Below are 57,224 nucleotides of genomic sequence, written 5' to 3' on the forward strand. Positions count from 1 at the left end.
TCTGATCGATTGGGCCATGGAAACCGCGGCGCTCATCATAATCGATGAGACCATCCTGTAGCGCCTTGCGCGCTTCCATCTGGATTTCCGGATCGAACGACGTGCGCACCGAAAGACCGCCCTTGAGCAGCTTGTCTGCACCGAACTGATCGACGATCTGGCGGCGCACTTCTTCGGCGAAATAATCCGAACCGGCAAGCTGCGGGCCACCACGACGAACGTTCACACCCAGCGGCTGCTGCTTGGCCTCTTCAGCATCCGCCTTGGTGATATAGCCGTTCTCGGCCATGCGATCGATCACCCAGTTGCGGCGTTCGACAGCGGCCTTCTCGCGACGGAACGGATGGTAGTTCGCCGGACCCTTCGGCAGCGCTGCGAGATAGGCCGTCTCGGCAATAGTCAGTTCGGTAACGGACTTGTTGAAATAGGTCAGCGAGGCGCTGGCAATACCGTAGGAATTCAGCCCGAAGAAGATTTCGTTGAGGTAAAGCTCTAGAATCTTGTCCTTGCTGTATGCCTGCTCGATGCGGAATGAAAGAATGGCTTCCTTCGCCTTGCGCTCCATCGTCTGCTCGTTCGTCAGCAGGAAGTTCTTCGCCACCTGCTGGGTGATGGTCGAGCCGCCCTGCGTCGGGCCGCCCGTCACATAGGCAAGGGCCGCACGCGCAAAGCCGGTCACGTCGATGCCGGGATGCTGATAGAAATTCTTGTCTTCCGCCGAAAGGAATGCGGCCTTGACGCGATCCGGGATAGCCTGGATCGGCAGGAACAGGCGTCGCTGTTCGGCATATTCCGTCATCAGCGCGCCATTGCCCGCGTGAACGCGGGTCGTCACTGGCGGCTCGTAGCTGTTCAGAACCGCATAGTCAGGCAGATCCTTCGTGATCGTTACCAGGTAAAGGGCAACGCCAGCCGCGACCACGAGAAAAAGCGTGCTCGCCAAGCCGAAGAAATATCCAATCAGTCTGATCATATGAGGCTACCGATACTTCGAATCGCACTTTGCGCCTGCCCGTAGGCGCGCAATTTTACATGTAGCGTGCCGTTTTGCACACCGCTTAACCGATGACAAGTCGGGGATTAAGCATTCCCGCTCATGTTATCGAGAGATAGTGTCCGCGCAATCGCAAGCGAGTCCCGCTCTGCTGCCGAATCCTGATGCCGAGTAACGCGTTGAATGTGAGTAAAATAGGGCTTTGCCCATCAAATGCGAATGCGGAGCGATCAAGTTGCTCCGCTTTTTGACGACCGTCGCAAAAGCATCACTGCACTTATAGCTCAGCCGCCATTGGCTAGAGCCTGGGCGCGATACTTGGTCACCGCCTCGGCCAGACGTTCAGCCACCTTGTCGCGCCAACTTTCATCGAGAAGCAGCTTTTCATCCTCCGGATTAGAGAGAAAACCGAGTTCCAAGAGCACCGACGGCACATCATGGGCGCGCAGCACCTGGAAACCGGCATAACGATGCGGATTGTTGATCAGCCCCACCTGCCCCTCGAAGGAGGAAACGATGTTTTCCGCAAGCGTCACGGAGAAGGCCTGCGTCTCCCGTCGCGTCAAATCGAGCAGGATATCGGCCACTTCCGGCTGCGCATTGGAGACCGTCACACCTGCGATCTGGTCGGAGAGGTTTTCACGCTCCGCAAGATTCTGCGCCATGCGGTCCGATGCGCGGTCTGAGATCGTATAAACCGTCGCGCCCCGGATGCCTTTCTGGCTCAGCGTGTCCGCATGAACGGAAATGAAAAGATTGGCGCTGTGCTGGCGCGCAATCGTTACGCGTTCGGAAAGCGCCAGGAACGTGTCGTCATCGCGCGTCAGAAAGGCCTTGATTCCAGGCAGACGGTTGAGACGATCTGTCAGTTGCTTGGCGAAAGAAAGCGTGATGACCTTTTCATCCGTGCCGCTGACGCCGCCCTTCGCGCCCGCATCGATACCGCCATGGCCGGCATCCACGGCAATGACGAAATCGGACTGGCGCGGCGAGGTCTGGATGATATCGGGTGTAACCGATGCGGTGGTCGCCGGTGCGAGCGCCTGCCAATCCTGGTTCTTCAAAAGATCGGCGAATTTCTGTTTGGACGCGATTTCGGTGTCGAGAACGAAGCGGAAGATTTTGCCGCCTTCTTCGGGCTGAACCTTGGCGATGGCCACCTGAACAGGTTTCTTTGCGGTCAACACCAGACGCGCGCTCCCCTCGCCCATGCTACCGAAGCGGATGTCGCTGAAAAGCCCGGTCGCCTTCAGATCGTTTGTGGGAAAGGCAAAGCTGACAGCGGGCAAGTCCACCACGATCCGCGCTGGCGAATCGAGATAGTGCACCTCGAATTCAGGCTCAGCGTTGAAATCGAGCACGACGCGTGTACGCGCCTCGTCGCCGATGATGCGAGCGGCGTTCGCAACGAGCTGAGGCGCCGCATGAGCCTGTTCGCCTGCGACAAAAGCAAGGAACAGGACGGGGAAAGCTGCTCGCGCATAACGAGTGATTCGCGAAAACAAAGCTCGCCTAGTTGATGTCCCTGCCGCCCGCGCCTGAGTTTTCATGGTCGCCAATATCTTTTAAGTTTTATGTCGTTTATGCGAAAATCATCGGCTTCTCAGCCGAAATTGCCGTCTTCCCCTGATGAAGATGGCCTTATTCGCGCTTGGCTGCAACATTCGCAAGCCTTGATGAAGCATTTCTTAACCGCGAAATTCCATCAATGATATGACATATTTAGCCTGCCTATTGCTATTATGACGGAGAAACCATACAACACGATTGAGGGTTAAAAATGTTGACGGGATAGATTCCCGCCGGCTGCCAATCGAGAATGACTCTGGCGCTGAATTTCGGGCAATCATCTGCCGTCGCTTCATTTTTATCCTGAAACTGGATCAATCCGGCTGTGGCCGGAGACATACCCGGTGGCATGCCACCGCTCGCTCTGAGGAGAGCATTTTCATCGGACTCTCAGGAGTCTATTTATTATAGTCGTTCTCGCTTGGCCAATGATGTCGTTGCAGCAGCTTTCATACGAACCGGATACAGGGAGCAGGCAAGTTGCCTTGCACGTTGTCCGGATGCTGCCAGTTTACATGCGTCGGGCGGAACACTTCATTTCCGGCACACCCTTGGAAAAAGATGAAAGGCCTGTCCCTGCGGCGGGCCTATTCTCGTATATGACAAGGCTGCGCCGAGGAGCACAGCTTACATGGCAGACAAAATGCTTATCGACGCCTCCCACGAAGAGGAGACGCGCGTAGTCGTTGTTCGTGGAAATCGCATTGAAGAATTCGATTTCGAGTCCGAACATAAAAAACAGATACGCGGCAATATCTATCTGGCGAAGGTGACACGCGTCGAACCGTCGCTTCAGGCAGCCTTCGTGGATTACGGCGGCAACCGCCATGGATTTTTGGCCTTTGCCGAAATTCACCCCGACTATTACCAGATTCCGCTGGCCGATCGGCAGGCGCTTCTAAAGGCGGAAGCCGAAGAGCATCGCCGTGGCGATGACTTCGAACCGGCTGACGCCCCTAACGAACCCGCAGTCGATCTTTCCAAGGCCGACCAGCCGGATATCGGCATTGTGCCGACATCTGAGGAGAAGGCTGAAGACACAGCTGCTTCCGAACAGGTCGTAGCCTCCGAGGAAACCGTCGCTATTACGGAAGAAGCGGTTGCCGAAGAGCAGCCTGCGGAAGAAGAAAAGCCGAAGAAGCGCACGCGCCGTCCCCGCGCAAAGAAGAAAACCGAGGCTGAAGAGGCTACGGCCGAAGCGTCTGCCGATGAAGCCGCCGACGAGGATGGCTCCAAGGGCGGCGAAATGGCAGCCATGGTCGACACCGACTCGATTTCCGAAGACGTTGAGCGTGTCGGCGATGACGATGATGATGACGACGACGATCATCACGAGAAGGAAGTCATCGAGTCGGTCGGCGCCGAAGACGCGATGGAAGAAGTTCCAGACCGCGCCATGCGCAAGCCGCGCAAGCAGTACCGCATTCAGGAAGTCATCAAGCGTCGCCAGATCCTGCTCGTTCAGGTTGCCAAGGAAGAGCGTGGTAACAAGGGCGCAGCACTGACGACCTATCTGTCACTCGCCGGACGTTACTCCGTTCTGATGCCGAACACGGCACGTGGCGGCGGTATTTCCCGCAAGATCACCCAGCCAGCCGACCGCAAGCGCCTGAAGGAGATTGCCCGCGATCTCGAAGTGCCGAACGGCATGGGCGTTATTCTGCGCACCGCCGGTGCCAACCGCACCCGCGTCGAAATCAAGCGCGACTTCGAATATCTGATGCGTCTGTGGGAGAACGTTCGCACGCTGACGCTGAACTCCACAGCACCTTGCCTCGTGTACGAGGAAGGCTCGCTGATCAAGCGTTCGATCCGCGATCTCTACAACAAGGACATCAGCGAGATCATCGTGTCCGGTGAAGAAGGTTATCGTGAAGCGAAAGACTTCATGAAGATGCTGATGCCGAGCCACGCCAAGGTGGTTCAGCCCTACCGCGACATTCATCCGATCTTCTCGCGCTCCGGCATCGAAGCGCAGCTCGACCGCATGCTTCAGCCGCAGGTTACGCTGAAATCCGGTGGCTATCTGATCATCAATCAGACCGAAGCCCTGGTTTCGATCGACGTGAACTCCGGTCGCTCGACCCGCGAACATTCGATCGAAGAGACGGCACTCGCAACCAATCTCGAGGCTGCGGAAGAAGTCGCCCGTCAGCTTCGCCTGCGTGACCTTGCTGGTCTGGTCGTCATCGACTTCATCGACATGGAAGAAAAGCGGAACAACCGCTCTGTCGAAAAGAAGCTGAAGGATTGCCTCAAGAACGACCGCGCTCGCATTCAGGTTGGCCGTATTTCGCATTTCGGCCTTCTGGAAATGTCGCGCCAGCGCATCCGCGCTTCGGTTCTCGAATCCACCACTCAGATCTGCTCGCATTGCGGTGGCACGGGCCATGTGCGCTCGGAATCCTCCATCGCGCTGCACGTGCTGCGTGGTGTCGAAGAATACCTGCTGCGCAACACGACGCACAACATCACGGTGCGCACGACGCCTGAAACGGCGCTCTACCTGCTCAACCACAAGCGTGGCACCATTGTTGATTATGAAGAACGCTTCGGCGTTTCGATCATCATCGCGGCGGACGCCAGCGTCGGTGCTCAGCACTTCGCCATCGACCGTGGTGAAGCCGTCGAAAATCCGGTGAAAATCGAAAACCTTCTGCAGGCTCTCCCGACCTTCGAGGAAGACGAAGACGATATCGTCATCGAAGCCGAGGAGGACGAAGAAGACGAAGAAGAAGTCGTAGCGAAGGCGCAGACTAGCGAGCCACGCCAGCCCCAGGCTGAAAATGGTGAAGACGGCAAGCGCAAGCGCAAGCGTCGTCGTCGCCGTCGTGGCAAGGGCAACGGCCAGAACGGCGACGTTCAGGCAGATGCCAATGACGACGCATCCGGCGAAGGCGATGAGGAAGATGGCGACGACGCCACCGAAGATCAGGCTGACGCCACAGAGCCACGCGCTGAAGGCGACAATGCCGGTCAGGACGAAGGCAAGCGCAAGCGCCGTCGTCGTGGCAAGCGTGGCGGCCGTCGCAACCGTGACGAAAATGGCAACCTGCTGGACGCCGAAAATGGCGACGGTGATCAGGGCGATGCCGATGACGGCGTTGACGATGGCGACGTAGCGGATGCAGCCGAAGGCGTAGAGCCGGCGGCCGCTGTCGAGGCTGAAACGCCGCAGGTTGAAGAGGCCGAAAAGCCGAAGAAGCCCCGTCGCACCCGCAAGGCCAAGGAGAAGGCTGAAACGGTTGTCGAGGCAACGGTTGAAGCGGAAGCACCGGTCGTTGCGGCACCAGTGGCGGACGCCGCCCCTGCTCCGCAGGAAGAAGCGCCCGCTGACGTAGCGCCTGCTGCGCCAACCCCTGCTCCGCAGGCTGCTGAAGCTGCCGTTGAGGCGACGCAAGAGGAAGGGGACGATGCTGCAAAGCCGACCCGCGCCAACCGCGGCGATAACGTTTCATCGTCCGAACCGGTCGTTACCTCCTCCGGCAAGAACGACAGCCCCGATGGCGAAGAGCCAAAGCCCCGCAAGGGCGGCTGGTGGCAGCGCAAGGGTTTCTTCTAAGCCCTGAACTACAGCTATGAGAATCAAGACCCCGAGATTGGATTTCCAGTCTCGGGGTTTTCGTTTTCTGTTTGAAGAGATGGTGGGCGCGTGTCGCGATCATCCAGATTGGCTCCCACGCTTTGACACCGTATTCGTCGCGAGACATCATCGCCGCATTGGCGACAGCTTGAGCAGGATTGGTCACAGAATGAGCGCTGCAAATTCGTTTCTTGGGCTCCCTTCAGAGCTCGCTGACGGCAATCCCGCACGCATGGTGATCTTCGGCGTGGAACATGGCAGTGCCTATCCGGATCAAGACAGCGGTGGCCATGAAACAGCGGCCGATCAGATCAGAGCGGCAAGCCAGGAAGATGCGCCGTTGATCGCCCACTGGGATTTCGATCTCGGTGGCCCACTCTTCAAAGGCGGTCCGATAAACTGCATCGATGTTGGCAACATTAAAACTGTGATGCGTGACAATGAAGGCAATCGACAGCGCATAGAAGCGAAGACGCGAGAAGTCCTAGCCTCCAGTGCTGTTCCCATCCTCATCGGCGGCGACTGCTCCGTCACCTTTCCGTTTCTTGCTGCGTTCGAGACATCCGGACCTGTCTGGATCTTGCAGATCGACGCGCATATCGACTGGCGTGACGAGGTTCAGGGAGAACGCTACGGATATTCAAGCTCCATGCACCGAGCGAGCGAGATGGCGCATGTGGTCGGCATGGTGCAGGTCGGACTTCGAAGTGTCGGTAGCGCGAGGAAAGCCGATGTCGAAGCGGCACAAGGCTACGGAAGCCACTTTGTGACGGCGAGAGAAATTCACGCAGGCGGAGTGGCTGCGGCTCTTCGTGCTATTCCAAAGGATGCTCAAGTCGTCATCACGCTTGACTGCGACAGCCTCGATCCGAGTATCATGCCGGGCGTCGCCGCAAGAACGCCGGGCGGTCTCACCTACACCCAGATTATCGATCTGATTTCTGGTGTTGCCGGCAAAGCGAAAATCGCCGGGTTTAACCTCGTCGAGTTTTATCCGCCCGCCGACATTGACGGCCTATCGGCCCTCACAGCGTCCCGCGTTCTCGTCAACGCGATCGGAGCGGTGATCCGCCAGATCTGAGGCACTATCATCGTAGCGGTAAAATCCCGGGCCTTTGGAATTCTACCGAACGCTTGAAAACTCAGTCCTCTGTTTTTCAAAAAGACTCAAGGCCGGCACACCTTGATCCTTCAGCCGACAAGAGGTGGATCAAGCCGCGCAAAGCCTGCCTGCTGCCGATAGGGAAAATGGGGATAGGGAGCGGACACGGCACTGGCTTGATCGAGAGCTGCAATCTGCTCACGTGTCAGGCTCCAATCGAGAGCGCTGAGATTGTCCTTGAGTTGAGCTTCGTTTCTAGCACCAATGATCACAGACGATACGGTGGGGCGACTGAGCAGCCAATTGAGCGCGACTTGCGGCACGGTCTTCGCCGTCTCGTTCGAGATGGTTTCAAGCGCATCAATAACACGATACATATAATTGTCCTCAACCGGTGGACCGAAACTTGCCGTGGCATGCAAACGACTTGTTTCAGGCAACGGCACGCCCCGCCTTATTTTCCCGGTCAAACGACCCCATCCGAGTGGGCTCCAGACAATTGCGCCCAGGCCCTGATCTTGTCCCAGCGGCATGAGATCCCACTCGTAATCCCGACCGATAAGCGAGTAATAGACCTGATTGGCGACGTATCTCGGCCATCCATAACGGTCGGCCACTGCAAGCGACTTCATGATTTGCCAGCCAGAAAAATTCGAGACACCGACGTATCGAACCTTTCCCGAGCGAACCAGCATGTCCAGCGTTGACAGGACCTCCTCTATCGGTGTCGCAGCATCGAAGGCATGAAGTTGGAGCAAGTCGATGTAGTCCGTTTGAAGCCGTTTCAGCGCATCATCGACCGAGCGCAACAATCTGAAGCGGGACGATCCGGCCTCATTCGGGCCATCTCCCATTGGAAGGCTGGTTTTGGTCGAGATAAGCACCTCGTCCCTGCGTCCTTTGATCGCCTCACCGAGGATCTCCTCCGATGCGCCGTTGGAGTAAACATCAGCCGTATAGAAAAGATTGACACCTGCATCAAGACAAATATCGACAAGACGTCGAGCCTCGATTGCGTCCGAGTTGCCCCAGTTGCTAAACAGCGACCCAGACCCACCAAACGTGCCTGCGCCAAAGCTAAAAGCAGGCACTTTGAGCCCGGACCTTCCAAGTGATCGATAGTCCATATTTGTCTTCCTTTTTGAGAACTACCGCAATTCATAGACAGTCCTCATAAAATGAAATAGAGCACCAAAAGGAACCTCACTTGTGACGTGAATTCATCATGGCCAGACACGAGATCAATCGCTTTACGGAGATGGAAGTTTTCGTAACCGTCATTGAGACGGGCGGTTTTTCTGCTGCAGCGAGGCAGGTACGTCTAACGCCCTCCGCCATTAGCAAATTGATCGCACGCCTTGAGGCGAGGCTGGGAACCAGGCTATTCAATCGCTCTACCCGACAATTTCAGCTGACGCCTGAAGGATGCACGTTCTACGAGGCGGCAAAGCGTATACTCGCGGACCTCAGCGAAGCGGAGCAGAGAGCAAGCCAGGGTGAGAGACCGGCAGGGCGTGTTCGCATCAGCACCAGCGCCTCATACTTGAACCACGTGCTGGCACCCATCGTGCCACAATTCATGGTGCTCTATCCTGCTGTTACTCTGGACATCTCACTCACCGATGCATTGGTTGATCTATTGGCCGAGCGCACCGACATAGCCATTCGAACCGGGCCTTTGAAAACATCCAGCTTGATTGCTCGCAAGCTCGGAGAAACGGCTCGGACAATTGTGGCCGCGCCATCCTATCTCGAACAATATGGCCAACCACGTCATGTCGCGGACCTGAAAAGCCACAACCTGCTGGGTTTCAGCTATGTACGATCAGAGCCGGGCTGGACGCTCAGCGAAGATAATCACTCCGTCGTGGTGCCCGTCGCCGGACGTGTCCAGATCAGCGATGGAGAAGGCGTTCGAAGGCTCGCTGTCGCAGGTGCAGGCCTGGCTATGCTGGCTGACTTCACCGTCCGCGACGACGTCACTGCCGGACGACTTGCGCCGGTCCTGTCTCACTGCAACACGGGAGACACAGAGGTCTTTTACGCCGTCTATATTGGAGAAGGGGGCCCGCTCCCTGCGCGCATCAGGGTCGTCTTGGATTTTCTGTCCGAACATGGAAAAGTTCGATAATCACCAACAAGCTGGATGATGAAAACCGCGCGAAGCTGTGGCAAAGCACCCGGCCTATCGTTTGCCCGTCTTCATCCTGATCGTCTGCAGCAAGATCGCAGCACCCTGCTCCCCTGGCGGGATGTCCGTCTGTAGCCTTTTCTGCACCAGCTCAAACCCCTCCAGCATGGCGCAACGCTGAATGGTATCGGACGACAATCTCTCCGCCCAGCGCAACATCGAGCCTGAACGGACCACTTCATTGAAGTATTCCGGTACCAAGGCGTAGTCTGCGATCAGATTGGGGAGCGCGCCGGTCCACGTCTTCACCCGCTTGCTGAGCATCGTGAAAATCCAGTCGGTCTTATAAACAGAAACCACCGGAACATGGCAAAGCGCGAGTTCCAGGATGACTGTGCCGGAAGCCGCGATCGCCGCATCCGCCTCGGCAAAACAACGCCACTTGAACGCCGTGTCGGTGCCAATCTCCGGTCGGATCGCCTCAAGCCAGGAGGCGGCAAGTTCCCTTATTCGCTGCTCCTGTCGCGGAACAGTCGGCAGCACGAACCGCGTCGGCCCGTTCCTCTCCACGAATGCACTTGCAGCCTGCTGGAACGGCTCCATCAAACGCGTGGTTTCTGTCGAGCGCGAGCCCGGCAGAAGAAGGATTGTCCGTGTGTCACCGGCAGCTGGCACGGGACGCAAAGCACGTTGTGCGCGCACCGCCAGAACGTCCGGATCGACACTGAGGCGGTGTCCGACAAATGTTGTTGCTGGACCGCCAAGGCGCTGCATGGCCTCCGGTTCGAAAGGCAACAGTGCCAGCACATGATCGACATAGGAAAGCATCGCCGTCGCACGGTACTCTTTCCAGGCCCAGACGCTGGGGCAAACGTAGTTCACCACCGGCAGGTCTGGCAGCGCCTTTCGCACGCGCTTTGCAACACGGTGGGTGAAATCGGGACTGTCGATGATCAGAAGTGCATCCGGCTTGTAGGCGATAATGGCATTCGCCGTTTCCTTGATGCGGGAAATCAGTTGCGGCAGTTTCTTCAGAACCTGGGTGAAGCCCATGATCGACAATTCGGAGTAGTCGAACAGAGAGTTCAGGCCCTCAGCCGTCAGTTGTTCACCGCCAATACCAAAGAGCTCCACCTGCCCCGGATATTGTGTCTTCAGCGCGCGAACAAGGTCGGCGCCCAAGAGATCGCCGGAGACTTCGCCTGCCACCACCGCAAGTTTCAGCACGCCTTCCGTCACATCATGTCTCCCTCAAGCGCGGTGTCGATGCCGCAAACGAACAGGCCTGCCGCATCGGCAGCTCTCAACATCGCGTCACGATCGAGAACAAACGCCCTGCCCGCCTCAATGGCTATTCCGGCAAGACCGGCCTTCGCCGCGTTCTCGACGGTGGAAGGGCCTATGGTGGGAAGATCGGCGCGAATATCCTGTTGCGGTTTGCAGAGCTTGACGAGAACGCCCCTGCGGCGCTGCGAGATGCGTCCGGCAGCACGAAGTGCGGCGACCCGCTCCAGCATGCCATCAGTCCCCTCAACGCCTTCCAGGGCAACGATGCGTCCACCAACGGAAACTGCACCCTGCCCGACATCCAGCACGCCGAGCGCCAACGCCGCTTGAGCCGCTTTTGCGATGTCTCTACGATCCTCGTCACTGGGCTTGATCTTGCCGAGCGGGCCGGTGGTTGCAAGAAGTCCAGGCGCAATCTCATGCGCGCCGATGACGCGAGCGCCCTGCGCTTCGATCAGGCCAATCACCATTTGCAGTACGGTGTCGTCACCGCCCGACAAAAGCGTGCGGATGATCGACGGCATTTTGGCGATCATCTTCAGGTTCGGGCGGATTTCCCGCCATTCGGGACGGCGTGCCACGCCGCCGGAAAGAACCACGCGGTCGATGCCATGCGTGCTTAGAAGCAGGCCCAGGCCTTTGACATCGCCAACACTGATCGAGGCATTTTCGAACTCTGACCAGTCGAGATCGGCTTCGTTCTTCAGGCGGATGATCAGCGGGTCCTCTCCCGCCGATCGTGCGGCAAGCGCCACATAAAGGGGAAGAGAACCACTGCCGGCGATGATCGCCAGACGCTGGTCGCCCATCGCCACCGCGTTACTTGCCGCGGTTCGGCGAAGAGATCGCCCGGTCATTGGCGGCCGCGATGAAATCGATGATCTCAAGCGCTTGTGGGCAATCCAGATACTCCTCACGAATGGCAGCCGCATTGGCGCGCACATTGCCTTCGCTCTCGAAGATCTGCTTGTAGGCCCGGCGAACGGTGTGGATATCGGCCCGCTCGATGCCCGCACGCGTCATGCCGACTACGTTAAGCCCACTCAAGATGCCGGGATTGCCATTCAGCATTCCATAGGGAATGACATCGTAGCTGACAGCCGAAAGGCCGCCGATGAAGGCCTGGCGACCGATGCGGGTGAACTGGTGCACCGCGCAGCCGCCGCCGAGAATAGCCTTGTCCTCGATACGCACATGGCCGGCAAGCATCACATTGTTCGACAGGATGATCTCGCTGCCAAGAATGCAATCATGCGCCACATGCGAATTGGCGAGAAAGAGGTTGTCATCGCCAACAACCGTTCTGCCGCCGCCATCCGAGCTGCCCGTATTGATCGTCACGCCTTCACGGATCGTGCAGCGCGCGCCGATATCGAGTGTCGTTTCGGAACCGTCGTGACGGATCGCCTGCGGCTGACCACCGATGACGGCCATGGGGTGGATGACGGTTCCCTCACCCACCACAGTGCGACCGGTCACCACTGCATGGTTCAACAGCTTGACGCCATCGCGCAAACTCACCTTCGCGCCGACATGAGCGAACGCGCCGATCTCGACATTCTCGCCGATAATCGCGCCATCCTCCACGACGGCCATGGGATGGATCTTGGCTGAGGCCGCAACCGCGCTCATTGCTGATCCTCTGGGATCATCATCGCGCCGACATCCGCCTCGGCAACGAGAGAGCCATCGACCTTGGCCTCGCAGTGGAACTTCCAGACATTGCCGCGCTGACGCTGCTTGACGACGTGGATTTCCAGTCGGTCACCAGGCACGACAGGCTTGCGGAAGCGCGCATTGTCGATCGTCATGAAATAGACGAGATATCCACCGCCATCCTTGTTGCGAGCGCAGATCGCACCTGCCGTCTGCGCCATCGCCTCTACGATCAAAACGCCAGGCATGATCGGACGGTCAGGAAAATGACCGGTGAAATGCGGCTCGTTGACCGTCACATTCTTGATGCCGATCGCAGAATTATCGCCGTCAATGTCGATGATCTTGTCGATCAGCAAAAAGGGATAACGATGCGGCAGCAGCTTCATCACCTCAAGGATGTCAGCCGCGCCAAGCGTCGTTTTCGTCTCTTCAGACATTCTTGTCTCCTGTTTTCCTATCGCGTTCTTCTGCGCGGGCGAGAATATCGGCCATATCACGCAGGAAATGTTTTATCGGGCGCGCCGGCGTTCCACCGACCTTTGCGCCTGCCGGCACGTCTGACACCACGCCGCTCATGGCCGCGATCTGTGCACCGTCACCAATGGTGATATGGCCGTTGATCCCAGCCGCGCCGCCAATCATCACGCCGTCGCCAATGCGCGTGCTTCCGGCGATGCCGACCTTGCTGACGATACCGCAATGACGACCGATGCGAACATTATGGCCGATCTGGACCTGGTTATCGATCTTCGTGCCTTCACCGATCACCGTATCATCCATCGTACCGCGATCGACCGTGGTATTCGCGCCGATCTCGACGTGGTCTTGAATGATCACACGACCGATCTGCACGATCTTGATCATGCCGCGCGGTCCAGGAGCATAGCCGAAACCATCCTGGCCGATACGCACGCCGTTGTGGATAATGACGCCATTTCCGATAAGAGCCGAGAGAACGCTCGCGCCGCCGGCAATCGTACAGTCACGCCCGATCTGAACCTCAGCGCCAATGATAGCGCCGGGGCCGATCCGCGTGCCGGAACCGATGTGAACATTCGCTCCGATAACGGCGAATGGCTCAACGATGACGCCGGATTCGAGCTTTGCGGTGGGATCGACATGCGCCGAAGTCGATACCCCCGTCTCTTCAGGCGTGACGGCGGAAGGCCGCATGGCTGAAGGGTGCAGAAGCTCACCGGCCTGCGCAAAGATCGTGTGCGGGTTCTTGCAGATGAGAGCAGGAATATGATCAGGCACGATGCTTTTCAGCGACTCGTCACAGATAACGGCGGCCGCATCGCATGTCAGCAACTCATCCCGGTTCTTGCGAGACAGGATATAGCAGAGCTGGTCCTGCTTGGCGCGCGACACGGGCGCAATCGACCTCACGAGTCGATCGCCAAAGGCCTCATCAGACAGTTCCGCCCCAAGACGGACCGCGATTTCTTTCAATCGCAGGCCTTCGTGGGGCGGAAAAAAAGCATTGTAGTCCATCAAACGGATACTCCAGAACATTCAAACTCGCAGTTCTGGACTGCCGATATCAGAAAGTGTTGGACATGCCAAACCGGAAACGCTGTTCCTCGTCGTAGCTTTCCTTGGCAATCGGAACAGCGTAGTCGACGCGCAGCGGACCGAACGGAGACGCCCACATGATGCCGATACCGGCAGATGCACGGATCGAGCTATCGTCCTGAACGCCAGCCGAATTCGCAACCTTGTTGCCATAGAGCGTGCCGGCATCGACGAAGCCAGCAAGACGCAGGCCGACGTCTTCCGGAACGAGCGGCATAGGTGCGGTGACTTCAGCCGAAGCCGCAAAGTAAGTCGTGCCGCCGATCGCGTCGGAGCCGATGCGCGGACCGATACCATCGTTCTTGAAGCCACGGATCACACGGCCACCGATCTTGAACTGATCGAAGACGTAGAGATTGTCACCGGTTGGAACGACGTAACCGGCCTGGCCTGTCAGCGAGCCGATGATGTCATATTCATCCGACAGCGAATGGTAGTAACGAACCTTACCGTAAATCTTGTAGTATTCGGAATCGCCGCCGAGACCTGCAAACTCGTTGGTCAATGCAGCCTGCCAGCCTTCGCGTGGCATGTTGCGGTCGTCCAGCGTGTTGTAGTTCAGCGTGTTCGAAATAATCGACTGACTCCAATCACCACCTGCAATCAGGTCACGATAAGGAGCGGCAAGATTTGCTGGATTGTTCCAGTCGCCCTTACCGTCGTAGCTGAACTGCTTATAGGTGTACTTGAACGTCGTACCGAGGTTTTCCGTAATCGGCGCGGTCACGCGGAGCGAGAAACCCTGTTCGTCGTAATTGTAGAACTCTTCCTTGCTGCTCTGGCTCTTGAAGATGTCAAAACCAGCCGCAAGACGATAGCCGAGGAAGTATGGCTCGGTGAAGGACAGCGTGTAGCTGCGCGCATCATCCTGACCCGCACCAGCAGCAACGCGGATGTACTGACCGCGACCGAGGAAGTTCTTTTCTTCGATCGAGGCTTCCAGCAGCGCGCCGTCGTTCTGCGAGTAACCCGCACCGATACCGAAGGAGCCTGTCGGCTGATCTTCGACATCCACAACGATCACGACGCGGTCAGGAGCGCTGCCCTGCGAGGTGCTGATATTGACCTTGGAGAAGTATCCAAGCGCTTCGAGACGACGCTTAGCAGCGCTGATCACCGTTTGGTTGAACGCGTCGCCTTCGCTGATGTCGAACTCGCGACGAATGACGTAGTCACGTGTGCGCGTGTTGCCACGGATTTCGATGCGTTCGACGTAAGCGCGCTCGCCCTGATCGACGATGTAGGTCAAGCCAATCGTGTTGCCAGCCAGGTCGCGGTCACCGCGCGGCGTCACACGGGCAAAAGGATAGCCTTCCGCCGCAACGCGCTTGGAAATCGCTTCCATGCTCTGCTGCACTTCCTTGGCGCTGTAGTAAGAGCCGGACTTCGTGTAGACAAGGCCCTGGAGCTGCGAACCATCAATGCCAGGCACCGTGGATTCAACGGCCACATTGCCGAAGTCGTAACGCTGGCCTTCGTCCACCGTAATGGTGACAGTGTACTCGTTGGTCGCCTCGTCGAGGACGGCATTCGAGGACACGACGCGGAAATCGGCGTAGCCACGGTTGTAGTAGAACTGGCGCAGCGATTCTTCGTCGGCGCGCAGCTTGTCTTCATTGTAGACGTCCTTGCGTGTCAGGAACGACAGCATGTTGGACTTCTTGGTGTTGATGACGGCAGCCAGACGCCCATCGCTATAGGCATTGTTGCCGACGAAGTCGATGCGCGCGATCTTGGTACGCTCACCTTCATTGATCTGGAAAGCAAGGTTGACGCGACCCTGACCAACCGGCACGACCTGGGTCGTAACCTGCACGTCGCTGCGGCCGATATTCGCGTAGGCTTCCTTGATGCGAGCGATATCCGCCGTCACGATCGTCTGATCATATGGACCAAGAGACTGCGTCTGGACGACAGCCTGAAGCTTGTCGTCCTTGATCTTGCGGTTGCCGTTGAAGACCACCTGGTTGACGAGGTTGTTCTCGCTCACCGTCACCACGAGGGCATTGCCTGCCACGCGCATGCTGACGTTGGAGAAATAGCCCGTTGCGTAAAGACGCTTTACCGATTCATCGATATCGGAATTGGAAAAATTGCGACCGGGAGCGATCGTAATGTTGGAACGAACAGCATCCGCACCGGAGCGTTCAGCACCGCGAACATCGATTCTGCTGACGACAGCTGCATTGGCAACACCGGCAGAAGCAAGCACCCCCAAAGCTGCAATCGAAGAAACACCAGCAGACAGCGCAACCGCCGATACCGCGTTCAAAAACTTTGAACCAGCCTTCATTTCAAATCTTACCTTTTCCCGTTGTCCCTCAGCGGGCGGAACCCGACTCCGGCCATCTGCGTCGTTTTACCTGCTTTTCCTCTACAAGCAAGCCCGACCGTTAATTTCTGTTTACTTCGCAAGCCACCGTGGCCCAATCGCCACTTTGGCTTCAAAACAAGGTAAACACCCTCTTAAAAAAACAGCTCGAAACGCCCCTTTAGCCGATCAAGCTGCTGATATCGTTCCAAGTCGCAAAAACCATCAGACTGAAAATCATGGCCAGACCGATGCGGAATGCAACCTCTTGCGCGCCCGACCCGACCGGTCTGCCGCGCACCGCCTCTATCGCATAAAACACCAGATGGCCGCCGTCCAGAATGGGAACGGGCATGAGGTTCAGTAGTCCAATGGAAATTGAAAGAACAGCGGCAAGCTGGATCAGCGCACCGACGCCAAGTGTCGCCACCTGTCCAGATGCCTGCGCCACACGCACCGGTCCGCCCAGCTGATCGGCATTCATCCGTCCCGTGACGAGGTTGCCGATATAGTTGAAGGTGCCCGTAATGACATGGCCGGTTTCTCGCACACCCTCAACCAGCGCCTCCACCGGCGTGTAGCTCACATGGCGGAAATTGCCGCGCGTCTGGTCGGTGGTGATGCCGATGATTCCAAGCTCGATCTTGTTGCCGAACTGGTCCGTCGTTTCCGTGCGTGTCGGCACCATGGGCAGCGACAGATCGCGGCCATCTCTCTCCACGGTAACATTGATTTGTGTGCCCGGACGGATGGAGACATAGCGACGGACGTCCTCAAACGTCTGCACCTTTTCCCCGTCGATCGCGATCAGCCGGTCACCCGGCAGAATACCAGCAGTCTGGGCAGCGCTGTCAGGACGCACCTCAGACACGACAGGATCGGAAATCATCCGGCCATAGATCGTGAAGAGCACCGTGAAGATCAGGATCGCGAGAATGAAGTTGGCAATGGGGCCTGCAGCGACGGTCGCCGCCCGTTTCCAGAGCTTGGCACCAGCGAGCGTGTGCGACCTCTCTTCCAGCGTCAGCCCGGAAAGGCCATCGCTGTCGGGCTTGCTGGAGACATCCTCATCGCCGAAGAATTTGACGTAGCCGCCAAGTGGCACGGCCGAGATCTTCCAGCGCGTCCCACGTTTGTCGGTAAAACCGATTAGTTCCGGGCCGAAGCCGACGGAAAATGCAGTGGAGCGAATGCCACACCAGCGCCCGACGAGGTAGTGCCCCATCTCATGGACGAAGACGAGCAGCGAAATCACGAGGATAAATGGCACCATATAACCGGTCAGAAAATTAACCGCAGCCATCACAGTGTCCATATTATTCCCGATTCCCTATGTCGCGTCTCTCGTCATCTATCTGCTCAGATCAGAAGCCGAGCAAGATACCATCGCCTGATCCTGGCACATCGCCGGTTACTGCCGCGTGAACCACTGCAATCAGGAATACGGTAAAGCAGGCGAAAACAAGACCGTCAACCCGGTCCATGAACCCGCCATGGCCTGGGATAAGATTACTGGAATCCTTCACTCCGAACCTGCGCTTGATGAAGGATTCGAACAGGTCGCCGATCTGGCTGAAAATGGAGAGCGCCAGCGCCAGCAACAATACCGTCAGCGAGATGCTTCCATGATAGGCAAGAGTAACGGCGCCACCCGCTACCAGGCCGAAAAACGTACCCCCGGCAGCGCCGGACCACGTCTTGCCTGGCGAGATCGAAGGCGCAAGCTTTGGACCGCCGATCGCGCGGCCGACGAAATAAGCCAGAATGTCCGTCGCCCAGACGATCGCGAAGACAAAGAGCATGGCCACAAGGCCGGTTGATTCTTCGCCGCGAATGGCCGCAAGCGAAATGCCGCTCAGCGCCGAATAGACGATCCCGCCAACGAGCCACCGGTTTGGACCGCGAAGAATCGGAAACAGCGCTGCGGTGATGGCAAAACCGGAAAGCAGCGGGAGATCGAGAGAGCTCTCACCAAAGATCGTGTTGCCGCTCATGACGGCAACTGAGAACCAGCCCCAGGCATAACCCGTCGGATTGGTGTCAGAGAGCTTTGTGATCGTGCTCCACTCATAATAAATGAGGAGCGACAGAAGGCCGGCGATGGCGCGGAACATGATCCCGCCATACCAGGTCGCGGTCAGAATGACTGCGGCCATCACGATGCCCGAAATGATCCGCAGCTTTAATTCGCGGCTCATCAGGCGCCTGCCATCGCAACTTGAGTGGACAGGCCACCAAAGCGACGATCTCTCGTCATATACTGATCGATCGCAGCCACGAGCGTCTGACGATTGAAATCAGGCCAGTAGTCGGGAATGAACAGGAATTCGGAATAGGCCGCTTGCCACAACAGGAAGTTCGACAAACGCTCCTCACCGCTTGTGCGGATAATGAGGTCAGGATCAGGAATGCCCGCCGTGTCCAGACGCGCGGAAATCGCGTCTGGCGTGATCGCAGAGGCATCGATCCGACCTTCGGCGACATCGCGGGCCAGCGACGCCGCTGCGCGCGCAATTTCATCCCGCGCACCGTAGTTGAACGCTATGATGAGTGTGAGCGCGGTGTTGTCGCGTGTGGTCTGCTCTGCCTCTTCCAGCAGAGCGCGGATATCATCCTTGAGCCCGACCCTGTCGCCAATCACGCGAACGCGCACATTCTCCTTGTGAAGCTCTGCTAGGTCGCGGCGAATGAATGCCTTGAGGAGACCGAGAAGATCTGAAACCTCCGATTGAGGCCGGCGCCAGTTTTCCGAAGAAAACGCAAAGAGTGTCAGATATTTCAAGCCGCATTCGCCCGCAGTTCGAACGGTCTCACGCACGGCCTCCACGCCCCGCCGATGGCCCATGATGCGCGGCAAGCCGCGCTGCTTGGCCCAGCGACCGTTACCATCCATGATGATGGCGACATGTTCAGGCAACAGGGAAGGTGCGGTTTCCGACATCTCAATCCATTCAGGCAGTGCGGAGTTCAACAAGCTAAATCAATGCGAGGCTTGGCGATACGCCAATTATACCTGCATGATTTCCTTTTCTTTCTCAGCGAGCAAGCGATCAATTTCAGAAATCGTGTCATCCGTCATCTTCTGAACTTTATCAGACTTGCCACGGCTTTCGTCCTGGCCGATGTCACCGTCCTTTTCGGCCTTTTTTAGACCTTCCATGCCGTCACGACGAACATGGCGAATGGCAACCTTGGACTTTTCGGCATAATCGTGAGCAACCTTGACGAGCGACTTTCGGCGCTCTTCGTTGAGCTCAGGCAGTGGAATACGCAGGTTCTGGCCATCCACGATCGGGTTGAGACCGAGATTGGACTCGCGAATAGCGCGGTCCACAGCGCCCACCATGGATTTGTCCCAGATGTTCACACCAAGCATGCGCGGCTCGGGAACGGTGATGTTGGCAACCTGCGAAAGCGGCACGCGAGAACCGTAGGCGTCGACCGTGACGGGATCGAGAATGTTGGCAGAGGCGCGTCCGGTCCGCAGCGATGCAATGTCGCTCTTGAACGCGTTGATGGCACCGTCCATGCGGCGCTTGATGTCATTGAGGTCAACACCACTCATCTTGATACTCCATTTCGTTCTGGCCTTGGCGGCCCATTATCTTGACCGACGCCTTTAGAGCCGCCGGTGATTATGCGTCGTGCACGATGGTCTTGAGACCGCCACCCGTCAATATTTGGGCGAATCCGCCCTTCTCATGGATCGAGAACACAATGATCGGAATGTGGTTTTCGCGCGCAAGCGCAACCGCTGCCACATCCATCACGGCAAGCCCCTTGGCTAGCACTTCGGAATGCGTCAATTCGTCGAAGCGGGTTGCGGTCGGATCCTTCTTCGGATCGGCCGAATAGATGCCATCGACCTGCGTTCCCTTGAAGATGGCTTCCGCACCCATTTCGGCGGCGCGAAGGGCTGCGGCGGAATCGGTGGTGAAGAACGGGTTGCCGGTACCACCAGCGAAGATCACCACCCTGCCCTGCGACAAATGATGGATGGCAGCGCGCTGCGAGAAGCTCTCACAGATTTCCGGCATGGCGATGGCAGAGAGAACAACCGTATCGATCTCCAGCTTGCGCAGAGAGGTTGCAAGCGCCAGCGCATTGATGACGGTCGCCAGCATGCCCATGTGGTCGCCGGTCACGCGGTCGCCACCCTTGGAAGCAACGGCCACGCCGCGGAAGATATTCCCGCCGCCGACAACGACACCAACTTCGACGCCCATGGCCCGCGCTTCGGCAATATCGGAGGCGATACGGTCAGCGACGGCCACATCGATGCCGAACCCCTGATCGCCCATAAGGGCTTCGCCGGACGCCTTGAGCAGAACACGTTTATAGAGCGGCTTGGAAGACATCATGACTCCTTTAAGCAGGTCGCGCAAAGATCCGGGATCGGCTTTGCAGCAATGGCAGGCGAAACATAAAAAGTCCGGAGCTGCAAGAACATCTGCAAACTTTTTCCGGGCAATGCGAATTGTAACCGGAACGCGGATACACGAAGGGCACCGCGTTGTCACGCGATGCCCCGGAGTTTTCCAATATTTGGGTAAAGGGATCAGCCCTTTGCGACAGCTGCAACTTCCGCAGCGAAATCGCTTTCTTCCTTCTCGATGCCTTCGCCGAGAAGCAGGCGAGCCATGCCGACAACTTCGATCTTGGCGCCGGCTTCCTTTTCAGCTTCCTTGATAGCAGCCTCAACCGTCAGGTCGGGGTTGATAACGAAAGCCTGGGACAGAAGAGCAACTTCTTCAAAGAACTTGCGCATGCGGCCATCAACCATCTTTTCGATGATGGCTTCCGGCTTGCCGGATTCGCGAGCCTGTTCGATGAAGACGTTGCGTTCGCGTTCTGCAACAGCAGCGTCGACTTCTTCGGCACGGATAGCAAGCGGGTTGGTCGCAGCAACGTGCATGGCAACCTGGCGGCCGATCGAGGTCAGAACGGCCTTGTCGCCTACGGACTTCAGGGCAACCAGAACGCCGAGCTTGCCGATGCCGTCGCCAGCTGCGTTGTGGACGTAGGTCGCAACAACGCCGTGCTCGACTTCGAGGAGAGCTGCGCGACGCAGAGCCATGTTTTCACCGATCGTAGCGATCGCGTCCTTGATGGTGTCGGCAACCGACTTGCCTGTTGCCGGATAGGTGGCAGCAGCGATCGCGTCGACAGAACCATTAGTCGTCAGCGCAACGGAAGCAACGCCACGGACGATGTCCTGGAAGGCGTCGTTACGGGCAACGAAGTCGGTCTCCGAGTTGATTTCGACGACGACAGCCTTGTGGCCGGCAGACGCGATACCGATGAGACCTTCAGCAGCGGTACGGCCCGACTTCTTGTCAGCCTTGGCGATACCCTTGGCGCGCAGCCAGTCGATTGCCGCTTCCATGTCGCCGTTGGTTTCAGCCAGCGCCTTTTTGCAATCCATCATGCCTGCGCCAGACTTTTCGCGCAGTTCCTTTACCATTGCGGCGGTGATTTCGCTCATTGTGTGCCTCTTGTCGGTTCGGTCGGTCACGGCAGTCTTGCCAGGCCGAAATCGGATTGTGGGAACGAATGTACCCGGAACTGTGACAGGCTGATGAAACAGCCGCCACGAAACTTGAGAAACCAGCCGCTGTTCCCTTTGGCGCCGATCGCTGGATCGACGGGGTGCTGCGGCTTGAAACGAACAAGGCCGTCGAACGTGTAGTCCAGAACGGCCTTGTCTTATCCTGATGGAAAAGGCGGCGCGATCGCGCCGCCAAAAGGCCAATATCAGGCGTTGGCTTCGTCTTCGAGAGCAGGCTCTACCGGAGCTTCTTCGGAAGCGCCGAGGTCACGGCCGGAAGCGCCCTGCTGACGTGCGATACCGTCGATGGCAGCGCGGGCAATCAGATCGCAGTAAAGCGAAATGGCGCGCGAAGCGTCGTCGTTACCCGGGATCGGGAAATCGATGTGGTCCGGATCGCAGTTGGAGTCGATGATGGCGACAACCGGAATGCCAAGACGCTTGGCTTCTTCGATCGCGATCTTTTCCTTGTTGGTGTCGATGATGAACATCAGGTCCGGAACGCCACCCATATCGCGGATACCGCCGAGAGCCTTTTCAAGCTTCTCGCGTTCGCGCTCAAGGTTCAGACGCTCCTTCTTGGAGTAGCCGGAAGCATCCGAGTTCAGGATTTCGTCAACCTTGCGAAGACGCTGGATCGAGTTCGAAATCGTCTTCCAGTTGGTCATCATGCCGCCGAGCCAACGCGAGTTGACGTAGTACTGAGCGGAGCGCTTTGCGCTGTCTGCGATGATTTCGGAAGCCTGACGCTTCGTGCCAACGAACAGAACGCGGCCACCACGAGCAACGGTGTCGGAAACGACCTGAAGCGCGCGCGACAGCATCGGAACGGTCTGAGCCAGGTCGATGATGTGGATATTGTTACGATCGCCGAAAATGTACGGCTTCATCTTCGGGTTCCAGCGATGTGTCTGGTGGCCGAAGTGAACACCAGCTTCCAGAAGCTGGCGCATAGAAAAATCGGGCAATGCCATGCCTTGTTACTCCTTTTCCGGTTGAACCCCCGCGAAGCGAACAGCACCGTTTGACCGGTACCACCGGGCGGAATGAACCGGATTTCTCCCGGAACACCCCAAGCTTCGCGTGTGGAATGGTGTGCCGCATACAGCGGCCTTCGCCAAATTGCAAGCATGCGGCGTCAAAAAACGCCAGTATCGTCACATTTCAGCGTACAGGCGGCGCTTCACACGTCTCAGGCGTGAGAACATCGAGCTTGGCCAGCTTGCCTGTCAGAACGAAGTCACCGTAATCCATCGTCAGATCTCGGGTGATTCCGTTCTCGTAAAGCTTGAACGACATGCGATAGATCGGCAGCGAATCCGTCCCGGTCTTGTCGTTGTAATAGGCGATGGTCACCGGCCAGAATGGCGCCTTGGCGAAATCGCCGGCAACACTCGCTTCGGCGTCGCCATCCTTCGGTGCCTGCTGCTTGCCGACCAGCGTCGATGTGATCAGGCTCTCATCGCCGTCATCCGAGCCGTCGAAGACGCGCGACTCAAAGATACGCTTGCCGAGCTTGGCGTTCTCGATGACCTGATACATATGCTCGGTCGGAAATTCGCCAGGAACGAGATCGATTTCGCGCGAGTCCGGCTTGGTCAGATCCACCTTCATCTTGCCATCGACGTCTGCGGCCGAGCCGATGACTTCCTTGTCGAGCTTGTCGTCGGTAAAGGATTTGGTCTCGAAGGTGAATTTCTTCGAGACGGCATCTTCGAATGTCGTGGTCTGCTGGTCGGTCATCCGCACCGCATCGCCGGTATTGATCTGGGTGACGAAGCGGAAATCGGTCTTGTAACCCTTGCAGGACGAGCCGGTGAATTCATAGACCATGCGTCCGGTCATGCCTTCGATGCCGGAGCGATCCGACGCATCCTTGAGTTCGAGATCGTAGACGGCGCGGTGGGAGATCAGATTGGGAACGCTGGCAGGCACGGCACTTGCGATGCACGGCATGAGGCCCACGCCAGCGGCAAGAACGAGAGCGAGGTTCCTGACGATCATTCAATAACTCCTGTTGGACTCATCGCTCATACTGTACAAGCAACCGTCCGGCTTTTCGACATCATGACCTGAATGCCGGATTTTTGAAAGATTTACAACCAAAGCGGAAACGGAAAAATGTCAGACGCCATCGAAGCTCGCCTCAAGGAACTCGGATACACTCTTCCCGCCGCAGCAGCCCCTGCTGCCAACTATGTTCCCTTCACGATCAGCGGCAATCTGCTTTATATTTCCGGACAACTGCCGATGGAATCCGGCAAGATTGCGGTGACGGGCCATGTCGGTCGCGATGTCGATGTCGCAACCGCGCAAAAGGCGGCCGAGCTTTGCGCCGTCAACATTCTGGCGCAGGTCAAGGCAGCCTTGAACGGCGATCTCTCCAAGGTGCGCCGCGTGCTAAAGCTCAACGGCTTCGTCGCCTCCGTCCCGGAATTCACCGAGCAGCACCTCGTCATCAACGGTGCATCGAACCTCATTGCCAATGTCCTGGGTGATGCCGGAAAGCATGCACGTGCCGCCGTCGGCATGGCGTCGCTTCCGTTCAACGCCGCCGTCGAAATCGATGCCATCGTGGAAATCGACGCATGACATTGAAACTATCCTGGCTGACGGCCCAACCCGTCGCCCATCGTGGCTATCACGATCTCAACAAGGTGGTTTGGGAAAACACGCTCTCGGCTTTTACCCGCGCCATCGAAGCCGGCTACGCCATCGAATGCGATGTGCAGCTGGCGGCCGATAGCGTTCCCGTGGTCTTTCACGACGACGAGATGACCCGCCTCACCGGCATCAAAGGCGATGTGCGTGAGCGCACATCTGCCGAACTTGGGATGCTGTCGATCGGGCAGACCAGGGATCGCGTTCCCACACTGAAGCAACTGTTGAAGCTTTGCGCCGGTAAGGTGCCGCTCGTTATCGAGCTCAAGGGTCGTGAGGGCGAAGGCGTCGATGACGGCTTTGCCGAAGCGGTTCTGGAAGAGCTAGAGGGCTATCAGGGTCATGTGGCACTGATGAGCTTCGATCATCATCTCCTAAAGGATTTGAAGGCGGCACGCTCTCCCTGGCCGTTGGGTCTGACCGCAGAAGGCGCCAATCCGGAAGATTTCTTCAAGCATGATGAAGCGATGCAGATCGGGCTCGATTTCATCTCCTACTTCTGGGGTCACCTGCCCAACAGCTTCATCGAAGCGCAGAGAAAACTTGGCTTCCCGGTGATTACCTGGACCGTGCGGGATGAAAATGCCTTGGAGAAGTCCTATACATATGCTGACCAGATAACGTTCGAGGGGTTTGTCCCCAACAGCAAGGACCAGTCAGCCACCGCATGAGCGACGAATACACCATTCGCGTTGCACAGTCCTTCAAGGACATCGCTCCGGAAAGCTGGAACAGCCTTTCCGGAGCATCCAGGCTACCGTCGGCCACGCCGTACAATCCCTTCATTTCGCACGCCTTTCTGTCCGCGCTGGAAGAATCCGGATCGGCCACGGCAAAGACCGGCTGGCTCGGCCAGCATCTCTTGCTGGAGCGCAGCGACGGGAGATTGATGGGGGCGGTTCCCGGCTACCTCAAGAACCACAGCCGCGGCGAATATGTCTTCGACCAGGGATGGGCAGACGCGTTCGAACGCGCAGGCGGCCGCTATTATCCCAAGCTCCAATGCTCGGTCCCATTCACGCCTGCAACCGGTCCACGCCTGTTGACGACGGGGCTGGACGTTGCAGCCTTCCAGCAGGTCCTCGCCTCAGGTCTCCAGCAGGTGACAGAGAAGCTCGGCATCTCTTCGGCACATGTGACCTTTGCAAATGAAGATGAGATCGAAGCCCTGGAGGATGAGGGTTTTCTGCATCGCACCGATCAGCAGTTTCATTTCATCAATGAAGGCTATCGTGATCACAGCGATTTCCTCGACGCGCTGTCATCGCGCAAGCGCAAGACCCTGAAGAAAGAGCGGCGCTCGGCGCTGGAAAACGGCATCGAGATCGACTGGCTGACCGGCAGCGATCTGACCGAAGATATCTGGGATCAGTTCTTCACCTTCTACATGGATACCGGCAGCCGCAAATGGGGCAAGCCTTACCTCACCCGCGCCTTCTATTCCCTGATCGGCGAGCGCATGGCAGATGACATCCTGCTGGTAATGGCCAAGCGTGAGGGTAAATATGTTGCCGGCGCCATCAACTTCATCGGCGGCGACGCATTGTACGGCCGCCACTGGGGCTGCATCGAGGACCATCCCTTTCTGCATTTCGAAGTCTGCTACCATCAGGCGATCGATTTTGCGCTTTCCAAGGGTTTGAAGCGTGTGGAAGCCGGCGCTCAGGGCGAGCATAAGCTGGCACGCGGCTATACGCCGGTGACCACCCATTCCGCCCACTACATTGCCCATCCCGGCCTTCGCCACGCCATCGCCGATTATCTGGAGCGGGAACGCAGCGAAGTCGAACAGATTAACGACTATCTTGAAGACCATAGCCCGTTTCGCAAAGGCGAACGGCAGGAAGACGACGACTAAAGTTTTGAGGGAGCAGCCCGTGACAGCCTACGATGACAACAACATCTTCGCAAAAATCCTCCGGGGTGAAATCCCCTGCGTAAAGGTCTACGAAGACGACCATACACTGGCCTTCATGGACGTGATGCCCCAGGCCCCGGGTCACCTACTGGTGATCCCGAAAACCGGCTCGCGCAACATTCTCGATGCCGATCCAGACGTGCTGACAAAGACAATCCCCGTCGTCCAGAAGCTCGCCGTCGCCGCCAAGGAAGCCTTCGATGCTGATGGCATCTACGTAGCGCAGTTCAACGAGCCAGCCGCTGGCCAGACGGTGTTCCACCTGCATTTCCACATCGTACCGCGCAAGGACGGAGAGCCATTGAAGCCGCATAGCGGCGCGATGGCGGATGTGGAGATGCTGAAGGCTCACGCAGAGAAGATCAAACAGGCGCTGTAAAACCCGCTCCCGACCCGTCGACCGTCGACCGTCGAGAACAAATACCGCATCGCTGACACAAAAAACCCGCCGAGGCCATCGGCGGGTTTTCTATTATTAGGGCCTATGGAAAGCCCCAAAAATATCACAGTTCAAATCAGCTGCGAAGAATGGAGCGGCCAGCGTAAGCAGCCTGCGGACCCAGCATCTCTTCGATACGGATCAGCTGGTTGTACTTCGCCAGACGGTCGGAGCGCGACAGCGAGCCGGTCTTGATCTGACCGCAGTTGGTGGCAACCGCGAGATCGGCAATCGTGGAGTCTTCCGTTTCACCCGAACGGTGAGACATGACCGCTGTGTAACGTGCCTTGTGGGCTGTTTCGACAGCGTCGAGCGTCTCGGTCAGAGAACCGATCTGGTTGACTTTGACGAGGATGGAGTTGGCAACGCCCATCTTGATGCCGTCACGAAGGCGCGCGGAGTTGGTAACGAAGAGGTCGTCACCGACGAGCTGTACCTTGGAGCCGATCTTGTCGGTCAGGTACTTCCAGCCTTCCCAATCGTCTTCGGCCATGCCGTCTTCGATGGAAATGATCGGATACTTGCCTGCGAGTTCTGCGAGGTAATCGGCCATGGCTTCCGGCTCGAGCGTGCGGCCTTCGCCTTCCATCTCGTATTTGCCGTTCTTGAAGAACTCGGTCGAGGCGCAGTCGAGAGCAAGAGCGACGTCGTCGCCCGGCTTGTAACCGGCCTTTTCAACCGACTTCATGATGAAGTCCAGCGCTTCCGGCGCGCTCTTCAGGCCAGGGGCAAAACCGCCTTCGTCGCCGACATTGGTGTTATGGCCCTGCGCTGCCAGTTCCTTTTTCAGAACATGGAAGATTTCCGCGCCGATGCGCACCGCGTCACGGATGCTTTCCGCGCCGACCGGCATGATCATGAATTCCTGGAAGTCGATCGGGTTGTCGGCATGTGCACCGCCATTGATGATGTTCATCATCGGAACGGGCAGCAGGTGGGCGTTCGGGCCGCCAACGTAGCGATAGAGCGGCAGGCCGGTTGTTTCGGCAGCGGCCTTGGCAACGGCGAGCGATACGCCGAGGATGGCGTTTGCGCCGAGGCGAGACTTGTTCGGCGTACCATCGAGCGCAATCAGCGTCTGGTCGATGTGGATCTGGCTTTCGGCATCGAAGCCGCCAAGCGCATCAAAGATCTCAGTGTTGACGGCCTCGACGGCCTTTTCAACACCCTTGCCGCCATAGCGCTGTCCGCCATCGCGCAGCTCGACTGCCTCGTGAGCGCCGGTGGATGCGCCCGATGGAACGGCAGCGCGACCGAAGGAGCCGTCTTCGAGGTACACGTCGACCTCGACCGTGGGGTTGCCACGGCTATCGAGGATTTCGCGTGCGATGATGTCGGTAATGGCTGTCATGGTCTCTCCCTTGGGACTGGAACAGATGAATTTCAGTCGCTTGTCTTAGAGCGCATCGGCAAAACTGTGAAGCCGTTTTCGAGCCGGACGGCGGATAAGCGATTCTGAAAAGTGTGAAAGGTCATTGCCACTTCGCTGTAGACGAAGCGTGAGAAATTACAATGACGACGCCCAGCATCAGGCGTCGCCCAACCTATAAAAATCGATTAGGCCAAAATCAGGCAGCCTTGGCGATGGCATCAAAAGCCAGAAGCTTCTCCAGAAGCTTCGGCATATCCTTCAGATGAACCATGTTGGGTCCGTCGGAAGGGGCATTGTCCGGGTCTTCATGGGTCTCGACAAACAGGCCTGCAATGCCGACGGCCACGGCTGCGCGCGACAATGTCTCGACGAATTCGCGCTGACCACCGGTCGACCCACCCTGCCCGCCTGGCTGCTGCACGGAATGCGTCGCATCGAAAACCACCGGCGCACCGAGCGAGGCCATGATCGGCAGCGAGCGCATGTCGGAGACAAGCGTGTTATAGCCGAACGATGCGCCGCGTTCGCAGAGGAGAACATTCGGATTGCCGCTCTCATTCAACTTCGCCAGCACATTCTTCATGTCCCAGGGCGCCAGGAACTGCCCCTTCTTCACGTTGATCACGCGACCGGTCTTCGCGGCGGCGATCAGAAGATCGGTCTGGCGACTGAGGAAGGCCGGGATTTGCAGGACATCGACGGTTTCGGCGACAATGGCGCACTGCTCTTCCGTATGGATGTCAGTCAGGACCGGAAAGCCATATTCCTTCTTAAGATCGGCAAATATCTCCATGGCCTTGTCGAGACCGATGCCACGCTGTCCGGAGAGCGATGTGCGGTTGGCCTTGTCGAAGGATGACTTATAGACAAGCCCGATGCCGAGCCTGCCGCAAAGCTCATGCAGCGTGCCGGCAATCATGAAAGCGTGGTCGCGGCTTTCCATCTGGCACGGGCCGGCGATCAGCGAAAACCGCTCCGTGTTGGAGAAGGCGACAGCGCCTTTGCCTTCGCCAGCGACCACTTTCAAATTGTTCTTCACAGTCATCTTATTCCTCACGACACATGCGCCGGACATCGCCGGCAACCGCTTAACTTGCGATGTTGCACAGGCATTAGCAGCAAGCGCGCCATGTGTCACGAGATGAGGCAGGCTGCGGCCAGAGCACCGACCGCTTGCCATTTAGCCGGCATTCGCCTTCCGCACGACATCGGGATTGGCCTCGGAAAATTGCACGAACGGCCCGACTGCGCGCACGGCGTCGGAAAATCCAGCACTTCCCTTCAGCCCCTCCAACTCCTCAGGTTTGAAACCTTGAGCCAGCAACATGCGATAGACGTTCTCGCTGTTCTCACCACCGGAGGACACCCAAGCCGGTAGCGATGCCTCCCAGGCCTTCTTCTCGCGCTGGTTTCGGTCGGCAACGATGGCAAGCTTGATCAGTCCGCCGATCGGAATGGGAATGCCGTTCACCGCAAGATCGGGGATGAAACTCGCCGGATGAACGCCGCCAAGCGCGTGGTTCTTCAGGATCCGTGCGCAGTTGTTGTCGCGCGTCGGCTCCTTGTTCTGCGAAACGCGCTTCTGATTGAGCTGAACGATGAGCTTGCAATTGGCCATCGTCGTGTTCAGGAGCAGCCGGTCATACTCCTTGCGCTTCAAAGCTTCCGGTGAATTGGGATCGAGGGTCTGGCAACCGGCCAACGCAATCAGCATTCCGATAAGGGTAAATCTAACGAGCTTCATAAAAATGTCCCTGCCCCATACAGGCGCTAAGAAGCGGCGCCGTAGAGCTATGATAACTTTGTTGATAATGCTTCGAATGGCTTGGCCTTCATCCCACAGGATGACCGGATCGTGTGATCCTCGGAGCAGCTTGTAGATACCCGCAAAAATGAAATCATCAACCTGGAGAGGAAAAAGACGCGCAACACCGTAAAGAAGCTATAAACTTCTACCATTGCGCGGATAACAGGACTGCAAATTGATGAGGCGGAGACGGTTGCGGAATTTTAAGGGATTGCAGAACACATATGGAACATATAGTGTTCGTTCTGTATTTGTTTCGCGAATCTTCGCCACGTATTCCAAGGGTTTTCTTCATGCTCACGCGCAAACAGCAGGAACTGCTTCTTTTCATTCATGAGCGAATGAAAGAGTCCGGCGTGCCGCCATCTTTCGATGAGATGAAAGATGCCCTCGACCTTGCCTCGAAATCCGGCATCCATCGGCTGATTACCGCTTTGGAAGAACGCGGCTTCATCCGCCGCTTGCCGAACAGGGCAAGAGCCCTGGAAGTCATCAAGCTTCCGGAGGCCTATTCGGCACCAGCACAGAAGCCGCCGCGCGGTTTCTCGCCAAGCGTGATCGAGGGCAGCCTCGGAAAAGCCAAACCGCCTGAGCCGGCTCCCGCGCCGAAGCCAGCAAACGATCAGATCTCCTCCGCTGTCACCGTTCCTGTGATGGGACGCATCGCCGCCGGTGTACCGATCTCCGCTATCCAGAACAACACCCATGATGTTGCCGTCCCCGTCGATATGCTGGGCACGGGCGAGCATTACGCGCTTGAGGTCAAGGGTGACTCGATGATCGAGGCTGGCATCTTCGACGGCGATACTGTCATCATTCGCAACGGCAGCACCGCCAACCCCGGCGATATCATCGTTGCACTGGTGGATGATGAAGAAGCCACTTTGAAGCGTTTCCGCCGCAAGGGTGCTTCCATCGCCCTGGAGGCCGCGAACCCAGCCTATGAGACCCGCATCTTCGGACCGGATCGGGTCAAGATCCAGGGCAAGCTGGTCGGCCTCATTCGTCGCTATCACTGAGCGGACGATAGTCGGCTCAGACTGGCTGCCCGTGCTCTTGCTGAGGCAAGACGCACTGACCTCGTTGGCAGATGCGGCGATGTGGGGCTGCCTCTGATCGCGCCGAGGTCTCGACGCTGGTTCTCTTCGTCTTCGTCTTCGTCTTTCTCGTTATCCTCATTCTCGATCCGAGGATGAGGAAAAGATTGGCGGATGGTCGGGTGCATGCCGATCATGGCCTTCGAACGGCGGCAATCTTTCAGTGCCACCGACAAGCGCCCTCGCGCGTCGCTTCTAAGTGCAGAACTCACAGACGCAGCTAATCGACCTCGCGGCTACCATCCGACAAGGTGGACAGTCTCACCGCCCCTTTTCCGTTCTGCCTGTCGATTCCCGGTCCCGCTCATATTGGCGCAATGCCGGGAAGTCCGGCAGCCACGCCTCACGGCGGATCGTCCAAAGCTCGTAGGTCGGCTCGAACTGATCTGGTGAATCCAGGGAACCGAGATTGACCTCGATTTCGTCGTCGCTTTTTCCGAAGACCGGCGATCCGCAGTTGGGACAGAAGAAGCGGCCATTATAGCTGCGTGTTTCTCCTTCGATGGTAACGGCATCCTGCGGGAAGATGGCGGATGCGTGGAAGAGCGCGCCGTGGTGTTTGCGACAATCCATGCAGTGACAAATCCCGATACGATAGGGCTCGCCGACTATCGAAAGCCTCACGCTGCCGCAGGCACAACCGCCAGATTTCATGTTCATCTTGATCGCTCCATTTGCTTGATGCGTTCCCACCAAACCGCGATGAACCGGTGAAGTTCATTCTGCTTCTGCTTTCGGAAAGGTGAGAACGGCGAACGCATCAATTCATATGATAGCTGACATGACAGACTCGGCCTGTATGTCCTCTCGGTCATGCGTTAGGACGATGGACAGAGAAACATCCGCACTTACACGCATGGACGCTTTTGCTGATTGCATGCGATTCAAGCAGCCGTATCACCAGAAGGAGACAATATGTACGATCTCTACATCGCCAACAAGAACTACTCTTCCTGGTCCCTCCGGCCGTGGGTTCTGATGCGGACATTGGAGATTCCCTTCAAAGAGCATCTCGTCCCCTTCAATGATCCCGATCCCAAGAACGGCTTCACGCACTTTTCGCCCACCGGCAAGGTGCCCTGCCTCGTGGATGGCGATGTCACCATCTGGGACTCGCTTGCGATTGTCGAGTACCTGGCGGAACGGCATGATGGTGTTTGGGCTGAGGATGCCAAAGCGCGGGCTTGGTCGCGCTCGGCATCCGCGGAGATGCATTCCGGCTTCCAGTCGCTGCGCAATCTGCACCCGATGAGCGTAGGCTTGCGGATCCGGCCAGTTCCTGCAACCGAGGCGCTCCGTAAGGATATCGCGCGTATCGACGCACTCTGGCAACAGGGCATCGACATCTTCGGCGGGCCGTTTCTGGCCGGCACCAACTTCACCACCGTCGACGCCTTCTTCTGCCCCGTCGCGTTTCGCTTCCAGACCTACGGCACAGCACTCTCGCCAGCGGCGGAGGCTTACAAGACCCGCCTCTTGAGCTCGCCGGCGATGAAGGAGTGGGAGGAGGCAGCAATCCTAGAACCGTGGCGTGACGCCGAGCACGAAGAGGAAGCGCGGGCGTCTGGCGAGATTATCGAAGACCGCCGCTCCGCAGCAGATTGAAGCAAAAGACTTACTGCCCGGTCGCCAGCATCGCCTCGATATGCGGCGGCACCGCGCCGTCAGAGGTCTTGCTGCGCCAGTCATAGGCGCGGTGGATCGACCAGGGTCTGGCAACGTCTTGCATCGCCGCGCGCGCCGTTGCAACGGTCTCTCCGGCCTCATTCAGCCAGAGTTCCAGCGAGCCCGTCTTTCGCAATGTTGTCGGACTGATCAATAGCGCGCCCGAGCGACAATTTGAAAACGGCACGAAACGCGACGTCACGACGATGTCCGCCACATCACAGGCTGTTCCGGTCAACGCCGTGTTCGAAATAACCGCGACTTTGACGCCGCTCTCATGACGTCCAGCGCACCAGGCGTTTTTCTGACACGAGAAGCCATTCGTCCGCTCGAAAGCCGCAAGCATCTTGTCGCGAGCTTCTTGCTTCTGCTGATCGGTGAGAACAGCCGGGCGGCGAGGCGTTGGCTTTGCCGTGTCCTCTCGCTCACCCGACTTGTCGTCATCCAGCATGACAGGGGCAACATGCTTATCCGGCAGCGGCACCGCCCTTGCCCACTGATCAAAGACGAACCCCTTCGCCTGGCGCTTGGTCGTCGCAACGAATTGATCCGTGCGAAACGCGACCAGAACGCCATCCTCGTAGATCAATAAATCCGGCTTTGCTTTGTTCTGCTCAAGCGGCACCAGAACGAGACCAGCTAGAATCAGGGGAAGCCCCAAGAGCGCGAGGTGGGTCCGCAGCAAGGTCAGAAGAAGAAATCCGACCGTCGAGACGGTCAGAAACCATGGGTGCTGCCGCCCGATCGTGGCATCTCCGCCCCAACTGGAGACGGTGTTGGCAATGTCGATCACCATGGCCATGCCGTAACCCATCAGCTTCAGGAAGGGTGCATCCAGACCAAAGGGCATGAGCAGCATGGCGATCAGCGCAGACGGCATGACGATGATCGACATGACCGGCATGGCGGCAAGGTTGGCGGCCAGTCCGTAGGTGGTGATACGGTGGAAATGCTCGATGGAGTAGATCGCTGTCGAGACACCCCCAATTAACGAGGTGATGACGACACCGCCGATCACGGCACTCGCTTTGGACGAGGCCACCATCCACAAGGGGGGGCGCGCGATAAAAAGGCGTTCGCGATTGCCCCGCCATCTGCTCCAGAAGGAATAGGCCGCAACCAGTGCCAGCGTTGCGGCAAAGGACATCTGGAAACTGGGACCCATGATTTCATGTGGCGAAACCGCGATGATGACGATTGCGGCAAGGGCGACATTGCGAAGGCTGATGGACGGCCGGTTGACGAGAACCGCCGCCAGCATGATCGACATCATCAACCATGCCCGCTCGGCAGAGACGGCAAAGCCTGAAATCAGATAATAGGCGAATGTCATCAACAGCGCGGCAAAGGCGGAAATCTTCTTGACGGGATAGCGCTGCGAAAACCCTGGAAACACGCTGAACACCATACGCATACCAACGAAGAAGATGCCCGATGCCAGTGCCATGTTGAGCCCGGAAATGGCAACGATATGGGCGAGCCCCGACACGCGCAAAGCTTCCATCGTCTCGCTGGAGATCGCGCGCCGTTCATCCGTTATGATCGAAGCCGCAAAAGCACCTGCATCGCCGCCGATGACGCTGCGGATTCGTTCGGCAATAGTGGAACGCAGCGCGTAGAGCCACGAACCCGCTGTTTCCAGCCAGCCCACGTCGTCCATCGTTGCGGCCTGCGTCGGTAGAGCCTTTGGCACGCTATAGAAAAAGCCTGTCGCACCGATCCCGTCGAAATACGCCGAGAAGGCAAAGTCGTTGAGGCCCGGCAGTGCCGGCCCGGATGGTGGCGAAAGGCGCGCCTTGCCGGTGATGCCCGCACCGACAGCTATCGGTTGTTCGCGACTGCGCGAGAGAACGGATATCCGATTTGGCAGACGTGTCAGCGAAGGTCCACTCGTTGAAGTCAGGGCGATCGTATAGCGCCAGTAGCCCTTGGCATCCACCTCCCGCCGCTCCACCTTGCCGGTGATCGTCGTCGTCACGGCACTGTCGAGGACTGTGGTCCCAACGCGGTGCGTCTCCCAGTTTGCCAGCAGCATGCCAAGCAGCAGAAGTGCAAGCGTTGCCAACACAAAGGACAGTGCGTTCTGCCGGTGCCGCGTGATGATGGCGATCGGGATGATGCAAAGACCACTCACAATCAAAACGACGTCGGATGGCGGAGAAGAGAGCGAAAACCATAGTGCCGCGCCCGCGCCAACCAGCACGGGGATGAAAAGGAAGTCTTGCCGGTACTGAAGCTCCTCGGTGACGCAGCGCGATAAGGTCGATTGCAATCGCTGCGCAAAGCCTTGAGGCACAGGATGCGGTGGGGCAAAAAGTACGATATCCGTATTCGTAAGAGTGGCGGGCGCATTGATGCCGTCGAGCTCCACCCTCATAGGCGTGCCCGTCTCCAGCAAGCGGAACTGCTGCCGTTCCCCGTAGTCGTTCAAGTGCCGCCCCTCGGTCCCTCAGGACCAATTTGCAGCCTTGCGATTCGGATTGCAATCCAGTGTGCAGATTAAGGAAGCATTGACTTAAAACGAAACAGTAAAGTGGCAAAACCGATCAGAACGGCTTATTCCAATTCTGCGATGCACAATTTGCCTTTTGGATAGCTTGGCATCGTCGCGCGGATCATATAGCTAAATCCGTGACGCTTAATTGGCCGATGCGTCAACCCGCATCGCCTGCATATTCGGAGGTATGGTATGACGGAAAAAAGCGCTACAGTGACCCTCGGCGACAAGACGGTCGATCTTCCTGTACGAGAAGGTACGATTGGCCCGCGCGTCGTCGATATCGGCACCCTGTACAAACACACCGGCTCCTTCACCTACGACCCCGGTTTCACCTCGACCGCTTCGTGCGAATCCAAGATCACCTATATCGATGGTGACGAAGGCGTTCTGCTGCACCGCGGTTATCCGATCGAGCAGCTTGCCGAACAGGGCGACTTCCTCGAGACCTGCTACCTGCTGCTTTACGGCGAACTGCCGACGACCGCGCAGAAGAAGGACTTCGACACCCGTGTGACGCGTCACACCATGGTGCATGAACAGATGAGCCGCTTCTTCACCGGCTATCGTCGCGACGCCCACCCAATGGCCGTCATGTGCGGTACGGTCGGCGCCCTCTCCGCCTTCTACCACGACTCGACAGACATCACCGATCCGCACCAGCGCATGGTCGCGTCTCTGCGCATGATCGCCAAGATGCCGACGATCGCGGCCATGGCCTACAAGTACCATATCGGCCAGCCCTTCGTTTATCCGAAGAACGATCTCGATTACGCATCGAACTTCCTGCACATGTGCTTTGCCGTTCCGTGCGAAGAGTACAAGGTGGACCCGGTTCTGGCCCGCGCCATGGATCGCATCTTCATCCTTCACGCCGACCATGAGCAGAATGCGTCCACCTCGACCGTTCGTCTGGCCGGTTCCTCGGGCGCAAACCCGTTCGCATGTATCGCAGCCGGCATCGCCTGCCTGTGGGGCCCCGCTCACGGCGGCGCGAACGAAGCAGCGCTCAACATGCTGAACGAGATCGGCACCGTCGATCGTATTCCTGAATACATCGCGCGCGCCAAGGACAAGAACGATCCGTTCCGCCTGATGGGCTTTGGTCACCGCGTCTACAAGAACTACGATCCGCGCGCCAAGATCATGCAGAAGACGATGTACGAAGTGCTGGAAGCCACCGGCAACTCCGACGATCCGATCATGCAGGTTGCGCTCGAACTGGAAAAGATCGCCCTTTCGGATCCTTACTTCGTCGAGAAGAAGCTCTACCCGAATGTCGACTTCTACTCCGGCATCACGCTGAAGGCGCTTGGCTTCCCAACGACCATGTTCACCGTTCTCTTCGCTCTAGCCCGCACCGTCGGCTGGATCGCCCAGTGGAACGAAATGATCGAAGATCCGCAGCAGCGTATCGGTCGTCCGCGCCAGCTCTACACCGGCGCTGCAAAGCGCGATTACGTTCCAGTTTCCAAGCGCTGATCCGCAGTCGAGACACCCAGACAAAAAAGCGTCTCTTTCGAGGCGCTTTTTTTATGCTCGGTCTTTTCGGCGATCCATCCTCGCGATACCCGAAGACTTGAAGAAAAAGCCGCTTCCGCTTATATCGTCCTTGCGAGGACGACCTCGGCCATGGCGGCGACAGCATTCGGGACGGCCCGATTTGGTTATCTCGGGAGTTTCCCATGCGCAGCATCGGCGATCGTATCCGCCACGCTCTGAGCTTTGAAATTATTGGCCTCGCTTTGGTCATTCCACTCGGCACCGTCGTCTTCGCCATGCCGATGAGCGACATCGGCATTGTCGGCGTCGTCAGCGCCACCGTCGCGACGGCGTGGAATTATCTCTACAATCTTGGCTTTGACCACACCCTGCAGCGTCTGCGGGGCACCACGCTCAAGACACCGGCGATCCGCGTGGCGCACGCGGTTCTGTTCGAGCTTGGACTTCTGATCGTCCTGATGCCGTTCATTGCATGGTATCTCGGCATCGGCCTGATCCACGCACTGATCATGGATATCTCGTTCGCGCTGTTCTACGTCGTCTACGCCTTTGTCTTCAATTGGGCCTATGACGCGATCTTCCCGCTGCCGGAATGGCAGAAGGAAGCAGCAGCCGAGTAAGGCTACCAGATTCAACCCACAGGTGATCGCAAAGAAAAACGCCGCGCATCGAATGATGTCGCGGCGTTTGATTTTACATCGTGGATTGTGATCAGAGTGCCTTCAACGTCCAGGCCACAATCTCGCGAGAGGCAGCGGCAAACGCCGAGTCGAGCGCTTTGACAAAGTTCGCGTTGCCCGTACCGCTGACTCGCGCGCTTGCACGGAACACGTCCTGTGCCCGAACGGTGCCGTTGCGATCGTTCAGCAACTGTACCGAAATCTCGATGTTGGCGACATTGTTCTTGGTGTCGACCTCGAAGGCGCGAATATCGGTGACGACCTGATAGTCGATCGCCAGACCCTGCCCTGGACGTCCAACACCGCCGAGGCGGCCTGTATCCTGGAAGGCTTCGACCAGCTTCGACTGCACCATGCGCGGCAGGCGATCGCTCCATTGCGAGTTTGCAAGATACTGCACTTCCGAGTTGGAAAGCCGTACCACGATGTTCTCGCTATCGAGCGCCTTCAGCGCGGTCGGTTCTGCAACCAGAAGCTGGCGTCCCTTGAGGGATCGCGCCTGCGTCACCGGCGCGGGTGAGACGGAAAGATCGAACGTATCGTTCTTAGCGCCACCGCCGCAGCCTGCCAGGATGGCACCAAGCAAGGGCAGCATCACAGCAAACTTCGTGGAGACCGCGGATATTTTCCGCCGTGGTATCTGCAAAATCATGAAACCAGGAACCTCCATCAACGCCGTGTCCGGCCATCATATTGTTTTACATTTTCGCCACCGAAGATCAGGCGCTGCGGATCGCGATCGAAATTGGTGATCGTATTGTTGAGATTGTTGACCGTATCACGGGTGCTGCTGATCAGCGCCTGAAGGTCCCTCAGGCCCGAATTCGAGAAGCGAGTGAGGTTGTCGGCAATCGGGCCAATACGTCCGTTGAGATTGTCAGCAACCGCCTTGAAGGAGTTAAGAGTCTCACGTGCCTTGGCAAAAAGCGAATCCGCGTCATCGGTTCCCAGCATGCCGTCCACTTTCGCGAGAATGCCGTCGACGCGGCTCGATGCCATGTTCAGCTTGCGAGACATGTCGGTGAAGTCGGCAATTGCTTGATCGATATCCTGACGGCGCGTTCCAACGTCATCGGCGATCTGGCGGAAGGTGGAGATCGCCTGGCGAGCGTCGGCGGTCGCAGCCGACACATCCTCAACCGTATTGCTCACCTTCGCGGTATCGACCGAAGCCAGAAGCTCATCGGCGCGCTTCAACACGTTCTGAGCGTCCGAACTTGCCTGTTCGAAGTTACGTGAAGTGCGTTGTACGTTCTCCATAACCGCTTGAATGCCGCTGGAAGAGGCCGCCACGTCGGACGTGACCTTGTCAACATTGGTGAGAATCGAGTCGATCTTCTGTGAATCCACCGCCTTGACCAGATCTTCAACGGCCGTCAGCGTTCCATCGAGACGAACCGAGACCGACTGAACGGTCGTCGACAATGAGCTCAGGCTCTCGAGGAAGTTTTCGATGCCATCGGAGTTGGAGGCAAGCGCTGCAGAGAATTTCTCGGCATTGCGAACGGTTTCCGTCAGCGGTCCGCGCGCATCCTGCACGAAGCCCTGAAGCTCTCCGATCGCACCATCCGCACGCTTCAGAATCTTGTCGGCGGTCGCAAGCAGGTTCGTCACACTGGACAGATCAGCCGTCAGCTCTGCTGGCACGCCGGTTTCGAAGGACTTCTGGAGAATGCGTTCCTCATTGCTGCGCCCACCCGAAAGCTCGACATAGGCAGCGCCCGTCAGGCCCTGGATTTCCAGAACCGCGCGAGTGGACGGAAAGACCGGCGCATCCGCCTGCACTTCCGTATAGGCAATCGAGTAAGCAGGATCCTGCTGGTCGATCGAAAGACCACGAACCGTACCGACAGGTATGCCGTTGAACCGCACCGGCGAACCGACGGACAGACCATTGGCCGATCCCGGAATACGGATCGTCAGCTGCGCCACTGGCCCGCCGCGTCCGAATTCGGCCATCCAGTAAACGAAGCCGAATGCCGCCGCGACCACGATGAGCGTAAAAATACCGACAATGGTGTAATTCGCCTTGGTTTCCATGCCTATCCGTTACTCCCCGGAATCTGTTGCGTGCCATCCGGAAGGACGACGGCGCGAGCCCGCTTTCCGCGGAAATATGATTGGACCCAGGGATCGTCGTTATTGAACATATCCTCGAGTGTACCTTCGACTGCCACTTTCTTGTTGCCGAGAACGGCAATGCGGTCGCAGACTGAAAACAGGCTGTCGAGATCGTGGGTCACCATGTAAACCGTCAGACCCATCGAATCGCGCAAGCGCGCAATCAGCATATCAAACTCTGCAGCCCCGATCGGATCGAGACCCGATGTCGGCTCGTCCAGGAAGACGAGGTCCGGATCGAGCGCCAGAGCGCGCGCCAATGCTGCGCGCTTGATCATGCCGCCTGAAAGTTCGGATGGGAACTTGTCGCCGGCATCCGGCTTCAAACCCACCATTTCGATTTTCAGGGCCGCAAGCTCATCCATCAGCTTTTGCGGCAGATCGAGATATTCGCGCATCGGCAGCTGAATATTCTCTTTCACAGTCAGACCGGAGAAGAGCGCGCCCTGCTGGAAGAGGACACCAAGACGCGTGTCGAGCGCCATGCGTTCTTCGTCCGAGGCCTTGTCATAGTCAGTCCCAAGGATCTTGATCGAACCGCCCTGGCGCGGCAAGAGCCGCAGCACCGTGCGCATCAGCACCGATTTACCGGCACCGGACGGACCGATAAAGCCCAGAATTTCACCGCGATAGACATCGAGGTCGAGATTGTCGAGCACGAGCTTGTCGCCAAAGCCGACGGTCACGCCCTCCACCGAAAGCACGACTTCGCGATCGGTCTTGCTGTCTTTCCTGTCCTCGACTGCTTGTCCTTGATCCACAGCCCTCTCCTTAAAAATCGATGGCTGAATAGAAGATGGCGAAAAGCGCATCGACGAGGATCACGACAAAGATCGATTTGACCACCGAGGCCGTGACGTGTTGACCGAGCGATTCCGCGCTCCCGCCAACCTTCATTCCTTCCACGGATGCCACAATGCCGATGATCAGGGCCATGAATGGCGCCTTGATCATGCCGGACGCGATCGTCGAACCCTCAACGGCGCTATGAAGACGCGAAAGAAACACTTCAAACGTGATACCCGAATAAATAAGCGAGACGATTGCAGCGCCGAACAATGCCGAGAAATTGGCGATGATGGTGAGAAGCGGCAAGGCGATCGTGAGCGCCACCAGACGCGGGAAGACCAGGACGCCGACGGGGTTGAGGCCGATGACCTTCAGCGCGTCGATCTCCTCGCGCATCTTCATCGAACCGATTTCAGCGGTAATCGCGCTGCCGGACCGGCCGGCGATCATGATAGCGGTAAGAAGAACGCCGATCTCACGCAATTGGAGAATGCCGACGAGGTCGACCACAAAAACTTCCGCGCCGAAATATCTGAGCTGGAACGCGCCCTGCTGGGCGATGATCGCACCGATCAGGAACGACATCAGCGTTATGATGGGCACCGCACGCACGCCCATGTGATCGACCTGGTTGACGATGGCAGCAGGCGACACGCCGCGCCCTCGACCGAGCTTCATCTGCGCGCCACGAACGGCTGAGCCCAGAATAAACATGCCGGCCATAAAGTCGGACCCTGCCTGGACGACATTGCGTCCCACGGGCTCGAAGATGCGGCTTAAAATACCCTGCTTTTGCGTATCCTTCGGCGGCAGCGGCGCTTCATCGGGAAGCGAGGTGATGATCTCCTCGACCTTCTCATTGCCCTCGAAGCTGACATTCGAGCCGGACTTCTCCAGACGGCTCCGCAGGCTATGGAGGATCCATGCACCGGTCGTATCGATATGGTCGATACCCGACAGGTCGATCGTGATGGGCCCGGATGCACCTGATTTTTCGATCTTGTCGAGTTCGGGCAGAACGGGAGAGATGTTCGCGTTGCGCCAGGAACCGGAGAGCACGTAGCGCGCGCCGCCGCGCCCCGCGTTCTCATCCGCCGAGATTGCAGCCTGTTCCACCCGCTTGCCTGGTTCCTGTTCTTGCATATTTCTCCGCGTGAATGCAGCTTACTGAAAGATTCTCTTAACGATTCATATCTTTTGCCGGACCAGCAAGCCACAGCGGTGCACCGTAAATGGATACATATTTTGCAGGTTCCATGGTTTTACCCCCAACTATAAGGCAATTTTGATGAGCCGTTACCTCGAAGCCACAGCGCAAATCTTCCCGGTTGCAGGAAGCTTCACCATTTCGCGGGGAAGCCGCACGGAAATCCATGTGGTCACCTGCACCATTTCCGACAACGGCGTCCAAGGTCAGGGAGAGTGCGTCCCCTACGCGCGCTATGGCGAAACGATCGAAGGCGTCCTGGCAGATATTGACGCAGCCGCGAAGGCAATCGCTTCGGGGCTCGACCGGGAGCATCTTCAGCAGGCCATGAAGCCGGGTGCTGCGCGCAACGCCGTCGACTGCGCTTTGTGGGATCTGGAAGCGAAGCTCTCAGGGAGACCCGCCTTTGCTCATTTTCTGCCGTCTGCTCCCAAACCCTTGATGACGGCCTATACGATTTCGCTCGCCGACGCGCAGACGATGGCGGCGAAGACAAAAGAAAACGCCCATCGTCCGCTCTTGAAGATAAAGACGGGAACAGAGGACGACGAAGAGCGCCTACGCGCCGTTCGTGCGGCAGCACCAGATGCCGCAATCATCGTCGATGCCAACGAGGGATGGCGTGAAGACAATATAGAGCACCACATGGCCGTTGCCGCGGAGCTCGGGATTTCCTTGATCGAGCAACCTCTCCCAGCCGGCAACGATGCGTTTCTGGCGACGATAAAGCGACCCGTGGCAATCTGCGCGGATGAGAGCGTCCACCTGACGAGAGACCTCGCATCCCTTCGCGATCGTTACGATGCGATCAACATCAAGCTCGACAAGACAGGCGGTCTTACTGAAGCTCTGGTGATGAAGCAGGAGGCCGAGCGTCTCGGCTATCAGATCATGGTGGGCTGCATGCTGGGAACGTCGCTTGCCATGGCACCCGCTGTGCTACTGGCGCAAGACGTGGCCTTTGCCGATCTTGACGGCCCTCTGCTTTTGGCGCGCGATAGAGAGCCTGGTCTTGTCTATGATGGTTCTCTCGTTCATCCGCCACAGCCGGAGCTGTGGGGATAAAGACATCCTCAGGCCGCTTTTGTATCAACGAGCTTGGGAAACATCACCGGCTCCAGCTGGCGCACCGTTGGCTCTTCCGCGCTGTCGCTGGTCTGCATCCAGGTGATCAGCTCGAACGAGCCGTCAAGGTTCTCGACAATGGCCGTGCAGCTTTCCACCCAGTCGCCGGTATTGATGTAGCGAATACCGTCGATATCCTCCATCACCGCATGGTGAATATGGCCGCAGATGACCCCATCCACCTTGTTGCGCCGGGCCTCATCGGCCACCACACGCTGGAACTCGCCAATAAAGTTGACGGCGTGCTTCACCTGGAGTTTCGCCCAGGCGGAGAAAGACCAGTAAGGCAGGCCGATACGGCGGCGAACCGCCGCGATCGCGACGTTGACGGCAATCGCCGCATCGTAGGCCCAGTCACCAAGGTAGGCGAGAAGGCGGGCATTGCGCACGACGACGTCAAACTCGTCGCCATGCAGCACGAGATATTTCTTGCCGTCCGCCGCCTCGTGTATCATGCGCTCTGCCACTTCGATGCCGCCGAAATGGGTGCCGGGGAATTCGCGTAAGAATTCGTCGTGATTTCCAGGGATGTAGACGATGCGCGCGCCCTTGCGTGCCTTGCGTAAAAGCTTCTGCACCACGTCGTTACAGCCCTGCGGCCAGTACCAGCTGCGGCGAAGGCGCCAACCGTCGATGATATCACCAACGAGCACGATCGTGTCCGCTTCGTGATACTTCAGAAAGTCCAGCAGAAAATCCGTCTTGGCCGCTTTCGAGCCAAGATGCACGTCGGAAATGAAAAGCGTCCTGAAGTGTCTGGTTTCGGTCTGCGTGGCCATGGTCTCGTCCCCTCGTCTCATGAAAGGCGTTTGGAAATCTTTCACTCTTGGGAAAACCAGACTCGTGTTTCAGCAAGATGACAACGCGGCACTTCCATGGTGTGACGCTGGTCTTTTTGCGAATATCGTCTTTCTCGCTTTTGCATGCCACCCGCCAAATAAACGGCTGTACGGTCGAACTGTTTGCTGTATGCAAAGACCTTCGTGACAATTGAAATAAAGCGGTGAAAAAGATGAGTTCTCAGGACAAGGGCACGACGCAAAACAAGAGCAGCAATGCGGATCTGGATGAGCAGGCGCTCTTCTACCATCGCTATCCTCGCCCGGGTAAACTTGAGATCCAGGCGTCCAAGCCGCTCGGCAACCAGCGCGACCTGGCGCTCGCCTATTCACCGGGCGTCGCCGCCCCCTGCCTTGCCATTCATGAAAATCCGGAAACGGCGGCGCAATATACTGCACGCGCCAACCTTGTGGCGGTGATTTCAAACGGCACCGCCGTTCTCGGTCTCGGCAACATCGGCCCGCTGGCGTCGAAGCCGGTGATGGAAGGCAAGGCCGTCCTCTTCAAGAAATTCGCCAATATCGACGTCTTCGATATCGAAATCGACGCGCCCGGCATCAACGATATGGTCTCCACCATCTCGGCACTTGAGCCCACCTTCGGCGGCATCAATCTCGAAGACATCAAGGCGCCTGAATGTTTTGAAGTCGAGCGCCAGCTGCGCGCCAAGATGAACATCCCGGTCTTCCACGACGACCAGCACGGAACAGCAATCATCGTCGCGGCAGCCGTCACCAATGCGTTGGAACTCGCCGGCAAGGCCTTGTCGGACGTCAAGATCGTCGCATCAGGTGCCGGTGCAGCGGCTCTCGCCTGCCTCAACCTGCTGGTGGAGATGGGCGCCAAGCGCGAAAACATCTGGGTCCACGACATTGAAGGCCTCGTCTATGACGGCCGCAACACGTTGATGGACGAATGGAAGGAAATCTACGCGCAGAAGACCGACAAACGCGTCCTGGCCGAATCCATTGAGGGCGCAGACGTGTTCCTCGGTCTCTCGGCCGCAGGCGTTCTGAAGCCCGAGCTTCTGGCAAAGATGGCAGAAAAGCCATTGATCCTGGCATTGGCGAACCCCAAGCCTGAAATCATGCCAGAAGAAGCACGCGCTGCACGCCCGGATGCAATGATTTGCACCGGTCGCTCGGACTTCCCGAACCAGGTCAACAACGTTCTCTGCTTCCCTTACATCTTCCGCGGCGCGCTCGATTGCGGCGCAACCAGCATCAATGAAGAGATGAAGATGGCGGCGGTCCGCGCGATTGCCGAACTGGCCCGCGAGGAAGTCTCCGAAGTCGCTGCCAAGGCCTATAGCGAAGAGACGCCGGTCTTTGGCCCGAACTACCTGATCCCCTCGCCTTTCGACCCACGCCTCATTCTGCGCATCGCGCCCGCCGTCGCGCGTGCCGCTGCCGCAAGTGGCGTCGCATCGCGACCCATCACCGATTTCGATGCCTATCTCGATCAGTTGAACCGCTTCGTCTGGCGTTCCGGCTTCATCATGAAGCCGATCTTCAACAGTGCCAAGAGCGCGGAAAAGAAGCGTATCATCTTTGCCGAAGGCGAAGACGAGCGCGTGCTGCGCGCCGCTCAGGTACTTTTGGAAGAAGGGACTGGCATCCCGATCCTGATCGGTCGTCCGCAGATCATCGAAACGCGCCTGAAGCGCTTCGGCCTGCGCATTCGCCCGAACACCGATTTCGCCGTGGTCAACCCGGAAGACGATCCACGCTACCGCGACTATGTCGATGACTATTTCGCGCTGGTCGGCCGTGCCGGCATCAACCCGGAAGCCGCACGCACCATCGTTCGTACCAACACCACCGTCATTGGCGCTCTCTCCGTCAAGCGCGGTGAGGCCGATGCCCTGATCTGCGGTCTGGAAGGCCGGTTTGACCGTCACCTGCGCGATGTCAATCAGATCATCGGCAAGCGCGAAGGCGTTCAGTCTTTTGGCGGCCTCAGCCTGCTGATCACCCAGCGTGGCGCGCTCTTCATGACCGATACCTTCGTCAATTACGACCCGAGCTCTGAAGACGTCGCAGAAATGGCGATCCTGGCCGCCAAGGAAATCAAGCGCTTCGGCATCACCCCGAAGATCGCGCTCGCAAGCCATTCGAACTTCGGTTCGCGTGATTCCGTCAGTGCCCGAAAGATGCGCGCAGCGCTTCAACTCGTTCGCGACAGGGCGCCGCATTTGGAAATCGACGGCGAAATGCAGGGTGGTTCGGCGCTCTCGGAAATGTTGCGCAAGCGCGCCATGCCCAACAGCGCTTTGTCCGGTGAGGCGAACCTCCTGGTCTTCCCGAACCTGGACTCGGCCAATATTTCGCTTGGCGTCGTGCGCACCATGACGGAAGGTCTGCATGTCGGGCCGATCCTGCTTGGCACGGCCCTGCCCGCACATATCCTCTCGCCCACCGTCACCTCGCGCGGCGTGGTCAACATGGCAGCGCTTGCCGCCGTCCAGGCATCGCATCCTTCGATGTGATGGCCTGGGTTTAAAGCATGGTTCAAGCAGAATTGTGCAGCGGTTTTGCGATGACACCATGCGACGAAACAAGGACCTAAAGCGTAAGGAGCGAATCTGAATGATCGCGACACGCTTCAGGCCTGACGTTATTGCGTCACTTCGAATTAACGCAATTTTGAAACTGCTGTTGCCGCATTGCGGCACAGCCCTATGCTATCCTGAACTTAATCCTGCCGCGAGCGTTGGTGATTGATGTTGAAAGGGATGCCGACTGAATGCTGACGGGCCTGCTAAAATCAAACGGGCGCCCGGCGCCGCGCCGCAACCGTCTCATCGGTTCCCTGTTGGCCGCCCTCCTCGTCGCACCCGTTGCCGTGCAGGCGCAGGACATCTGCGAAACGCTCGAAGCACAGCTGAGACAACCGGCAGAGTCCACGCAAGTTATCGGCACCACAGCGCAGGTCCGGCAATTTGCCAATGCGCTGGCACAGCAGAACCTCGTGATCCGCCGTATCAAGAACGATCTGCGGAGCTACGGCTGTTCATCCGGTAGCGTGATTGTCTATGGAAACCCAAATGCGCAAATCTGCGGTGATATTGCGGATGCACTGGCCCAAGCGGAAGCCGAACGGGACATGATCGCTCAAGACCGCAATCGTATGCTTGCGAGCCGTCGCACCGAAGCCGCCGACCGGTGGGATCGTATCATGGCAGCGCTCGATGCAGAGGGCTGCCTGGATCGTCGGCCACCCGATTACGCATCGACGGACCCAGGCCTGGATGCCCACCCCCGCGGCTATACCGACCCCTTCAATGACGACCAAAGGGACATTGGCAATTACGGCCCGACGCCAGACATGCCGACCGAGGGCGGCTTGAGGACGCTTTGCGTGCGCACCTGCGACGGAGCCTTCTTCCCCATATCCTCCAACGCGACGCCAATGGATTTCAGTGCTCAGGCTGCCCAGTGCGAGCGGATGTGCCCTGGCACCGAGACGGAACTCTTCTACCATTCCATGGTGGGGCAAGAGAGTTCCGATATGGTCTCAGCCAAGACCGGTCAGCCTTACAAGTCGATGCCAACGGCTTTTGCCTATCGCAACGGCTCACCCTCGACGCGCTCTCCATCATGTTCCTGCAACATGGCGGCCTATCATCAGGAGATGAGGAAGCAGGAAGAGCAAGCGAGCGCGCCACAATCCTCTCCTGATCAGTCCTATTCCGGCATCACCCGGATCCCTGCCCCGAAGACGGAAAGCCCCACACCGGCGTCGCCCGAACCCGCACCGCAGGTCGAGGCCAAGGCATCCCCCGTCCCAGAAAGGGACTATGATCCGAAGAACAGCAGGGTGCGCATCGTCGGCCCGCAGTTTCTGCCGGAAGAGACAAGCCGCATCGACCTGAAAAATCCTGCCCTGAAAGGGGCACAGCCTCAGCAGGAATAAGACCGCTGCGGCACACCGATGAGGCGTGTCGCAGCGGTGGATGCGCTTAGTCTCGAAAGCGTGTCATCATCGCAAACCGCTGCACGTTTTTGCGCGGACCATGCTTTAGAACCGAGGGAACCAGGGCGGCACCAGCGGCTGGCCAGGCATCGGTTCGCGCACCGGAAGGCCGGCATCCCGCCGAAGCCGATCGCTAAGATGCGTGGCATGATTTCTCGTCTGCCGATGCTTCATTGCACCCAGAACTGCCGCCTTCAGCGTGGCCCAGGCACCAAAGCGGCGAACCAATTCTTCGACGGTTCTGGAAAGATCGCTTACACTCAAAGATTGTTGTTTAGACATAGGTCATCCGTCCCGGCGCAAGATAGCAACCAGGTCCTCTTGTGATGGAAAAAGGCGTGCGGAAACGTTCTGCGCAGCAACAGACTGCGAGGTCAAAAGACTATCGACACACCGTGATGTATAGTGAAAACGCCTGCAAAGGCATGGAAAAGCTTAGATAGCGATTCCACGTCGGTATGCGCGAAGCATCATTCCGGACAGCGCCGGAGCTACGGACATAACCATACCAGAGAGGCAAAAATGCTTAAATGTAGTCATCTAACGCCTCCTGTTTCTTGAGTTGCGGGCCCGATTTTTTTGACACATCTTCGATTCGCCTGCAAGAGGTTCAATCTCGAATTGTATCAATGAGCTTTCTTCAGTGCAAAAATGTCACAATGGACTTAGAACGTCGTGCGTTTAACCGGGCGCACAAGGACGCGTTATCTTCTTTGATCGACGCGTCCTACTTCCCCACAAGCGCTCGGCGCTCAGTGTTTCTCGATCTTCAAACCGAAGCCCTGCATCAGTCTTCTCGTGGTGAAATCCGGCTGACCTGATGTGAAGATAGCAAAGTCAAAACCCTCAGGATGCTCGGCACCCTGTAGCACCTCGACCTTGCGGCGTGCCTGCCGGGCAATCGCTTCTGCCGGATCGAGCCAGTCTACCGGCCAGGGCGCAAGCCTGCGGAACACATTCGCCATGAACGGATAATGCGTACAGGCAAGCACCACGATGTCGGTGCGCCGGCCCTGATCCTCAATGAAGCACGGCGAAATTTCGGCCAGCACGGCATCATCCGAGACGCTCTCTCCTCTGATCCAGCTTTCCGCCATGCGTGCCAGATTTTCCGAGCCGACGAGGCGCACGTGACATTGCGAGGCGAACGACTGGATGAGGTCACGCGTGTAGGCGCGCTTCACCGTACCGGGCGTCGCCAGCACAGACACGAGGCCTGAACGGGTGCGTTCCGCCGCGGGCTTGATGGCCGGCACCGTTCCGACGAAGGTCATGTCGGGAAAAGCGGCCCGCAGGTCTGCACCGGCAAGCGTGAAAGCCGTATTGCAGGCAATGATGCAGATTTCTGGCTGATAGGTGTCGAGCAATCGGGCAAACAGCGACAGTATGCGCTGACGTAACCCATCTTCTTCCCATCCGCCATAAGGGAAACCCGCATCGTCTGCGACATAGATGAAGCCACGCTCGGGCATCAAAACCCGCGCCTCGCGCAAAACCGTCAGCCCGCCGATGCCGGAATCGAAGACGAGAACCGGCTTTGAGACGGGAAGATCAGTCGTTGTCGCCAGAGCCATTCGTCGGTGTCTCCTCGCCTTCGGCGCTTTTCTCTGTCCGTTTCGGCCAGCGGCGCGGAAACGCGTCCAGCGACTTGATCACGCCGCGAAACACGCTGATCTCCTGCTCCGTAAATCCCCGTCGTGACAGAACTGCGCGCAGATTGTCGACCATTTTGGGCTTTTTTTCAGCCGGATGGAAATATCCGCGCGCATCCAGCGCCTCTTCGATCTGGTCGAAGAGGCCGAAGACCTGTTCCTTGGTGGAAGGCCGTTGCTGCACCGACTGGAACGCAGTCTCGGCAAGGTCCTCCATGCCGGATTTCATCCATTCATAAGACATCAGCAGCACAGCCTGAGCGATGTTGAGCGACGCAAACGCGGGATTGACGGGAAACGTCACGATTTCGTCGGCCAGCGCCACTTCCTCGTTCGTCAGGCCCCAGCGCTCGCGACCGAACATGACGCCGGTCGTTTCGCCTGCCTTGAACTTGGCGCGCAAGGTTTCGGTCGCGGTGACGGGCGCGCGCACCGGCTTGAAGCCGTAACGCTCACGTGCCGTCGTCGCATAGACGAAGTTCAGATCGCGAACCGCATCTTCCAGCGTTTCGTAGACCTTGGTTGCATCGATCACATGATCGGCCTTGGAGGCGGCCGCACGTGCTTTCTCGCTCGGCCAGCCATCGCGCGGATTGACCAGACGCAGCTCTGCCAGCCCGAAATTCGCCATGGCGCGTGCCACCATACCGATATTTTCACCAAGCTGAGGCTCGACCAGAATGATCGCCGGGCCTTCGGCAATGAGTTCGAGATCGCTGTTTGTACCTGCCATAGTCGCCTTCCAATTTTTTGGCTTCACTGGCACAGTTTTCCGCGCAAATCAAAGGCAAGGCGTGCGTTGCATGCGGCTTATTCGCCCTTGATGATGTTTGCCATCTCTTGCTGCACGGAATCGCGGCCCTCATCGCCAACACGATGAATGTCATTGATGACCGGCTTGCCGTCTTCTTCGATCACATCGAAATTGACCTGATCAACGGTCGCCTTCATCTCGGCCTCATCCATGCAGGCCCAGAGCTTGAACTTGACGGTGACGTCGCTCACGCCATCCTTGGGCGGCGCTGCCGAGATGTTAACGTCCTGCAGCGGGCAGCCATCCTGCGAATTGGTAACCACGTCATAACCGAAGGGGTCGCCCTTCTCGCCTGCCTCTGCCTCATAGGCGGGCTTCTTCGAGGCTTCGCGATATTGGGCGATGAACGCCTTGCTGAACAGCGTCGTCAGCAGATCTTCATCGAAAATATACTTCCAGTCATCGGCCTCGCCGGACCAGTTCTTCACCGTAATATCCATGACCTTCTTCACCGGCTCGGTGGGATCGGCGGCAAAGGCGCTGGAGGAAAGGAATAGTGCGGCAATGGCGAGCAGAACTTTCTGCATGATGACGTCCTGAAACTTCAGCTTACCCAACGTAAGCGATTCGCCTGAATCTAATCCGCGAATGTGTTTTGGCAATCCGGTAACAAGGCTTTTAGAAAGGCCAAAAAAGCTGACCGATGGCTTTGCCTCCGCCGCTCGCAATGCTATAGCGCCACGGGATATTGACCCTTATGGCGCTCGATTGGGCGCAACCGTTCTCGAAGGTGAGGAATTCATGACAAAGATCAAGGTAGCCAATCCGGTCGTCGATCTCGACGGCGACGAAATGACCCGTATCATCTGGCAGCTCATCAAGGACAAGCTGATCCTGCCATACCTCGATCTTGATATCGAATATTACGACCTTTCCGTTGAAAACCGCGACGCTACCAACGACCAGGTAACCGTTGATGCGGCACACGCCATCAAGAAGCATGGCGTCGGCATCAAGTGCGCGACCATCACACCGGACGAAGCCCGCGTGGAAGAATTCAACCTCAAGCAGATGTGGAAGAGCCCGAACGGCACGATCCGCAACATTCTGGGCGGCGTCATCTTCCGCGAGCCGATCATCTGCAAGAACGTTCCGCGCCTGGTTCCCGGCTGGACCCAGCCGATCGTTGTCGGCCGTCACGCTTTCGGCGACCAGTACAAGGCAACAGACTTCAAGTTCCCCGGCAAGGGCAAACTGACGATCAAGTTCGTTGGCGAAGATGGCCAGGTCATCGAGAAGGACGTGTTCGACGCTCCGAGCGCCGGCGTGGCTCTTGCCATGTACAACCTCGACGATTCCATCCGCGAATTCGCCCGTGCATCCATGAACTACGGCCTGATGCGCAAGTGGCCGGTTTACCTCTCCACGAAGAACACCATCCTGAAGGCCTATGACGGTCGCTTCAAGGACATCTTCGAAGAAGTCTACCAGAGCGAATTCAAGGCGCAGTTCGACGAAGCCGGTATCACTTACGAGCACCGCCTCATCGACGACATGGTCGCTTCCGCGCTGAAGTGGTCCGGCGGCTACATCTGGGCCTGCAAGAACTACGACGGCGACGTTCAGTCGGATACCGTGGCACAGGGCTTCGGCTCGCTCGGCCTGATGACCTCGGTTCTCCTGTCTCCGGATGGCCGCACGGTCGAAGCAGAAGCGGCGCACGGCACGGTGACGCGCCACTACCGTCAGCATCAGAAGGGTCAGGAAACCTCGACCAACTCCATCGCATCGATCTTCGCATGGACCCGTGGCCTCGCCCACCGCGCCAAGCTGGACGACAATGCTGAACTGGCAAAGTTCGCCACGACGCTGGAAACCGTCTGCGTCGACACCGTAGAAGCCGGCTACATGACCAAGGACCTCGCGCTCCTCATCGGTCCGGATCAGCCTTGGCTCTCCACCACCGCCTTCCTCGACAAGATCGACGAAAACCTCAAGAAGGCCATGGCTGCCTGATCGGCATCTAACCCTTTAGAGACCTTCGAAAACCCGGCCTTCGCGCCGGGTTTTCTTTTGCCCCCAATCGATGTCTTGATTAGGTCATGCTGCCGGAGCAAACTCTGCTCAACAAGGGAGAGAGACATGAGCGATCTGACATTCTACACCCATCCCATGTCACGCGGACGCATCATCCGCTGGATGCTGGAGGAAGTGGGCGCATCTTACGACACCAGAATCATCGGCTTCGACAGCGACATGAAGGCTGGCGAGTACAAGGCCATCAATCCCATGGGCAAGGTGCCCGCGATCAAACACGGTGACGTCGTCGTGACGGAATGCGCAGCCATCTGCGCCTATCTGGCCGACGCCTTTCCGGAAAAGGGTCTTGCCCCTCCGACCAACCATCGTGGCCTTTACTATCGCTGGCTCTTCTTTGCGGCCGGCCCTTTGGAAATGGGCGTCAGCAACCGCGCCATGGGTCTGGTGATTCCGGAAGACAAGTATCGCATGGCCGGATGCGGACGCTTTGAAGACCTGATGGACACCCTCGAATACGCCGTGACGCAGAACGCTTTCATTGCTGGCGACAGCTTCACCGCCGCCGACGTCTATGTGGGCTCGCATATTGGATGGGGTCTGCAATTCGGTTCGATCGAGAAGCGCAAGTCCTTCGCCGGTTATCTCGGTCGCCTCGGTCAGCGCCCGGCTTTCCTGCGCGCTCAGGAGATCGACGATTCAATCATAAAGAAAATGCAGACAGCCTGACGTCGCACGGCCTTTGGCGCATCTCATTCTATCAAAAGATGCGTCAGACAACCCCCAAAACCTACCTAGGATTGATCTAAGCCTTTGTGAACGTTGTAGAATTTTGTTGTACGCCATATAAATTATTAACTCGTTGTGTAGTAAACCATCACATTGCCATCCACCCGGCCTGCGAACGCAGTAAACGGCTGCTGCGTTTGCTCAAATGCGGTGCCTTCCTACAAGGGGCGACTGTAATGATGACTGTGCTGGGATGCATCGTCTACGAACACAACATCTGGCTCGTGCTTGTGGCAGTGCTACTCTGCGGCACCGGTTCTTGGGTGACATCCCGGCTTTTCAGTAAAACGACGACCGCGACCGGGAAGCAGCGCATCGGCTGGCAGGCGATGACGGCGCTGTCCGCTGGCGTGGCGATCTGGTGCACACATTTCGTCGCCATGCTTGGCTATGACGCAGGCGTGCCCATCGGCTTCGATTTGTCGTTGACGGTCGTTTCGCTTCTGGTCGTCCTGTTCGGCAATGCGATCGGTTTTGCCGTTGCAGTCAGCAACCGTCATCCCATCATGCCCGCCTTGGGCGGCGCAATCGTCGGTCTCGCCATTTCCACGATGCACTATACCGGTATGATGGCCTACCGCGTTCAAGGGATCGTATCCTGGGACAGGACTTACCTCGTCGCCTCGATCGTTCTTTCCGTAGGTCTTTCTTCGGCTGCGCTGCATTTTGGCATGCGCAAAGGCAGCAACGTCATGGCCGTGGTCCTGACGCTTGCAATCGCCGTTTTGCACTTCACGGGGATGACGGCGTTCAAGGTCGAACCGATGTATGTCGATGGATCCTTCTCCAACCCGGACTCGCTCTGGACTCTGGCCATCGCCATTTCCGGCATGGCTTTCGTCATCGTTACCTGCGGTCTGGTGAGCTACCTCATCGACAATGGCACACGCGCCGAGACCATAGCGCATCTTCGTCAAATGGCGTTGTACGACGCACTGACCGGCCTTCCCAATCGCGCCAATTTCAACGAGAGGCTGGAGGAAGAGATCGCGCTCGCCGATGCGCAGAAGAGCCGGCTAGCCATGATCGGCATCGATCTCAACCGGTTCAAGGAGATCAACGACACCCGTGGCCACCATGTCGGCGACGACGTATTGACCGACCTTGGTCTGCGGCTCAAGCATTTGGTTCGGGAAGACAAGGGCGAGTTCGTTGCCCGCGTTGGCGGAGACGAGTTCGCCGCTCTTTTCCGTATTCAAGACGATGAAATGGTCGGCATAAACCGGTTTCTGAAACGTCTTGAAACGGTGATGTTCACTCCGATCAATATAGACGAAGCCCAAATTGTCGCTGGCGCAAGCTTCGGTGTCGCACTCTATCCCGACGACGCAACCACCAAGGAAACGCTTGTCAGTAACGCGGACCTCGCCATGTACCGCGCCAAGTCGCAACTCACCGAAATGCGTGTCTGCTTCTATGAGGCGGGCATGGACAAGGCCGTCAAAGCAAGGCGCTGCATGGCGGCTGATTTGCGCAAAGCACTCTCCCGCGATGAACTCTCGATCCACTACCAGGTACAGACCTCCGTTTCGACTGGCGAGATCACGGGCTACGAAGCGCTGCTGCGGTGGCACCATCCTGAACGCGGTTTCATCCCGCCCTCGGATTTTATTCCGCTGGCGGAGGAAAACGGCCTTATCCTGCAACTTGGGGAGTGGGTGCTACGCACCGCATGCGCAGCCGCGGCCTCCTGGGAGCCAGCCTGCAAGATTGCTGTCAACCTCTCTGCCGTTCAGTTTGCAGCCGGCGATCTGCCCAAGCTCGTCATGAGCATCCTTCTCGAAACGGGTCTTCCCCCGCATCGACTTGAGCTTGAACTTACCGAGACCGCCATCCTGAAGGATCGCGAGCGTGCCTTTCACATGCTTCGCCAAATCAAATCCTATGGAGTTTCCATTGCGCTGGACGACTTCGGCATTGGCTATTCTTCGATAGATACGCTGCGGTCTTTCCCTTTCAGCAAGATCAAGCTCGACCGTTCCTTTATCGACGAAAGCCACAGCAGTCAGGAAGCACTGACCATCATCCGCACCGTATTGGCTCTCGGCAAGGGCCTCAGAATTCCGGTTTTGGCGGAAGGGGTGGAAACAAGGGAACAGCTCTCCCTTTTGGAATCAGAAGGATGCGGGGAAGCACAGGGCTACTTGCTCGGTCGGCCCGCGTCACTTGATCAGATCCTTGCGACGGGCCGCTTGCGCATCATCGAACGACCTCTCCCTTTGCCAAAAACGGCCATTCACGACCATTTCGGCCTATCTGACGTGGCTATTGGAAACACAGGCACAGACAGCTGAAACCCAGCGAAGGCTGGAAGACTGTCTGTTATCCCATATGATGCGGAGCTGGTTCTCGAACATCCGATGGGTTTAGAAAACCGAATTAAGACGGCGCCCCTGCGCTCTCATTCGCGGTATCGCCAAAGACTTCCTCGAAGGCCTCCCGTAGGAAGACATCGACATCGTTGATCATCACCAAGAGGCCTAGATCAACGAGGCTGGTGACGCCATATTGGGTAATACCACAGGGGACGATGCCGCCGAAGTGGGTCAGGTCGGGATCGACATTGATCGACAGGCCATGGAAGCTCACCCACTTGCGCAGGCGAATACCGAGCGCCGCAATCTTGTCCTCCGACATGGAGCCATCCGGCAGAAGCGGCTTTTCCGGCCTGCGAACCCAAACACCGACCCGATCCTCACGCCGCTCGCCCTTGACGTTCATCTTGTCGAGCGTGCGGATGATGACCTCCTCCAGTGCCGCCACATAGGCGCGCACATCCTGGCGTCGGCGCTTGAGATCAAGCATCACATAGACCACCCGCTGGCCTGGGCCATGATAGGTGTACTCCCCGCCCCGTCCGGTTGCGAAGACGGGAAAACGGTCCGGCTCGATCAGGTCGGATGAATCGGCGCTCGTGCCCGCCGTGTAAAGCGGTGGATGCTCCAGGAGCCATACAAGCTCGTCCGCTTCGCCGGCAGCGATGGCTGCGACCTCACGCTCCATCTCCTCGATCGCCTGCTCATAGGGCACCAGCCCGTCAGAGATTCGCCAACGTACGGCAGGAGAACCGGCGCTCGGGTACATCGTGGAGGTTAGATCGGTGCGTGTGAGCATGAAAATGTCCTTTCCACAGCCTTCTGGCAGAATGAAATAGAGGCTGCAAGCCCAGCGTTTGCGGGCTTCTTCCATATAAGAAGGCAAAGGCCCGTTTTTAATTTCAAAAAACTGTCACGGCGCTCTTGTGCACCCAAAATCCTTTTGCTACATGCACCCCCGTCGGCGCAAGTCGACCCTACCACGATGCGGTCGTGGCGGAATTGGTAGACGCGCAGCGTTGAGGTCGCTGTGGGGCAACCCGTGGAAGTTCGAGTCTTCTCGACCGCACCAAAAGAAAAACCCGCTTAGGCGGGTTTTTCTTTGTCTTCAGTTATCTAAGCGAATTCCCTGAAGCTCCGTGTGAGCGATTTGCGATCCGTTCAATGGATAGGGATGTTTCGCTTATCCGCCTCTTCCTTGATGATATCCTCGACCAATTCGCGTTTCAGTGACGGATTTCCCAGCAGATAATCATCGGCAATTTCAAAGATGGATTTCGGGCTTTCGGTGCGGCTGAGCGTATCGAGATCCTGCGCGATCTGCTCCCGAAGTTCTGCATAATTTTCCATGGCCTTCTCCTTTGTTAAGGAGACAATGCGGATGGCATCGCACCGGTTCCTAAAGCACGATGCGTAGATCAAAGAAGACAGAGCGTCATTTGTGCCTCCAATAGGACGCACGGATCTCCAAGCCAAAAAAAACCCTCCCGCGAGGGAGGGTCAGGTTGGAGAAGACAGCATCATGCGGGTAGCCTGTCAGCTGCCAAGCCATCGAACCGTCATAGATACATTCAGTTCCCCTGCGTCGTCACCCAGCGCACGATGATCGGACTGCAACGCGGATGCGGTTGGACGGGTACGACGCTCTGAAGCGGCCTGTGAGAGCGAAACAAAACACGTCGACGTCTCATCCTGCCCTCCACCACAAACGCACGACGACGCAATCACTCGAAAGCTACCAGTACGCTATCACGCTGTCATTATAGCGTCGTGAACCCATGACTGAAACAAAGAGGGCCGGAACCTCATCTTCGAAGTTCCGGCCCTTGAATGTCAGCAATCAAACGCAGGGCAGCTCAGCTGCTTTCCCACGACGTTGAACAAGATCAGCTCGCGAGCGACGCTGCAACTGCTTCAATGGCTTCATCAGCCTTCGATCCATCGGGGCCACCAGCCTGCGCCATGTCCGAACGTCCACCGCCACCCTTGCCGCCGAGAGCAGCCGACGCCGTACGCACCAGATCGACCGCGCTGAAACGCGATGTCAGGTCTTCGGTGACCGCTGCGACGGCACTGGCCTTTCCATCCTCGGATACGGCGATCAGCAGCACCACGCCAGAGCCCAGATTGGTCTTGGCATCGTCTGCGAGACCCTTCAAATCCTTGGCGTCGATGCCGGACATGGCCTTCGCCATGAACTTCACGCCGCCGACCTCTCTCGT

At 57.7% G+C, this 57,224-nt stretch carries 51 protein-coding genes and 1 tRNA gene (2 of these 52 running past the window's edge); 18 read left to right on the top strand and 34 right to left on the bottom strand.

Going from position 1 to position 57,224, the window contains the following annotated elements; translation table 11 throughout:
* Together ACTJKV_RS11495 and ACTJKV_RS11500 are read right to left on the bottom strand one after the other, a co-directional pair.
* On the bottom strand, positions 1-973 hold the 5' end (the start) of the coding sequence (locus tag ACTJKV_RS11495; protein WP_062440904.1) for a penicillin-binding protein 1A. It extends 1,463 nt beyond the left edge of the window; only the first 973 of its 2,436 coding nucleotides appear in the window; the start codon lies at positions 971-973; the stop codon falls past the left edge of the window.
* Positions 974-1,278: 305 nt separating this feature from the next.
* On the bottom strand, positions 1,279-2,544 hold the full coding sequence (locus ACTJKV_RS11500) for an N-acetylmuramoyl-L-alanine amidase (protein ID WP_274102493.1): 1,266 nt from the start codon (positions 2,542-2,544) through the stop codon (positions 1,279-1,281).
* A 650-nt stretch (positions 2,545-3,194) separates the two neighbouring features.
* Here ACTJKV_RS11500 and ACTJKV_RS11505 point away from each other — a divergent pair.
* Together ACTJKV_RS11505 and ACTJKV_RS11510 are read left to right on the top strand one after the other, a co-directional pair.
* A complete protein-coding gene (locus tag ACTJKV_RS11505) occupies positions 3,195-6,125 on the top strand; it encodes an Rne/Rng family ribonuclease (RefSeq protein ID WP_274102494.1) in 2,931 nt (976 codons plus the stop codon).
* Positions 6,126-6,315: 190 nt separating this feature from the next.
* On the top strand, positions 6,316-7,227 hold the full coding sequence (locus ACTJKV_RS11510) for an agmatinase (RefSeq protein ID WP_274102495.1): 912 nt from the start codon (positions 6,316-6,318) through the stop codon (positions 7,225-7,227).
* A 110-nt stretch (positions 7,228-7,337) separates the two neighbouring features.
* Here the strand turns inward: ACTJKV_RS11510 and ACTJKV_RS11515 are convergent, their stop codons facing one another.
* The gene (locus ACTJKV_RS11515) at positions 7,338-8,375 is read right to left on the bottom strand and encodes an aldo/keto reductase (protein WP_440598701.1); all 1,038 of its coding nucleotides are present in this window, start codon (positions 8,373-8,375) and stop codon (positions 7,338-7,340) included.
* A gap of 98 nt (positions 8,376-8,473) precedes the next feature.
* Here ACTJKV_RS11515 and ACTJKV_RS11520 point away from each other — a divergent pair, with 98 nt between their 5' ends.
* On the top strand, positions 8,474-9,379 hold the full coding sequence (locus ACTJKV_RS11520; protein WP_274102498.1) for a LysR family transcriptional regulator: 906 nt from the start codon (positions 8,474-8,476) through the stop codon (positions 9,377-9,379).
* Positions 9,380-9,433: 54 nt separating this feature from the next.
* Here the strand turns inward: ACTJKV_RS11520 and lpxB are convergent, their stop codons facing one another.
* The 14 genes from lpxB to ACTJKV_RS11590 all read right to left on the bottom strand — a co-directional run bounded on the left by lpxB (position 9,434) and on the right by ACTJKV_RS11590 (position 23,763).
* Positions 9,434-10,618 (bottom strand): lipid-A-disaccharide synthase, encoded by a 1,185-nt coding sequence (gene lpxB, locus ACTJKV_RS11525; RefSeq protein ID WP_274102499.1) that lies wholly within the window; start codon positions 10,616-10,618, stop codon positions 9,434-9,436.
* Positions 10,615-11,523, bottom strand: a complete 909-nt coding sequence (locus ACTJKV_RS11530; protein WP_440598702.1) for an LpxI family protein — start codon at positions 11,521-11,523, stop codon at positions 10,615-10,617. The genes lpxB and ACTJKV_RS11530 overlap by 4 nt, the downstream gene beginning before the upstream one ends.
* Positions 11,486-12,298: an acyl-ACP--UDP-N-acetylglucosamine O-acyltransferase gene (gene lpxA, locus ACTJKV_RS11535; protein ID WP_274102502.1), complete on the bottom strand. Its 813-nt coding sequence runs from the start codon at positions 12,296-12,298 to the stop codon at positions 11,486-11,488. Before lpxA ends, ACTJKV_RS11530 begins: the two co-directional genes overlap by 38 nt.
* A complete protein-coding gene (gene fabZ / locus ACTJKV_RS11540) occupies positions 12,295-12,762 on the bottom strand; it encodes a 3-hydroxyacyl-ACP dehydratase FabZ (protein ID WP_062427442.1) in 468 nt (155 codons plus the stop codon). Before fabZ ends, lpxA begins: the two co-directional genes overlap by 4 nt.
* A complete protein-coding gene (lpxD, locus tag ACTJKV_RS11545; RefSeq protein ID WP_274102503.1) occupies positions 12,755-13,819 on the bottom strand; it encodes a UDP-3-O-(3-hydroxymyristoyl)glucosamine N-acyltransferase in 1,065 nt (354 codons plus the stop codon). Before lpxD ends, fabZ begins: the two co-directional genes overlap by 8 nt.
* A gap of 49 nt (positions 13,820-13,868) precedes the next feature.
* Positions 13,869-16,193 carry an outer membrane protein assembly factor BamA gene (gene bamA / locus ACTJKV_RS11550; protein WP_130979501.1) on the bottom strand — a complete coding sequence of 775 codons (2,325 nt, stop codon included), beginning with the start codon at positions 16,191-16,193 and terminating at the stop codon, positions 13,869-13,871.
* A 199-nt stretch (positions 16,194-16,392) separates the two neighbouring features.
* Positions 16,393-17,514 carry an RIP metalloprotease RseP gene (rseP, locus tag ACTJKV_RS11555; protein WP_162236286.1) on the bottom strand — a complete coding sequence of 374 codons (1,122 nt, stop codon included), beginning with the start codon at positions 17,512-17,514 and terminating at the stop codon, positions 16,393-16,395.
* A 61-nt stretch (positions 17,515-17,575) separates the two neighbouring features.
* Entirely contained in the window at positions 17,576-18,409 is an 834-nt protein-coding gene (locus ACTJKV_RS11560; protein ID WP_274102505.1) for a phosphatidate cytidylyltransferase, read from the bottom strand.
* Positions 18,409-19,152, bottom strand: coding sequence for an isoprenyl transferase (locus tag ACTJKV_RS11565; RefSeq protein ID WP_062427447.1), 744 nt, complete (start codon positions 19,150-19,152; stop codon positions 18,409-18,411). The genes ACTJKV_RS11560 and ACTJKV_RS11565 overlap by 1 nt, the downstream gene beginning before the upstream one ends.
* A gap of 66 nt (positions 19,153-19,218) precedes the next feature.
* Positions 19,219-19,776 carry a ribosome recycling factor gene (gene frr / locus ACTJKV_RS11570; protein WP_062427448.1) on the bottom strand — a complete coding sequence of 186 codons (558 nt, stop codon included), beginning with the start codon at positions 19,774-19,776 and terminating at the stop codon, positions 19,219-19,221.
* Between the two features lie 70 nt (positions 19,777-19,846).
* A complete protein-coding gene (gene pyrH, locus ACTJKV_RS11575) occupies positions 19,847-20,569 on the bottom strand; it encodes a UMP kinase (protein ID WP_274102507.1) in 723 nt (240 codons plus the stop codon).
* Positions 20,570-20,769: 200 nt separating this feature from the next.
* Positions 20,770-21,696 carry a translation elongation factor Ts gene (gene tsf, locus ACTJKV_RS11580; RefSeq protein ID WP_062440869.1) on the bottom strand — a complete coding sequence of 309 codons (927 nt, stop codon included), beginning with the start codon at positions 21,694-21,696 and terminating at the stop codon, positions 20,770-20,772.
* A gap of 269 nt (positions 21,697-21,965) precedes the next feature.
* On the bottom strand, positions 21,966-22,733 hold the full coding sequence (gene rpsB / locus ACTJKV_RS11585) for a 30S ribosomal protein S2 (RefSeq protein WP_062427450.1): 768 nt from the start codon (positions 22,731-22,733) through the stop codon (positions 21,966-21,968).
* A gap of 190 nt (positions 22,734-22,923) precedes the next feature.
* Positions 22,924-23,763: a cell envelope integrity EipB family protein gene (locus ACTJKV_RS11590; RefSeq protein ID WP_274102508.1), complete on the bottom strand. Its 840-nt coding sequence runs from the start codon at positions 23,761-23,763 to the stop codon at positions 22,924-22,926.
* A gap of 117 nt (positions 23,764-23,880) precedes the next feature.
* Here ACTJKV_RS11590 and ACTJKV_RS11595 point away from each other — a divergent pair, with 117 nt between their 5' ends.
* Genes ACTJKV_RS11595 through ACTJKV_RS11610 form a run of 4 tightly spaced genes read left to right on the top strand, consistent with a single transcriptional unit; the run spans position 23,881 to position 26,717 of the window.
* Positions 23,881-24,351 (top strand): RidA family protein, encoded by a 471-nt coding sequence (locus ACTJKV_RS11595; protein ID WP_062440866.1) that lies wholly within the window; start codon positions 23,881-23,883, stop codon positions 24,349-24,351.
* Positions 24,348-25,091 carry a glycerophosphodiester phosphodiesterase gene (locus ACTJKV_RS11600; protein ID WP_274102509.1) on the top strand — a complete coding sequence of 248 codons (744 nt, stop codon included), beginning with the start codon at positions 24,348-24,350 and terminating at the stop codon, positions 25,089-25,091. Before ACTJKV_RS11595 ends, ACTJKV_RS11600 begins: the two co-directional genes overlap by 4 nt.
* On the top strand, positions 25,088-26,278 hold the full coding sequence (locus ACTJKV_RS11605; protein WP_274102510.1) for a GNAT family N-acetyltransferase: 1,191 nt from the start codon (positions 25,088-25,090) through the stop codon (positions 26,276-26,278). The genes ACTJKV_RS11600 and ACTJKV_RS11605 overlap by 4 nt, the downstream gene beginning before the upstream one ends.
* A gap of 19 nt (positions 26,279-26,297) precedes the next feature.
* Complete coding sequence (locus tag ACTJKV_RS11610) at positions 26,298-26,717, top strand: HIT family protein (RefSeq protein ID WP_062440858.1); 420 nt, start codon at positions 26,298-26,300, stop codon at positions 26,715-26,717.
* Positions 26,718-26,853: 136 nt separating this feature from the next.
* Here the strand turns inward: ACTJKV_RS11610 and eno are convergent, their stop codons facing one another.
* From eno to ACTJKV_RS11625, 3 genes are all read right to left on the bottom strand, one after another.
* The gene (gene eno, locus ACTJKV_RS11615; RefSeq protein ID WP_062427456.1) at positions 26,854-28,128 is read right to left on the bottom strand and encodes a phosphopyruvate hydratase; all 1,275 of its coding nucleotides are present in this window, start codon (positions 28,126-28,128) and stop codon (positions 26,854-26,856) included.
* A gap of 217 nt (positions 28,129-28,345) precedes the next feature.
* Positions 28,346-29,194 carry a 3-deoxy-8-phosphooctulonate synthase gene (gene kdsA / locus ACTJKV_RS11620; protein ID WP_274102511.1) on the bottom strand — a complete coding sequence of 283 codons (849 nt, stop codon included), beginning with the start codon at positions 29,192-29,194 and terminating at the stop codon, positions 28,346-28,348.
* A 135-nt stretch (positions 29,195-29,329) separates the two neighbouring features.
* A complete protein-coding gene (locus tag ACTJKV_RS11625; protein WP_162739608.1) occupies positions 29,330-29,893 on the bottom strand; it encodes a hypothetical protein in 564 nt (187 codons plus the stop codon).
* A 356-nt stretch (positions 29,894-30,249) separates the two neighbouring features.
* On the opposite strand from ACTJKV_RS11625, the gene lexA reads away from it, so the two are divergent.
* Complete coding sequence (gene lexA / locus ACTJKV_RS11630) at positions 30,250-30,975, top strand: transcriptional repressor LexA (RefSeq protein WP_062427550.1); 726 nt, start codon at positions 30,250-30,252, stop codon at positions 30,973-30,975.
* Positions 30,976-31,314: 339 nt separating this feature from the next.
* Here the strand turns inward: lexA and ACTJKV_RS11635 are convergent, their stop codons facing one another.
* Positions 31,315-31,713, bottom strand: a complete 399-nt coding sequence (locus tag ACTJKV_RS11635; RefSeq protein WP_062427460.1) for a GFA family protein — start codon at positions 31,711-31,713, stop codon at positions 31,315-31,317.
* A gap of 255 nt (positions 31,714-31,968) precedes the next feature.
* On the opposite strand from ACTJKV_RS11635, the gene ACTJKV_RS11640 reads away from it, so the two are divergent.
* Positions 31,969-32,658 carry a glutathione S-transferase family protein gene (locus ACTJKV_RS11640; RefSeq protein WP_274102512.1) on the top strand — a complete coding sequence of 230 codons (690 nt, stop codon included), beginning with the start codon at positions 31,969-31,971 and terminating at the stop codon, positions 32,656-32,658.
* A 10-nt stretch (positions 32,659-32,668) separates the two neighbouring features.
* Here the strand turns inward: ACTJKV_RS11640 and ACTJKV_RS11645 are convergent, their stop codons facing one another.
* The gene (locus ACTJKV_RS11645; protein ID WP_440598703.1) at positions 32,669-35,149 is read right to left on the bottom strand and encodes a ComEC/Rec2 family competence protein; all 2,481 of its coding nucleotides are present in this window, start codon (positions 35,147-35,149) and stop codon (positions 32,669-32,671) included.
* Between the two features lie 258 nt (positions 35,150-35,407).
* On the opposite strand from ACTJKV_RS11645, the gene gltA reads away from it, so the two are divergent.
* Positions 35,408-36,697: a citrate synthase gene (gene gltA / locus ACTJKV_RS11650; RefSeq protein WP_062440847.1), complete on the top strand. Its 1,290-nt coding sequence runs from the start codon at positions 35,408-35,410 to the stop codon at positions 36,695-36,697.
* Positions 36,698-36,900: 203 nt separating this feature from the next.
* Positions 36,901-37,338, top strand: coding sequence for a PACE efflux transporter (locus ACTJKV_RS11655; protein WP_062440844.1), 438 nt, complete (start codon positions 36,901-36,903; stop codon positions 37,336-37,338).
* Between the two features lie 91 nt (positions 37,339-37,429).
* Here the strand turns inward: ACTJKV_RS11655 and ACTJKV_RS11660 are convergent, their stop codons facing one another.
* The 4 genes from ACTJKV_RS11660 to ACTJKV_RS11675 form a co-directional block, all read right to left on the bottom strand.
* Positions 37,430-37,993, bottom strand: coding sequence for an ABC-type transport auxiliary lipoprotein family protein (locus ACTJKV_RS11660; protein ID WP_112358474.1), 564 nt, complete (start codon positions 37,991-37,993; stop codon positions 37,430-37,432).
* A 74-nt stretch (positions 37,994-38,067) separates the two neighbouring features.
* Positions 38,068-39,438 (bottom strand): MlaD family protein, encoded by a 1,371-nt coding sequence (locus ACTJKV_RS11665; RefSeq protein ID WP_062427463.1) that lies wholly within the window; start codon positions 39,436-39,438, stop codon positions 38,068-38,070.
* Between the two features lie 2 nt (positions 39,439-39,440).
* Entirely contained in the window at positions 39,441-40,280 is an 840-nt protein-coding gene (locus ACTJKV_RS11670) for an ABC transporter ATP-binding protein (protein WP_236760330.1), read from the bottom strand.
* Between the two features lie 10 nt (positions 40,281-40,290).
* The gene (locus tag ACTJKV_RS11675) at positions 40,291-41,451 is read right to left on the bottom strand and encodes an ABC transporter permease (RefSeq protein ID WP_274102514.1); all 1,161 of its coding nucleotides are present in this window, start codon (positions 41,449-41,451) and stop codon (positions 40,291-40,293) included.
* A gap of 145 nt (positions 41,452-41,596) precedes the next feature.
* Between ACTJKV_RS11675 and dgcA the strand changes: the two genes are divergently transcribed.
* Entirely contained in the window at positions 41,597-42,580 is a 984-nt protein-coding gene (gene dgcA / locus ACTJKV_RS11680; protein WP_274102515.1) for an N-acetyl-D-Glu racemase DgcA, read from the top strand.
* A gap of 8 nt (positions 42,581-42,588) precedes the next feature.
* On the opposite strand, the gene ACTJKV_RS11685 is transcribed toward dgcA, so the two are convergent.
* A complete protein-coding gene (locus tag ACTJKV_RS11685) occupies positions 42,589-43,419 on the bottom strand; it encodes a UDP-2,3-diacylglucosamine diphosphatase (RefSeq protein WP_062427467.1) in 831 nt (276 codons plus the stop codon).
* Positions 43,420-43,652: 233 nt separating this feature from the next.
* On the opposite strand from ACTJKV_RS11685, the gene ACTJKV_RS11690 reads away from it, so the two are divergent.
* Both ACTJKV_RS11690 and ACTJKV_RS11695 read left to right on the top strand, forming a co-directional pair.
* The gene (locus ACTJKV_RS11690; RefSeq protein WP_062427468.1) at positions 43,653-45,968 is read left to right on the top strand and encodes an NADP-dependent malic enzyme; all 2,316 of its coding nucleotides are present in this window, start codon (positions 43,653-43,655) and stop codon (positions 45,966-45,968) included.
* Positions 45,969-46,225: 257 nt separating this feature from the next.
* Positions 46,226-47,395, top strand: a complete 1,170-nt coding sequence (locus tag ACTJKV_RS11695) for a DUF2865 domain-containing protein (RefSeq protein WP_274102517.1) — start codon at positions 46,226-46,228, stop codon at positions 47,393-47,395.
* Between the two features lie 105 nt (positions 47,396-47,500).
* On the opposite strand, the gene ACTJKV_RS11700 is transcribed toward ACTJKV_RS11695, so the two are convergent.
* The 4 genes from ACTJKV_RS11700 to ACTJKV_RS11715 form a co-directional block, all read right to left on the bottom strand.
* Positions 47,501-47,737 (bottom strand): hypothetical protein, encoded by a 237-nt coding sequence (locus ACTJKV_RS11700; protein ID WP_062427470.1) that lies wholly within the window; start codon positions 47,735-47,737, stop codon positions 47,501-47,503.
* A gap of 470 nt (positions 47,738-48,207) precedes the next feature.
* On the bottom strand, positions 48,208-49,029 hold the full coding sequence (murI, locus tag ACTJKV_RS11705) for a glutamate racemase (protein ID WP_274102518.1): 822 nt from the start codon (positions 49,027-49,029) through the stop codon (positions 48,208-48,210).
* On the bottom strand, positions 49,007-49,840 hold the full coding sequence (locus ACTJKV_RS11710; protein WP_274102519.1) for an RNA methyltransferase: 834 nt from the start codon (positions 49,838-49,840) through the stop codon (positions 49,007-49,009). Before ACTJKV_RS11710 ends, murI begins: the two co-directional genes overlap by 23 nt.
* Positions 49,841-49,917: 77 nt before the next feature.
* Entirely contained in the window at positions 49,918-50,448 is a 531-nt protein-coding gene (locus ACTJKV_RS11715) for a hypothetical protein (RefSeq protein WP_062427553.1), read from the bottom strand.
* A 214-nt stretch (positions 50,449-50,662) separates the two neighbouring features.
* Between ACTJKV_RS11715 and ACTJKV_RS11720 the strand changes: the two genes are divergently transcribed.
* The 3 genes from ACTJKV_RS11720 to ACTJKV_RS11730 all read left to right on the top strand — a co-directional run bounded on the left by ACTJKV_RS11720 (position 50,663) and on the right by ACTJKV_RS11730 (position 54,981).
* Positions 50,663-51,877, top strand: coding sequence for an NADP-dependent isocitrate dehydrogenase (locus tag ACTJKV_RS11720; protein ID WP_062427554.1), 1,215 nt, complete (start codon positions 50,663-50,665; stop codon positions 51,875-51,877).
* Positions 51,878-52,003: 126 nt separating this feature from the next.
* A complete protein-coding gene (locus ACTJKV_RS11725) occupies positions 52,004-52,627 on the top strand; it encodes a glutathione S-transferase family protein (RefSeq protein WP_274102521.1) in 624 nt (207 codons plus the stop codon).
* Between the two features lie 236 nt (positions 52,628-52,863).
* Positions 52,864-54,981 carry a bifunctional diguanylate cyclase/phosphodiesterase gene (locus ACTJKV_RS11730; RefSeq protein WP_440598704.1) on the top strand — a complete coding sequence of 706 codons (2,118 nt, stop codon included), beginning with the start codon at positions 52,864-52,866 and terminating at the stop codon, positions 54,979-54,981.
* Positions 54,982-55,066: 85 nt separating this feature from the next.
* On the opposite strand, the gene lipB is transcribed toward ACTJKV_RS11730, so the two are convergent.
* Positions 55,067-55,801, bottom strand: a complete 735-nt coding sequence (lipB, locus tag ACTJKV_RS11735) for a lipoyl(octanoyl) transferase LipB (protein ID WP_113260795.1) — start codon at positions 55,799-55,801, stop codon at positions 55,067-55,069.
* A 188-nt stretch (positions 55,802-55,989) separates the two neighbouring features.
* Between lipB and ACTJKV_RS11740 the strand changes: the two genes are divergently transcribed.
* Positions 55,990-56,074 (top strand) — tRNA-Leu (locus ACTJKV_RS11740).
* Between the two features lie 89 nt (positions 56,075-56,163).
* Here the strand turns inward: ACTJKV_RS11740 and ACTJKV_RS11745 are convergent.
* Together ACTJKV_RS11745 and alaS are read right to left on the bottom strand one after the other, a co-directional pair.
* A complete protein-coding gene (locus ACTJKV_RS11745) occupies positions 56,164-56,352 on the bottom strand; it encodes a hypothetical protein (protein ID WP_062427484.1) in 189 nt (62 codons plus the stop codon).
* A 536-nt stretch (positions 56,353-56,888) separates the two neighbouring features.
* On the bottom strand, positions 56,889-57,224 hold the 3' end of the coding sequence (gene alaS, locus ACTJKV_RS11750) for an alanine--tRNA ligase (RefSeq protein WP_274102525.1). It continues 2,328 nt past the right edge of the window; 336 of the gene's 2,664 nt are visible here — the last part of the coding sequence; the start codon falls outside the window, past its right edge; the stop codon is at positions 56,889-56,891.

It is taken from the genome of Agrobacterium sp. 22117 (assembly GCF_052045735.1).
GTDB lineage: Bacteria > Pseudomonadota > Alphaproteobacteria > Rhizobiales > Rhizobiaceae > Agrobacterium > Agrobacterium cavarae.

Excerpts from the sequence above, each read along its gene's own strand:
- ACTJKV_RS11500 (WP_274102493.1), bottom strand. The coding sequence starts at position 2,544 with ATGAAAACTCAGGCGCGGGCGGCAGGGACATCAACTAGGCGAGCTTTG.
- ACTJKV_RS11505 (WP_274102494.1), top strand. The coding sequence starts at position 3,195 with ATGGCAGACAAAATGCTTATCGACGCCTCCCACGAAGAGGAGACGCGC.
- ACTJKV_RS11510 (WP_274102495.1), top strand. The coding sequence starts at position 6,316 with ATGAGCGCTGCAAATTCGTTTCTTGGGCTCCCTTCAGAGCTCGCTGAC.
- ACTJKV_RS11515 (WP_440598701.1), bottom strand. The coding sequence starts at position 8,375 with ATGGACTATCGATCACTTGGAAGGTCCGGGCTCAAAGTGCCTGCTTTT.
- ACTJKV_RS11520 (WP_274102498.1), top strand. The coding sequence starts at position 8,474 with ATGGCCAGACACGAGATCAATCGCTTTACGGAGATGGAAGTTTTCGTA.
- ACTJKV_RS11530 (WP_440598702.1), bottom strand. The coding sequence starts at position 11,523 with ATGACCGGGCGATCTCTTCGCCGAACCGCGGCAAGTAACGCGGTGGCG.
- lpxA (WP_274102502.1), bottom strand. The coding sequence starts at position 12,298 with ATGAGCGCGGTTGCGGCCTCAGCCAAGATCCATCCCATGGCCGTCGTG.
- fabZ (WP_062427442.1), bottom strand. The coding sequence starts at position 12,762 with ATGTCTGAAGAGACGAAAACGACGCTTGGCGCGGCTGACATCCTTGAG.
- lpxD (WP_274102503.1), bottom strand. The coding sequence starts at position 13,819 with ATGGACTACAATGCTTTTTTTCCGCCCCACGAAGGCCTGCGATTGAAA.
- bamA (WP_130979501.1), bottom strand. The coding sequence starts at position 16,193 with ATGAAGGCTGGTTCAAAGTTTTTGAACGCGGTATCGGCGGTTGCGCTG.
- rseP (WP_162236286.1), bottom strand. The coding sequence starts at position 17,514 with ATGGCTGCGGTTAATTTTCTGACCGGTTATATGGTGCCATTTATCCTC.
- ACTJKV_RS11560 (WP_274102505.1), bottom strand. The coding sequence starts at position 18,409 with ATGAGCCGCGAATTAAAGCTGCGGATCATTTCGGGCATCGTGATGGCC.
- ACTJKV_RS11565 (WP_062427447.1), bottom strand. The coding sequence starts at position 19,152 with ATGTCGGAAACCGCACCTTCCCTGTTGCCTGAACATGTCGCCATCATC.
- frr (WP_062427448.1), bottom strand. The coding sequence starts at position 19,776 with ATGAGTGGTGTTGACCTCAATGACATCAAGCGCCGCATGGACGGTGCC.
- pyrH (WP_274102507.1), bottom strand. The coding sequence starts at position 20,569 with ATGTCTTCCAAGCCGCTCTATAAACGTGTTCTGCTCAAGGCGTCCGGC.
- tsf (WP_062440869.1), bottom strand. The coding sequence starts at position 21,696 with ATGAGCGAAATCACCGCCGCAATGGTAAAGGAACTGCGCGAAAAGTCT.
- rpsB (WP_062427450.1), bottom strand. The coding sequence starts at position 22,733 with ATGGCATTGCCCGATTTTTCTATGCGCCAGCTTCTGGAAGCTGGTGTT.
- ACTJKV_RS11590 (WP_274102508.1), bottom strand. The coding sequence starts at position 23,763 with ATGATCGTCAGGAACCTCGCTCTCGTTCTTGCCGCTGGCGTGGGCCTC.
- ACTJKV_RS11595 (WP_062440866.1), top strand. The coding sequence starts at position 23,881 with ATGTCAGACGCCATCGAAGCTCGCCTCAAGGAACTCGGATACACTCTT.
- ACTJKV_RS11600 (WP_274102509.1), top strand. The coding sequence starts at position 24,348 with ATGACATTGAAACTATCCTGGCTGACGGCCCAACCCGTCGCCCATCGT.
- ACTJKV_RS11605 (WP_274102510.1), top strand. The coding sequence starts at position 25,088 with ATGAGCGACGAATACACCATTCGCGTTGCACAGTCCTTCAAGGACATC.
- eno (WP_062427456.1), bottom strand. The coding sequence starts at position 28,128 with ATGACAGCCATTACCGACATCATCGCACGCGAAATCCTCGATAGCCGT.
- kdsA (WP_274102511.1), bottom strand. The coding sequence starts at position 29,194 with ATGACTGTGAAGAACAATTTGAAAGTGGTCGCTGGCGAAGGCAAAGGC.
- ACTJKV_RS11625 (WP_162739608.1), bottom strand. The coding sequence starts at position 29,893 with ATGAAGCTCGTTAGATTTACCCTTATCGGAATGCTGATTGCGTTGGCC.
- lexA (WP_062427550.1), top strand. The coding sequence starts at position 30,250 with ATGCTCACGCGCAAACAGCAGGAACTGCTTCTTTTCATTCATGAGCGA.
- ACTJKV_RS11635 (WP_062427460.1), bottom strand. The coding sequence starts at position 31,713 with ATGAACATGAAATCTGGCGGTTGTGCCTGCGGCAGCGTGAGGCTTTCG.
- ACTJKV_RS11640 (WP_274102512.1), top strand. The coding sequence starts at position 31,969 with ATGTACGATCTCTACATCGCCAACAAGAACTACTCTTCCTGGTCCCTC.
- gltA (WP_062440847.1), top strand. The coding sequence starts at position 35,408 with ATGACGGAAAAAAGCGCTACAGTGACCCTCGGCGACAAGACGGTCGAT.
- ACTJKV_RS11655 (WP_062440844.1), top strand. The coding sequence starts at position 36,901 with ATGCGCAGCATCGGCGATCGTATCCGCCACGCTCTGAGCTTTGAAATT.
- ACTJKV_RS11660 (WP_112358474.1), bottom strand. The coding sequence starts at position 37,993 with ATGCTGCCCTTGCTTGGTGCCATCCTGGCAGGCTGCGGCGGTGGCGCT.
- ACTJKV_RS11665 (WP_062427463.1), bottom strand. The coding sequence starts at position 39,438 with ATGGAAACCAAGGCGAATTACACCATTGTCGGTATTTTTACGCTCATC.
- ACTJKV_RS11675 (WP_274102514.1), bottom strand. The coding sequence starts at position 41,451 with ATGCAAGAACAGGAACCAGGCAAGCGGGTGGAACAGGCTGCAATCTCG.
- dgcA (WP_274102515.1), top strand. The coding sequence starts at position 41,597 with ATGAGCCGTTACCTCGAAGCCACAGCGCAAATCTTCCCGGTTGCAGGA.
- ACTJKV_RS11685 (WP_062427467.1), bottom strand. The coding sequence starts at position 43,419 with ATGGCCACGCAGACCGAAACCAGACACTTCAGGACGCTTTTCATTTCC.
- ACTJKV_RS11690 (WP_062427468.1), top strand. The coding sequence starts at position 43,653 with ATGAGTTCTCAGGACAAGGGCACGACGCAAAACAAGAGCAGCAATGCG.
- ACTJKV_RS11695 (WP_274102517.1), top strand. The coding sequence starts at position 46,226 with ATGCTGACGGGCCTGCTAAAATCAAACGGGCGCCCGGCGCCGCGCCGC.
- ACTJKV_RS11700 (WP_062427470.1), bottom strand. The coding sequence starts at position 47,737 with ATGTCTAAACAACAATCTTTGAGTGTAAGCGATCTTTCCAGAACCGTC.
- murI (WP_274102518.1), bottom strand. The coding sequence starts at position 49,029 with ATGGCTCTGGCGACAACGACTGATCTTCCCGTCTCAAAGCCGGTTCTC.
- ACTJKV_RS11710 (WP_274102519.1), bottom strand. The coding sequence starts at position 49,840 with ATGGCAGGTACAAACAGCGATCTCGAACTCATTGCCGAAGGCCCGGCG.
- ACTJKV_RS11715 (WP_062427553.1), bottom strand. The coding sequence starts at position 50,448 with ATGCAGAAAGTTCTGCTCGCCATTGCCGCACTATTCCTTTCCTCCAGC.
- ACTJKV_RS11720 (WP_062427554.1), top strand. The coding sequence starts at position 50,663 with ATGACAAAGATCAAGGTAGCCAATCCGGTCGTCGATCTCGACGGCGAC.
- ACTJKV_RS11725 (WP_274102521.1), top strand. The coding sequence starts at position 52,004 with ATGAGCGATCTGACATTCTACACCCATCCCATGTCACGCGGACGCATC.
- ACTJKV_RS11730 (WP_440598704.1), top strand. The coding sequence starts at position 52,864 with ATGATGACTGTGCTGGGATGCATCGTCTACGAACACAACATCTGGCTC.
- lipB (WP_113260795.1), bottom strand. The coding sequence starts at position 55,801 with ATGCTCACACGCACCGATCTAACCTCCACGATGTACCCGAGCGCCGGT.
- ACTJKV_RS11745 (WP_062427484.1), bottom strand. The coding sequence starts at position 56,352 with ATGGAAAATTATGCAGAACTTCGGGAGCAGATCGCGCAGGATCTCGAT.